Origin of the sequence: Belnapia rosea (assembly GCF_900101615.1) — a bacterium.
GTDB lineage: Bacteria > Pseudomonadota > Alphaproteobacteria > Acetobacterales > Acetobacteraceae > Belnapia > Belnapia rosea.
Window position 1 is genome coordinate 1 of record NZ_FMZX01000026.1, and the last position, 48,730, is coordinate 48,730.

Consider the following 48,730-nt stretch of genomic DNA (forward strand, 5'->3'; position numbering starts at 1 on the left):
CGGTAGAGAGCGGCGTTGGCTTGCCGGTTGCCGCCTCGGTTGAGCCGATGACGATTAGTCTTGCCGCTGGATGCGGGGATTGGGCATGCACCGCATAGCTTGGCGAAGGCTGCTGCAGAACGGACGCGCTCGCGATTGTCACCGATCAGCAGCAGCATCTCTGCCGCGGTGCCTGCGCCCATGCCATGGGCCTGAACCAGGTCGGGGGCGAGTTGCTGAGTAAGTTGCTCAAGCTGAGCGTCATGGTCCTTGACCTCCGCGGTGAGGACGAGCCAGCGCCGGGCAATGGCTCGCAAGCTGGCCTTGGCGGAGGCGGTGGTTGACGTGAGCGGGCCTGGGCGCAGGGCGGCAAGATGGCGGAGGAGCGCCACCTTGCCAGTGATCTGGTCGAGCTGTTCGCGGAGCATTGGAGGTGCGCTGACGATAATCGACTTCAGCGCCTGCATGGCTTGGCTCCGCGCCTTGACCGCAGTGTCGCGGGCCACCTTGAGGTGACGGATCATCTCGATCGTGCTTGTGCCCGACTTCGGCAATGCCGTGACCTGGCCCGCCAGGACGCTGCGGGCGGCGCTTTCGGCATCGAGCGGATCGTCCTTGCCCTTTTGGTGCCGCTGTTGCCTGTTGGGTCGGTTGACCTCGAACACGCAATGGCCGTGCTTGCTCAAGAACCGGGACAAGCCAGCGCCGTAGGAACCGGTGCCCTCAACGCCAAAGGCGCGGATGGTCCCGAGGGATTGAGCCCAAGCCTGCAGGGTTTGGTAGCCTGTGCTGTTGGCCGGGATGGTCACGCTGCCGAGGCGAACGCCGAGTGCGCTGATTGCAACCGCAGCATGAGTAAGCTTATGAGTGTCGACGCCAATGACGACGTCGGTGTCGGGTACAGTCTCGCTCATCATGGACGCTCCAGGCTGGACGGAACCTGGCGAACGAGCCGGTGGACAGAACTGTGACGGGATGGGACGCGCCCCCCAAGCTCCTATGAAGTCACGAGCCGCTCGGCCGGCAGGTGCAGCCTGGGGGCCGACACATCACAACCAGGACACAGGGTCAGTTGCGAAGAGGGTCAGGTCCTCCAGGCCGCAGCACCATACTCACAGTTGCGAAGTTTGCGGCAGTTGCGAATGGCCCTGACAGGCTTCGGATCAGGCAGTAACTCTGAATAGTTCGTTGATGAAGCTGGCTTGAGCTCCCATGTCTCCTCCACCAGCTTCCCGAACCTGCTACTTCCTAACCATCACCATCATCTCCTAGCCAACCAATGTTCGTCGTGCTGTGTGGAAACCGCCAAAGCCAAGCCCCGGTCTGACCAGGCGTTTCACGCGCCTATGGTCTTGTTCCACTATATCATTGAGAAACTTACATTGTCCTAGCCGGGCGAAGCGCCACAGCTCGTCGTCTGCTTTCATTTCCGCCGTGGCACACGGGTAGGTCGGATGCTTGTCCACCGTGATGGTGCGCGGGTTCACCGTATGCGGCTACCCGAGCGCCCTGCGGAAGAAGCGCTTCGCTGATGCGGGCATTGCCAAGTTGTCGACGTCTACCCGGAACGAAGCGGCTGGGCCAAGTTGGGTTGATGACGCCCGAGGTCGCCACCTAACCCGGATACCGCTTTCCGGCCGAGATCATCAGCCATGCGGTGTGGCTCTATCACACGTTCAGCCTAAGCCTGCGCGATATCGAGCTGATCCCGGCCGAGCGGCGCCTTGTTGCAGCGGTCGCCGGCCTGGATGGCTTTGGGTAGGGTGAGGCTGGGGCGAGGCCCTCTCATGCCGTTCAAAGCGAACGCCGCTCGGCGCCATCGGTATTGTCACGTGGTTGAGCGCTGGCCGGAATGAGCCGGTGAGGCCAAGCTGGTCGGATGCCGACCGAGCCCACCACCTACCCCGGCTATCGCTTCCCGGCCGAGGTCATCCACCATGCCATCTGGCTCTACCACACGTTCAGTCTGAGCCTACGCGATATCGAGCTGATCCTGGCCGAGCGCGGCGTGATGGTAAGCTACGAGAGTATCCGCCGTTGGTGCCTCCGCTTCGGCACCGAGCTCGCGGCAAAACTCCGCAAGCGTCGGCCGCGGCCGAGTGACACTTGGCACCTGGATGAGGTTTATCTGAAGATCAACGGCGAACTCTTCTATCTCTGGCGCGCCGTGGACCAGCACGGTGTCGTGCTCGACATCCTCGTGCAGGAGCGGCGCAATGCCACGGCCGCCAAACGCTTCTTCAAGCGTCTGCTGGCGGGCCTCAAGTACAAACCTCGCAAGATCATCACGGATGGGCTCCGCAGCTATGGGGTCGCGCAGCGTGAGGTCTTGTCCGGTGTGCGGCATCGGACCAGCCGCTACCTGAACAATCGTGCCGAGAACTCCCACAGACCGACGCGACGTCGAGAACGACAGATGCAGCGGTTCAAATCACCCGGGCAAGCCCAGCGCTTCCTGTCGGCGCACGCGATGATCTATGGTCACTTCCGTCCGCGGCGGCACCTGATGCCCGCGGAGCAGTACCGCCGTTCGCGCGACAAGGCTTTCCAAATCTGGCGGCAGGAGACGTGTGCCCAGTTGGCGGCGTGAGATCGCGCAAGCTCTGTCTTGCGGTCAAACGCACCCGGTCACCAAACATGTGACAATGCCCACCACCTCCATCTACTCCGGCATCGTGCGAATGCTCGACCTCGCGCTCGGGCCTGAGGCGCACGCCCTCGAGGGCATGTTCCTCGTCGCGCCGGACGGCCGCGAGGGCGAGGTGCGCGAGCAGCTGGCGCGGCCCGCCTTCAGCCGCGTCGCCGACCTCAAGGTGCGTTACTTGCCCTACGGCGAGCTCAAGGGGAATCGAGAGATGATCGCCAGGTTCGGCCACGGTATGAAGCCGATCCGGGCCATCGCGCGCGAGCTCGTCTAGGCGAGCCACACGGGCGGCTCCGTGGACGGCGCGGCCGGAGGGCCACGCCGTCGTTGGCTCGCTAGTACGGTCCGGAGCGGCCGCGCTGGGAACCCATCGTGTGGTCCATGTGCTGGCAGTAGGTCGCCATCCGCTGCATGTCGGGCGACATTTGCGCGCCCTGCCTCATCTGCTGCCGCATGTCGGCGCAGTGGGCCATCATCGCCTGGTGGTCACCCGGGGCCGGTGCCGCTGCGGTGGCGCTGGCCGGGTCGGGCGCCAAAGCCGCCGGGGGCGCTGCCTGCTGCCGCGGCGAGCAGGCGGACAGGCCCGCCGCCAGCACCACCGCCAGGCCCATACTCGCGTTCCTCGATACCCTCATGCGGTTCTCCTCTCTCCAAAGCGGCTGCCACGCGGCAACCCATGCCACCGCCGCGCGGTGTCGAGCTCGGGCGCGTTCCATCCTGTCGGACTCGCGCCGACGCGGCCTTGACCCAAATCAATCGCGTGCCTCGCCGTGTGCCGCACAGGCTACCGCGCGGGCGCGCCGGGCCTCGTCCACCGAGGGAGGCTTCGGGCAGGCGCAGCGCATGAAGCTGTCAGACGGGCAGGTGACGCAGGCGGCGAGCAGCAGCGCCGCCAGCGACCGCCGCGCCCGGTGGTGCCTCACGTGCAGCGCGTTCGGCAGGATGCTGAGCTCCATCGCCACGGCCTCCCGCGGCTCCCCGCCGAGGTCGAGGCGCCGGATCAGCGCCGCCTGACCTGGCCGCAGCGCGTCCAGCAGCGGCTCGATGCAGTCGCAGGCCCACTGGGCAGGCTCCGGCTCCGGGGCAACCAGCGTCTCCGCGAACTCCCGCGGGTCCTCGAGGATCTCCCGTCGGCGCGCGAACTCGCGCCCGTGGTCGGCGAGGGTGGAGGACAGCACGCGCCCCAGCCAGCTGTGGACCCGCGCCGGATCGCGCAACTCCCCGGCGCGCTCGAGCGCACGCATCGCGAAGCGCTGCAGGACGTCGTCCGCGCCGTGGCGGTCGCCGTTCAGGTGCCGGAGGACCACGCCGCGCAACCTGGCCTGCGCCCCGGCGATGGCGCCTCGCACGGCGTCTTCGGCGCAGGGGAGGGGTCCGTCGTGGTCGCGCATGGATGCTCCTCGCCAGGCGTTCGGTGGCGAGGCGGCGGGACCTCCCACCGGCCACCCGCCGACGAGGCGGCAGCCAAGCCCACGGCGGGCAGGGCGTGGCAGAACCGCCACCACCGGCTTAGGAGGCGGTGGCGGTCGAGGCCACCGTTTCGCGGGACCGCGCGACGCCGAGCAATGCTTTGTCGCAAACCAGCGGTCCAACTGGCCGAGGCGGTGTTTACGGGGTTCCGGTGGTCTGGCGCCCAGGGCTCCTGTCATCGGTCTCTCCGGTCGAGGCTGCTCCGGCCCCGTGAGGGTGGCCCCACCGCATAGGGACGCTCGCCACGGCGAACCCTCACAAATCCCGCCCGGGAACGGCGCCGGGATAGTCGCCTCGGCAGATCCCGGCGCACGGCCATCCATCCGCCCCCCTGTAAGCCGGACTCGGTTCGAGCGTCTCTCAGAGGACGCAGGTCGCACGGCGTGCCAGCGCCCGGCGTCGTCAGTAGGGGAAGGACCACCAGCATGCCGAGACTTCAGACAGCGCTCGCCGCAGTCGCGCTCGCGGCCGTCGTGCCGCTTGTTCCGCTCGGGGCGGCGGCGGCGGACGGCGATGCGCCGGTCCGGCTCGCCATGATGGACATGATGCCGATAGGTGGCGGCGCCCAGCAGGCCGCCCCCGGGGGCGCGGCGATGCCCAGCATGCCCGGCTCACAGGCGGGGACGCCTGCACAGGGCGGCATGATGGACGACGACAAGATGCGGATGGGCGGCATGGCGGGGCAGGGGCAGGCCCAATCCCAGACGCAGATGGGCGGCGCGCCCGGGCAGGCGCAATCCCAGATGCCAATGGGCCAAGCGCAGCAGCCGATGGCCGGGTGCGACATGATGGCGATGATGCGGGACATGATGATGCGCCGAGGCGCCATGCCGCAGGGGATGCAGCAGGGAGGCGCTACGTCCGGCATGGGTTCGATGGGCAGCGACCAGCCCATGGGCAGCTCCGCGGCGCGCCCGGAGGGGCGCATCGCCTTCCTCCGCACGGAGCTGCGCATCACGGACGCTCAGGCGGCCGCCTGGGACACCTTCGCCAACACGCTCCGCGCCGGGCGCGAGCACCTCGACGCCGCCCGCACCGCGTTGCAGGACAGCAGCAGGGCGGCCGACCCCATGGCCCGCCTCGCATCGTTCGAGAGCCACCTGCGGGAGCGCACCGAGGCCATCCACATGACGCGGATGGCGTTCGACACGCTCTACCGCCAGCTCGACGACGTCCAGAAGCGCACGGCGACCGCCACCATGCTGCCCTTCATCGGGGCCTTCTGAAGGCGTGCGGCGAAGCATTGGTTGCGTGAGCGCGGTCACGGGGCTGCTCGGCGCGGCGCTGATCGGGACCGCGGTCGCGCAGACCGACCCGGGCGACCACGGCGCGCACCACCCGAGCCAGCCTGCGGGGACCGCGGCACCAGCGCCACCACCGGCGAGCGTCCCCGCGATGCCGTCCATGCCCGGTGCTACGCCCGCTCTCGCGGCAGACGCGGGCTGCGGCGGCATGATGGGCTGCATGGGCGGCCCGGGGCGGCCATTTTACGCGTCGCTGCTGGACATGCCCGCGCTCACGGCCGAGGCGCAGCGCGTCATCGAGGCCGAGGCGGAGCGGCGCATCGGGTGGGGGTCGCAAGCGATCACCTCGGGCCAGGCGCGGCTGCACCATGCGCTCGCCACCAACGACACGGCGGCGGTGCAGCAGGCCGCGGCGGGCGTCCGCGAGGGCCTCCTGCTGCTCGAGAGCGGGACGGCGGCGCTGCGCGCCATCGAGGCGGGTACGGCGCCGCGCCAGCTTGCCCTGACTTGGTTCAGGGGCCAGCTCGGCCTTCCGCCCGTCGAGGCAGCGCCGATTACGGACGGAGGCCCCTGGGGCCTGTCCTGGTACCACCTGACCTCCATGGCGTTCCTGGTCGCTTTTCTTGTCGGAACCCTGCTGATCCAACACGCGCGCATGCGACGGGTTGACGCGCTGGTCAGGCGGCTCTCCCCCGCCGGGGCCGCCCTGGACCCGGCGCCCGCACCGCCCACCGCCGGTCCTGCGACGGGCGCGGCGGACACGGTCCCACTCCCGACTCCACCCGCCAGCGCCGCGCCATCAGCTGCTGCGGCGACGGCGGCCGCACGGCGGCCGTGGTCGGGCACGCTCCGGGTCGCGGCCATCTTCCGCGAAACGCCCACGGTAAAGACGTTCCGGCTGGTGGAGCCCGGCGGCGGGGACGTCCCCTTCACCTTCATGCCGGGTCAGTTCCTGACCGTCTCGGCGGAACTCGACGGCAAGACGGCGCGGCGTTCCTACACCATCGCCTCCTCGCCAACGCAGCGGAGCCACGTCGAGGTCACGGTGAAGCGCGAGGAGCAGGGCCTCATCTCGCGGCATCTGCACGACAGGGTGGCGGTCGGAGACGCCGTGGAGGTGTCGGCGCCCCTGGGCGTCTTCACCTTCATGGGCGAGGAGGCCAGCATCGTGCTGATCGCGGGCGGCGTCGGCATCACGCCCATGATGAGCGTCGCCCGCTACCTCACTGACCGCTCCTACCCCTGCGAGATCTTCTTCCTCTACGGGGCGCGCCGCCCCGAGGAGTTCGTCTTCCGCGAGGAGCTCGAGTACCTGCAGAAGCGGCACGCGAACCTGTACGTGGCGGCGACGATGTCGCGCGCCGAGGGGACCGCCTGGATGGGCGCGACGGGGCCCATCTCGAAGGAGTTCATCGCGCGCTCCGTCCCCGAGATCGCCAGGCGACGCGTCCACCTGTGCGGGCCGCCGCCGATGATGGAGGCGGCCAGGGCAGCCCTCGCCGAGCTCGGCGTGCCCAAGAACCAGATCAAAACCGAGGCGTTCGGCCCGGCCCGGGGCGTAGCCCCCGGAACCCCGGCGCCCTTGCCCCCACCCCCTCCGGCGCCGTCACCCGGACCAACTCCCGCGGGCGAAGCCATCCCGCGGGTCGCCACGGCCGAGGTGCGGTTCACGAAATCAGGCAAGACCGGGGCACTGGCGCCGGACCAGACCGTCCTGGAGGCAGCCGAGGCCATCGCGGTCGAGATCGAATACTCCTGCCGCGTTGGCATCTGCGGCGCCTGCAAGGTGCGCCTCCTCGAGGGGGCGGTGACGATGGAAGTCGAGGAGGGGCTGCCGCCGGAGGAGAAGGCGCGCGGCGTTATCCTTGCCTGCCAGGCGAAGTCCGTCGGCAACCTCTCGGTCGAGGCGTGACGTGAGCGGCCGGGAGCGGCTTGCCGTCAGCCTGCTGGTGGCCATGGTGGCCCTGTTCGCGCCGGGCTTCCTGCTCCACGCGGCGCCGCGCTTCCCGGGCAGCCTGGCTGGAGGAATCCTTGGGATTGGCGGCGCCGTGGGCATGCTCCTGCTGCTCGCCTACACGCTGGCGAGGCGCGTCCCCTGGCTGCGGCGGCGCGCCGCGCTGGGGGCGATGCTCTCCTTCCACGTCTACGCGGGCGCGGTCGGCGCCGCGCTCGGGATGCTCCACACCGGCCACCACTACCGGAGCCCGCTCGGCATCGCGTTGGTCACGGTCATGCTCGCCGTCGTGCTCAGTGGCTTCGTCGGCCGCTACTACCTCGTTCAGCTCGGGACCGACGTCCGCGACCAGCGGCAGGAGCTCGGGGCGCTCCGGGCCCGCTACGACCGGTTCGCCGCCGATTCGGCCGCCGTCGCGGGGCTGCCCGACGTCTCAGTGCGCGCGCTGGTGGCGGGCATCGCGGACCTCGAGCACGCGATCGAACGACGCGAAGCGTTGAAGCGCGCGCTCTCGCGCTGGACGGTGCTGCACGTCGCGGCGGCGATCGCGCTCTACCCAATGCTCGCGCTGCACATCTGGAGCGGAGTGTACTACGGCCTGAGGTGGCTCCGGTGAGGTTCACGGCCTTGCTGTACGCGGCGTTGGCGGCGGTCGGCCTCGCGGCGGCAGTGGCGGTGCCGGTGGCCGTGCATCGCGCCGGGTCGGAGGGCGTCCCGCTCTGGACCGCCGTGGCGAGTCCGGGACCGCTCTCCGCCGCGCATGCATACCTTGGGGCGCAGTGCGAATCCTGCCACGTGCCGACCCGCGGGGTCGAGGCGGCGCCCTGCTTGACCTGCCACGTCACGGCGGCGGCCGATCTGGTGACGAAGCCCTCGACGGCGTTCCACACCACCATCAGCGAGTGCGGCGGCTGCCACGTCGAGCATCTCGGCCGCGGGCGCCCTCCCGTAAACATGGACCACGCGGCGCTGGTCTCGGCGGGCCACGCCGGGGCTGCGCAGGCAGGCGGAGAAGGACTCACGCACAGCGTGGCGCGGCTGCGGGCACTTCTTGGCGGCAGCGGCACGGACCTGATCGGCTCGACGCTGGCGCCTCGCCCGCTTCCCACGGGCGAAGCGAACCGGCTCGACTGCGCGGGCTGCCACGCCAATCGCGACCCGCACCGGACGCTGTTCGGGCGCGACTGCCAGAGCTGCCACGGCACCACCGCCTGGACGGTGGGCGGCTTTCGGCACCCATCGCCGAGATCGCAGGAATGCGCGCAATGCCACCAGGCGCCGCCGAGCCACTACATGATGCACTTCGAGATGATGGACCGCGCCATCACCGGCCAGGGGCAGGCGCGAGTGGAGCAGTGCTTCCTGTGCCACCAGACCGACGCGTGGAACAACATCCGCGGCGTCGGCTGGTACAAGCACCACTGAGGGCCGCGCCCGCCGGTTTCGGCGAGCGCGGCGCCGGTTCGGCTAGCGCCGCTGCGCGGGAGCTGGCGCGGGAGATGGGGTCGTGCCATGCCGCACCTCGGGGCCGCTGCCGGGGTTGCCGGTGATCGTGCCGCCCGCCGGGCCGCCCATGTTGCCGCCGCCCATCCGGCTGTGGTCCATCTCGGCGTTGCTGCTGCCGCCCTGCGGCGTCAGCGTGGGAGCCGGTCCTCCTGGCCGCTGGCCCTGGCCGCCCATCCGGCTGTGATCCATCTCGGGACCGGCGCTCCCGCCCTGCGGCGACAGGGTGGGCTGCGCCAGCGCGGCGCCTGCGGCAAGCGTGGCAGCCAGTGCGCCGATGGCGGCGAGCCGTGCGATCTTCAGAGCCATGGTGACTTTCACTCCTTGAGTCCGCCGCGTCCGGTCGGCGCCGGGTCCGGCGCCGCGAACGCGGCTCCTGAGATGACGCGGAAGGGCAGGGGGCCTTACAGGTCGTTCCGCGTTCGGGGGCTATCAGGCTCGACGCTCGCCAGGAGGCGTCACCGGCGGGAGACTGCCTGCGCCGACGACTGCCGCGCCGTCGCGCCCGGTCGCGTGTGGGCGCGGCAGCCGCACGGTGGCCACCAACCCGCCTTCGGGACGGTTGGCCAGGACTACGCTGCCGCCGTGGGCGTTCACGACCTGGCGGGCGATGGCGAGGCCAAGCCCGGTGCCGCCGGTGCCCCGGTGGCGGGAGGCGTCGAGGCGCTGGAACGGCTCAAACACCGTCTCCAGCGCCGCCTCCGGAATGCCGGGGCCGTCGTCCTCGACCCGCACGGTGACGAACCCCGGCCCCTCCTCGAGGGCGACGCGCGCCCCGTCCCCATGCTTGACGGCATTGTCGACGAGGTTCGCCAGAGCGCGCTTGATGGCGACCGGCCGCAGCCGCATCGGGAGCCGGTCCGGCCCGGCGTAGGTGGCGGTGGCGCCCCGGTCGGTGGCGTCGTCCACGAGCGTGGTCAGGATGGCCGCGAGGTCGGCCTGGCGCGGCTCCTCGCTCTCGGTCTCGCCCCGCAGGTAGGCGAGGGTCGACTCGATCATGCCCTCCATCTCGTCGAGGTCGCCGTCGATCGCCTGCTGCGCCTCCGCGTCGTCGAGGAACCCCGCGCGCAGCCGCAGGCGCTGGATGGGGCTGCGCAGGTCGTGGCTGACCGCGGCGAGCGCCTGGGTTCGGTCCGCGACGAGCCGGTGAATCCTTGCCTGCATGGCGTTGAAGGTCCGGGCGGCCTCCTGGACCTCGCGCGGCCCGTCCTCCGGCATCGGCACCGGCGCCGCACCCTTGCCGAAGTCCTCCGCCGCCCTGGCCAGGCGCCGCAGCGGCTTGGTGATCCAGTGCACCACGAGCAGCGAGGCGAGCACGATGCCGAGCGCCATCGCGCTGTGCGAGGCGAGCGACGCGTGGGTGGGCACCGAGGCGACCTCCAGCCCTGCGGCCGAGAACGCCACCCAGGTGCCGTCGGCGAGGCGCAGGCTGCCGCGGATGAGCCGCGGCTCTCCCTGGGCGTTCGGGTCGTACCCGATGCGCAATCCCGCCAGTTCCGGCGCCCGCTCCTCGAGGCGCTCCCGCAGCGGAGCCAGGGACGCCTCGTCCAGGGTCCCCGAGGGCTCCGAGCGCTCCCAGGTGACCTCGAAGCCCCGGGCGGAGAACGCCCTCGCGGCGCGCTCGCGCGCCTCCTCGGGCAGGGCGGCGACGACGCGCGCCGCCGCGGAGATGTGCTCGGCCGCCTGGATCTCGCGGCCATCCTCCATCGCCCCGTGTACGCCCTCCTGGAGGAGCCACACGCTCCCGAAGTGGAACACCAGGAGCCCGGCCAGCAAGATCAGGGTGGTCCTGCCCGCCAAGCTCGAGGGCAAGAGCCAGCCGAGCCCGCGCCTCAACCCACGCGCTCCACGGCGGGCAGGAACATGTAGCCCGCGCCGCGCACCGTCTTGATCATCGCCGTCCCGCCCTCCTCGCCCTCGAGCTTGCGGCGCAACCTGCTGACCAGCACGTCAACGCTCCGGTCGTTCGGGTCCGCGAGGCGGCCGCGCGACAGCTCAAGGATCTGGTTCCGCGCCAGCACCCGGTGCGGGTGCTCGATGAACGCCAGCAGCAGGTCGTACTCGGCGCCGGAGAGGTCAACGACCGTGCCACCAGACCCCAGCAACTCGCGCCGCGCGAGGTCCACGGTCCAGCTGTCGAAGCGCACCCGTTGGACGGAGACGCGGGCGGCGGGCTTCGCGGGCGCCGCGGCCGCCGGACGGGCGCGGCGCAGCACCGCGCGGACCCGCGCCAGCAGCTCCCGTCGCCCGAACGGCTTGGGCAGGTAGTCGTCCGCCCCGAGGTCGAGGCCGAGCACGCGGTCGGCCTCCGAACCTTTGGCGGTGACCATGACGACCGGCAGTGCGCCCCGCTCGGCCCGCAGCTCGCGGAGGAGCTCGATGCCGGAGTCGCCGGGCAGCATGACGTCGAGCAGGATCAGGTCCACCTCGGTGTTCCTGAGCGTCTCCCACATCTCCCGTCCGTCGCGGACGCCGGTGGAACGGAAGCCGTTCTCGCGCAGCAGCCGGGCGATGAGGTGGCGCATCGAGGCGTCGTCCTCGACGATGAGGACGTGCGCCTCGGGGTCGAGGCCGCGTCGGTCCGGCGGCTCGCCAGCCGGGCCGCCGCTGAGGGCCGCGTTCATCCCGGGGCAAGCCTGGGAGGTCCGGCCGACCATCAGGCGAAGACCCTCTCGCCCTCGAAGCCAGCCCCGCGCAGCGCCCAGGCCAGGGCGTCCGTGTCCGCCGCGCCCTCGACCGTGACCTCGCGGCGCCCCAGGTCCACCCTGACCTCGGCCGCCGGATCCACGCCGCGCAGGGCGGACGTGACCGACCGGGCGCAGCCGCCGCACCTCATGTTCGCAACCCTGAAAACCACCATGCCGACCTCCTGAACTCGGGGAGGCTCCCCAGATGGGGTTTCCCACTATGGGAGGGTCAAGGTCCGGTCGAGGCCAAGCTGGTGTCAGATTGGCCTTGACCTTCCCACTATGGGAATCCCCATCTTGACCATCAGACGCCGCCTTGGGGCGGTCGGGAACGGAGGCAGGCATGAACATCGGGCAGGCGTCGGCGGCCTCGGGCGTGTCGGCCAAGATGCTCCGCTACTACGAGGAGATCGGCCTGCTGCCGAAGGCGGCGCGGACCGGGGCGGGCTACCGGGTCTACTCGGCCAAGGACGTGAACACGCTCCGGTTCATCCGGCGTGCCCGCGACCTCGGGCTGTCCATCGAGCGCATCAAGTTGCTGGTCGGCCTGTGGCAGGACCGGGAGCGGTCGAGCGCCGACGTGAAGCGGGTCGCCATCGAGCATGTCGCCGAGCTCGACGCCAAGATCCTCGAGCTCACCGCCATGCGGGAAACTCTGCAGGAGCTGGCCGACGCCTGCCACGGCGACCACCGGCCCGACTGCCCCATCCTGCACGATCTCGAGGGCGGCAGTAGCTCGCCAGAGCACCGGTTCACCGTGACAAAGGATGTCCACCGCAGGAAAGGCGCCGCTGCCGGACTCCCGGCCGAGTGCCACGCGGGCTAGGTTAACGACACCGGGTAAGATCAACCGAGGGCAAGGACTGCAGGGATGCCGAGGGGCATGGGCACATTCAGGAGGGTCGTCGCGAGCTTGCTCGCGCTGGTCCTGCTCGCCTTGCCGGGTCCCGCCATGCGGCACGCCTCGGCGGCCACGCCCGTCCAGCAGGCCGCCGCCGAGCACTGCGTCGCACATGGCGACGCCGCCACGCTGATGCAGGCGGCGCCCACGCACATGGCCTCGGGTCACGTGGCCATCTCCGCCGAGGAGCCGGGCCAGCCATGCGGCAACTCCGGCGGCGAGCGGGGCCTGCCCTGCTGCGTGACTGTCCACTGCCCGTCTGCCGTCGACGCCCTGCTGCACGCCCAGGCTCGGTCGCAATCGTCGCCCGGTGCCGTCGTTCGCTATATCGCCCCGGCGCACGCGCGCTTCGGCATCGAGGTGCCCCCGTCGCTTCCACCTCCCCGACAGGTGGCCTGACCGGCGCCAGCGCGTCCAGTCGCGCCGAATGGCGACGAGACGCCGCCCCGGCGCGCCACCATGCCGAAACCAAGGAATCACGGCCCCTCCGGGGGCGCCGCGACCGACGTTGCCAGACGCACGCGGTCGCGGGGAAAGCGACAGGACCAAGCACATGTCTTCGACGAACCAGATCCGCGCCAGCAAGCGCCTCCCGCTCCGCCTGACCCTGGCCGCCGCGGTCGCCGCGACGGCGCTCCTGACGGTCGGTTCGCCCGCCCGGGCGATGGTGGGCGAGCAGTACGAGCCGGGCACCTCACCGGTGACCACGACCTCCTACTCCGTCATGTCCCCAGAGGCCCTCGCGGCCGCGGTCAAGGCCGACCGGGACTACGTGACCGGCATGCGGGCGCACCACGCGGGCGCGCTCTCGATGTCAGAGGAGTACCTCGCCGACCCGAATGCCAGCAGCCCGGCCCTCAAGGAGCTGGCGCAGGCCATCGTCCACAACCAGCGGTTCGAGATCGGCCTGCTGGACGAGGTGGCGCGGAACCTCGCCAAGCCCGCTCGGGTGGTGAACCTCGGCTTCGCCCGGCTCGCGGTCCAGCCCGCCGCGACGGAAGGGCTGGGGCAGCGCGACCGCTTCATGAAGTACCCGGTTCCCGGCCCCCTCGCGCCGGTGTTCTCGGAAGGCGCGCCGGTCACCGAGCGCGACGTGCAGTTCGCCAAGGCCATGACCATCCACCACCAGGGGGCGCTCGACATGGCGCGCGCCTACCAGGCGGACCGGAACGGCCGGAACACCTTCCTCGGCCTTCTGAATGTCGACATCGTCACCGACCAGACCCAGGAGATCGCGCTGATGCGGCGTGCCATTGCCGCCTACGCGGGCAATGCCGACGCCGTGCAGGTGCCCGCCTCCATGGTCCACGGCATGGAGGGCATGTCGCACGCCGGGCACGGTGCCGCCGCGTCCACGCAGGTGTCGGCCGCCGACGCCCACGCTGGCCACGGCGCGACGGCGACTGCGCCCGCCGCACGACCTGCCGCGTCCGCAGGGCACGGCGCCGCTCCCGCGCCGCAAGGGCAGGGCGGCCACGCGCGCCACGGGCACTGAGTGATCGGCCCGGCGGCGGCTTCGCCCGTCGCCGGGCCACTTCCGATGTCTTCCCCATCAGATTTCGAATGATTGCTGGCACCGTGCGGACGGTTCCGCGCCGCCCCGCGCGCGTGCGATGGGATCCACCCAAGCTCCGGGCCGGGTCGCCCGGCACCGTGCCGCACACAACCCCGAGGTTCGACATGACCGCTTTGCTTTCCCGGCGCTGCTCCCTCGTGGCCGCCGCCGCCATGGTCCTTGGCCTGGTCGCGGCGGGCCCGGCCTTGGCGCACTCCGAGCTCCACCACGCAGAGCCCGCCGACGGCGCGGTGCTCCGCAGCTCCCCGCCCGCCATCTCGCTGATGTTCGCGATGCCGGTGCGGGTGATGACGCTGAAGCTGCTGGACGAGGCGGGGCGCGAGAGGAAGCTGGCCCGCGACGGCGAGCGCGGCGCCGCCGTCGCGGAGGTGCGCGCCACCGTGCAGGAGACACTGCCGCCCGGCGCCTACCGGGTCGAGTGGCGCGGCGCTTCAGCCGACGGCCATGTCGGCGGCGGCACGGTGGGCTTTCGGGTCGAGCGCGCCGCCCGGTGATCCTGGCCCTGCTTCAGGGCGGCGAGCTGGGCTACGGCGCCACCGCCGTCGTGCTGCGTGCCGCCTACTACGCTGGCAGCCTGGGCGGCGCGGGCCTCGCCTTCTTCGCGCTCCTGTTCGGCGCCCGGCTGGACGAGGGCGACACCCGGCGGCTGCGGCACTGGGCGACCGGCGCCAGCTTGCTCGCCATCGCGGCCGCCCTCGGTGCCATGACCGCCCATGTGGGCGTCCTGATGGGCGGCGACACCCTGACGGACCCGGACGGCTGGAGCATCGTGCTCATGTCCCCGGCCGGGGCCTCCTACGGGCTGGGCGGGCTCGGCATGCTCCTCGTCGCCTCGCTCGCCCTTGGCCCGCGCTGGGCGCCCCTGGCCGCCGCCGGTGGCGTCCTCGTCTGCGCCAGCTACGCCTTCCTCGGGCACACGACGTCGCTCGTGCCCCGACCACTGCTGGCGGGCCTGCTGCTGGTCCACCTCGTGGTGGCCGCCTACTGGATCGGCAGCCTGCCGCCGCTCGCCTGGGTCTCGCGGCGGGACGGCCCGCACGCGGCCCGCCTCGTCGAGGACTGGGCCCGCGTCGCGGCCGCCGCCGTGCCGGTGCTGGTCGCGGCGGGCCTCGCGCTCGCCTGGTGGATCGTCGGCGACCTCGGGCAGCTCCTCGGCTCCTGGTACGGCTGGGCGCTCATGGCCAAAGTGGCCTTCGTGGCGGTCCTGCTCGGCTTCGCGGCCTGGCACCGCTTCCGGCTGACACCGGCGCTGGCGGCACGTGCGCCGGGAGCGGGGGCCAGGCTGGCCCGCTCGGTCGCCCTCGAGGCGGTGGTCGCCCTGCTGGTGCTCTACGCGGCCGCCGAGATGGTTTCGACCTCGCCGCCCGGCCTCGCGCACCGGATGCACTGAGGTACCATGCCCTTGAGGCGGAAGCGGCGTCAGGAGCACTATGCACCAGCATTCGATGGACACATGGCGGCACGACCACACCTTCGGCCAGGACCGCCCCCGCACGGGCGAGCGGCGGACGCTGCTCGTCCTCCTGCTCACCGCGGCCACGATGGTGGTCGAGATCGGCGCCGGGCTGGCCTTCGGCTCCGTCGCGTTGCTCGCGGACGGGCTGCACATGGGCTCGCACGCGGCCGCCCTCGGCATCAGCGCGTTCGCCTACGCCTATGCGCGTCGCCACGCGGCCGACCCGCGCTTCGCCTTCGGAACAGGCAAGGTCAACGCACTCGCCGGGTACACCGGGGCCGTCCTGCTCGCCGCCTTCGCGCTGGCGATGGTTTGGGAAAGCGTCGCCCGGCTGGTGAACCCGGTGCCCATCGCCTTCGGCTGGGCGATCGCGGTCGCGGTGGTCGGCCTCGCCGTCAACGCGGCCTCGGTGCTGATACTCGGCGTCCACGACCACGGGCATGACCATGGCCACCACCACGGCCATCACGGACACGAGGAGCACGACCATGGCCACCATCAGGGCCATGACGACCGTGACCACGGTGACCATGAGCATCATGACCACGAACACCAAGGCCACGGGCACGACCTGAACCTCCGTTCGGCCTACCTGCATGTCCTGGCGGATGCCTTGACCTCGGTGCTGGCCGTCGCGGCGCTGCTGGCGGGTTTGTTCCTGGGCGCGTGGTGGATGGACCCGCTGATGGGCCTGGTCGGCGCCGCGCTCGTCACGCACTGGTCCTGGGGCCTGCTCCGGGACACCAGCCGCATCCTGCTCGACCACCAGGCGCCGGAGCCGGTCCTGCGGGGAGTGCGCGAGGCCGTCGAGGGGGTGGGCGACAACCGCCTCTACGACCTCCACGTCTGGTCGGTGGCGCCCGGCGTCTACGCGGCCGCCCTCGGCGTCGTCACCCACACGCCCCGTCCGCCCGAGCACTACAAGGCGCTCATCCCGGCGGAGCTCGGCGTCGCCCACGTCACGGTCGAGGTGCAGGAATGCCGGGAGGCGCCAGTCCTGCATGGGCAGGCGGCCTGAGGCCAAAGAGCAAAATTCCACCCTGAGGCGGGGCAGGCTGCTCAGCAAAACCCCCGCCTTACGTTTCCGGACGACGCAGTCCCGCCCTGCGTCTCCGGCAGGCCCAAGCCAGCGACGCCGTCGGGATGAGCAGCCACTGGGCCACGGGGGAGAGCCCAGTCCCGAGCCATGGCAACATCGGCATCAGCTCCGAGTAGGCCCAGCTTCGTCGCGCGAGGTTCACGGCCTCGCTGTAGGCCGTGTAGCCGAGGCCAATGGCGACGGCCGCGGCGGCGACGGGCACGAAGCAACGCCGCGGCCATTCGGGCGAGCCGAGGAACAGCAAGGCGAAGACGAGCGAGCATGCCGCGATCAGCACGTCGCCCAAGGTGCAGTGCAGGGCCGCGAAGCCGATCTCGCCGGGCGTGCCGGTCCGCCAGAGCGTGTAGAGCGGCATGTGCGCGAATTCCCAGGCGAGGTTCCCGACGGCGACCGCAACCATGTGGCGCCGGAACGCGGCCAGCCAGTTCGGCGTCCCAAGGGGGTGTTCTGCTGCCGCGGTCACCGACCGGCAGGCGCGTCCGGCCGCTCCCCGGACGCCGCGCCGCCGTGGTGCAAGAACAGGTGTATCAGCGGGCAGGCAAGCAGGAGCAGGTAGGGCAGGGCGCCGAGCGCGTGCGCGTAGTGCTCGCGCAAGATGTAGAAGGCAGCGACGAGCGCGAACCCGGTCAGGGCGATGCCGCCCTTGCTCCGCCACCAGGGTGCTTGCGTCCGCTCGTGCATCTCAGACCTCCATCGACGGCACGGTAGGACCATCCTTCCTTCTCCGCGTTGCGTTGGATCAACCGGCCGCTCAGTGGTGCCGGTGCTCCGAGGTCGGGACCGCTGCCGGTGCCGCACCGGTCGCGCTCGCAGGCCCGCCGATGCCCGCGCCGATGGCGTGGGCGGGCGGCGCCGCACGCTGCATCCCGGCGGGCGCCGTGGCGCAGGCGGCCAGCAGGGTGGCCGTCGCAAGGAAAGGCCCCGTCCGCTTCAACATTGATACTCCGTTCACGATCCAAGACCCCTGGCGCTAGGCGCGAGACGGCGCGCGGATGTCGCGCCCGCCCGCGAGGAATGTGTAAAGCCTTGGCGAGGCGGCCGCGATGGACCTGGCCACTCCGAAGGAAATCAGCACGGTCACGGCCACGCTCGCGGCGTAGTGCGCCAGCAGCCAAGCGTCCGTCTCGGCAGGCAGCACGTGCCAGAGGATGAGCTTCACCGCCGCAATCAGCGGAAAGTGCGTCGCGTGCAGGAAGAAGGCGAAGTTGCCGTGGCGTGCGACGGCGCCGCTCCAGGGCGCCGCCGCGATCCGCAGGCAGACGCCCCAGCAGGCCAGCACGCCCACCGGCCGCATGGCGCGGGTGGCGAGATCGAGCAGCCACTCCGCCCCCGGCGCGTCCACGTCGACCAGGAGCGGCGCGGACGCGCGGAGCAGGACGAGTGCGACGTAGAGGGCGACCAGCGCCGACGTCGCCCTGCGGCCCGGCATTGGCAGATAGCCGCGAAGCCGCGCGAGGGCGCCGAGGTAGAAGAAGAAGGGCACGTCGGCCCGGAAGAACACGACCAAGTTCCAGTCAATGGTCCAGGCTCCGCCGAGCACGAGGGCGCCCAGCCAGGGGGCGTGGCGCAGCGACAGCCAAAGCAGGGGGCTCAGCAGCGCGGTGAGGAAGAGGTCGCGCACGAACCAGAACTGGAACGCCACCGGGTGCCCCGTCAGCCCCAGCACCGCGTTCGCGTAAGCCATGGCACCCGCGTGGTCGAAGTCGATGTTCAGCTGTCGAAGCAGCGAGGCTCCTTCACCGGCGGCACGGAGCGCGAGCAGGGCCAGCAGGAAGATCGCGTTCCAGACGACCAGGGGCGCGTAGAGGGACCGCACGCGGGCTCGCATGCGACCCCGGAGGGCGGGCCAGGGGTGGTCCTCGTTGAATCGGAAGAACAGCCAGCCCGAAATCGTCGAGAGCAGCGGCACCGCGCTGAAGAAGAAGAACAGGACGGCGCTGTTGACGAAGGACGCGACTTGGTGGGGCGAGTCCGGGTCGACGCCCCGGAACGGAGACACCCAGCCGGGAGGGGTGGCGCCGTAGTGCAGGAACACGAGGCCGATGACGAGGAGTACGCGGGCGACCTCGATGGTGCGGGAGAGGTCGGCGGCGTTCGGGGCGTGCCCGAGCGGGCTGCCGCCAGCGCCCGGCGCCCGGTCGCACCCACCGGAAGCCAAGCGCTCCAGCACAGCCTCGTCGTCGCGGGACGGCGCGGCCGCTCCCGGACGCTTAGGCATCCTTGTCATTTGCGCTTCCCCGGAGCTTGGGCTCGTCGTCAGAAGAAGATGCGGATGCCCGCCACGACCGTGGACTGCGATGGCTTCTCGCCCAGCCGCCGGTTCAGACCGGTCGCGCCGCCGTTGAAGCTCTCGAAGGAGTAGCCGATGTAGGGGGCGAACTCGCGGGTGATCTCGTAGCGCAGCCGCAGCCCGACCTCGGTCCGGTAGAGGCCGGGCGCAATGAGGGCGTCGCGATCCCATCCGGTCGAGAAGTTCAGCTCCGCCTCGGGCTGGAGGACGAGCCGGTTGGTGATGAGCAGGTCGTAGGACGCCGCGGCGCGGGCGAGGAACACCCCGTTGCCGCCGACGAACCCTTGCAACTGCACCTCGAAGAAGCCCGGCGCCAATCCTTGTAGGCCGAAGACGCCGTATGTCCGCGAAGGCGTGCCCTCGCGCGGGTCGATGCGGAAGTCGTGCCGCACGCCCGCCTGGAGGTCCCAGTAGTAGCCGACCAGGCGCGAGTAGAGCACCTGCGCCTCGGTCCGCTCGAGGCCGCCGCGCTCGCGGCTGGTCTCGCCGCGCGTGTTCACCCAGACGCGGTGGTAGTCGGTGCCGTAGAAGCCCGAGCCCTCCCAGGCGTAGATCGGGCTGCCGCGGCCGTTGCTGCGCATCTCGTTCTGGTCGAACAGCACGGCGCCGAAGTAGATGGGCGAGTGGCCTGAGTGATCCTCGGCGCCGGACGCCGCCGTCGTCCCGACGCTCTGGACGGCCGACGGGTTCGTTCCCAGGCTTACGGGCGCACCGTGGCCAGCATGGCCGCCGCCCGCCTGTGCCCAGGCGGACGAGAAGGACAGGGCGGCGACGAGCAGGCCAGCCGACGTCGCCTTCGAAAACGAGAAGGTCATGCTGATCTCCCGCGGCATCAGTGGCGATGCCCGGCGGGCATGGCCGCCTGCGCAGGCTGCTGCGTGGACGCGACGGGCGTGCCGTCACGGGTGACACGGAAGATCCGCATCATGCCGGACTCCATGTGCATGAGCAGGTGGCAATGGAAGGCCCAGTCGCCCTCGGCGTCCACGATGACGTCGACGTCGAGCGACGTGGCGGGCTTGATGTTGACCACGTGCTTGCGCGGGTTGAACGCCCCGTTGCCGAGGTCCGGGACCATCCACATGCCGTGCAGGTGCATGGGGTGGTTCATCATGGTCTCGTTGATGAAGCGGATCCGCAGCCGCTCGCCGAGCCGGGCAACGATGGGCTGGGCGCGCCAGAACTCGTTGCCGTTCATCGACCAGATGTAGCGCTCCATGTTCCCGGTCAGGCGCACCTCGATGATGCGGTCCGGGCTCCGGTATTCCGGGTCGGCGCGCAGCGGACGCAGGTCGCGGTAGGACAGCACGCGGGCGCCGGGGGGAGATCCGGTGTCGTGCACCACCGGGTCGGCCATCGCCATGCCGCCATGACCCGCGTGCGCCTCCATCCCGCCCGCCGTGGTCGTGGCCGGGGTGCCAGGTCCCTGCGCGCCAGAACGCGGCGGTGCGCCGTGCCCCATCGCGGAGTGGTCCATGGCGCCCATCGGCATGTTGCCGTGACCCATGGCTGCATGGTCCATCGGACCCATCGCCATGCCGCCATGCCCCATGGCCGCATGATTCATGGCCGGGGCGGCCTGGCCCTGCGGCTGCCCGGCGCCCATCCCCGGCATGGAGCCGTGGTCCATGCCGTCCATGGGCGCCACGTGGCCTGGCTGGTCCTGCTCGGGCAGCGGGGTGCCGCGGTCGAGCCCCGTTGGCCCCGGGTTCATCATCATGTCGGCCATGGTCAGCACCGGACGTGGACGGTGCGGTGGCAGGGGCTCGACGGGGGCGTCCACGCGCGTAGCCAACCGCGTCCTGGCCCAGCCCGTGCGGTCCATGGTCTCGGCGAGGATCTGGTACTGCCGGTCGTCGCGCGGTTCGACGATGACGTCGTAGGTCTCGGCGACCGCGATGCGGAGTTCGTCGACGACGACAGGCCGGATGTTGTTCCCGTCCGCCTGCACCACGGTCATCTTGAGGCCGGGGATGCGGACGTCGAAGTAGGTCATGGCCCCGGAGTTGATGAAACGCAGGCGCACGCGCTCGCCCGGCCGGAACAGCAGGGTCGCGGGCGTCTCGGGCCGGAAGCCGTTCACGAGGTAGCGATAGGTCGCTCCGGTCACGTCGGCGATGTCGGTGGGGTCCATCCGCATGTTGCCCCACTCGATGCGGTTGCGGACGATGGCCCGGCGTGCCTCGGCATCCGGCGCGCGGCCCAGATCGCGGATCAGGTCGACCAGCGTGCGCCGGTTCCAGTTGTAGTAGCCGGGGTCGCGCTTGAGGTTCTGGAGGACGCGCAGCGGCCGCTCGTCCGTCCACTCGGAGAGCTGGACGACATGGTCGCGGTCGTAGCGGAAGGGCTCGGGGTCGCGCTTGTCGATGACGATGGGGGCGTAGAGGCCCCGCTGCTCGTGGTCGAGGTTGTGCGCGTGGTACCAGTAGGTGCCGGACTGCACGACGGGGAAGCGGTACTCGAAGGTCTCACCGGGAGCGATCCCGCGCACGAAACCGGTGCTGAAGCCGGGGGCGCCGTCCATCGCGGAGGGCAGGATCAGGCCGTGCCAGTGGATGCTACTGGACTGCCGCATCCGATTTGTCACTCGGATCACGGCGTCCTCGCCCTCGCGCAGGCGCAGCAGCGGGCCGGGGAACTGACCGTTGACCGTCACCGCGGGACGGTCGGTGCCGTTGATGTTGACCGTGCGCTCCTCGAGCGTCAGGTCGACGCTCTGCGCCAGCGCGGGTATCGCCATGGCCAGCAAGGTCGTCCCGGTCAGCGCCAGCCGCCGGAGCGCGGCCCCGAACCCGAATGTCTTCGTCATACCGACACCTCCGGCCCCGGCACGCTGCCGCCCGAGGCTCACTTCGTGGCGGAGGCTGCCGTCCGGCCTCGCCGCCCGCAACGCGCGAGTGGCGCCTGGACATACTTCGTCATGCAGGCCCGGACCTTCGGCCGGGGCAACGGTCCGATCCCGACACGCTGACACACTACGTCATGGATGCGGGGCCAACCCTCGCCGCGCGCGCCGTGTTCTCCGGATGCCGCGCGCCCGGGTCTGCATCGCCGTCCCATCGCGCGGCCACAGCATGGGATGGAGGATCACGGCGTGGCGAGAGAACTGTTGGACTTGGTGCAGCGGCTGCTCGGGACCGAGACCGCGACCCCTGAGCGGACTGAGCGAGAGCAGGTCTCCCTGGCGATTCCAGGCATGCCCGAGCACCAGCTCGCGGTGGGCGGCCCCGGGGCGAACAGCTTCGGCGGCACCGACGCCGCCGACCACTACTGGGGGCTCGGCGGCGCGGACAAGCTCGGCGGCGGCCCCGAGGGCGACGTCCTGACGGGCGGCGAGGGAGCCGACCTGCTTTCGGGCGGCCCGGGCATGGATCACCTGCACGGCGAGGGTGGCGACGACACCCTCTACGGCGCCGCGGACGCAGATGCCCTCATGGGTGGCCCCGGCAACGACTACCTGGACGAAGGCCCCGGCCACAGCAGCTTGGACGGCGAGGAGGGCAACGACACCCTCGTCGGCGGCATGGGGCCGGACGCCTTCATCGTGCGCCAGGGCTCGGGCGACGACGTCATTCGGGACTTCACCGCCGGTCCCGGCGTCGGCGACCACATCGCCCTCGAGGAGATCCGCTGGGAGGATCTGGCGATCAACGACACCGGTGCCGGGGTGAAGATCAGTTGGGAGGGCGGCTCCGTCCTGCTCGAGGGCGTGCAGAAGTCCGAGCTCTCCCAGGACGACTTCATGTTCTACAACGAGCCGGACCTGCCGCCGGGTGCCCGCGCGCCGGACGGCCCAGTCGGGGAGGTTCCGAGCCCGAGCGTGTCCGGGCCGGAAATCACCGGCTCCCTTCCGGTGGCTGACGAGACCCTGGTTCCCGGCCCCGGCGACCGCGCCCAGACCGTCGCCTTCGACATGTACGCGGCCATCATCGGGACCGGGAAGGGCGAGCTGCTGAGCGGCAGCGGCGACTGGGACCAGATTTTCGGTCGCGCGGGCGCCGACGTCCTGCTCGGCAAGGGCGGCGACGACGTCCTCGATGGAGCCGAGGGCAGGGACCTGCTCGTGGGAGGGGAGGGTCCGGACCAGCTCGAGGGCGGCGAAGGCAAGGACACCCTGATCGGTGGCGCCGCGAACGACGAGCTGATGGGTGGCGACGGCCGGGACTGGCTCGCCGAGGGCGAAGGTCACGGCATGCTCGACGGCGGGAAGGGCGACGACGTCTACCTGGGCGGCGCTGGCTCCGACGCCTTCATGGTTTCCATGGACAGCGGCAACGACGTGGTGCTCGACTTCCGGGCCACCGGCCCGGCGCAGGGCCTGTTCGACCACATCGCCTTCATGGACATCGACGCCAAGGACGTGAAGGTCGAGGACACCGACCTCGGCGCCAAGGTCGCCTGGGACAGGAACCAGGACGGCAGCGACGACGGCTCCATCCTGCTCGTCGGCGTCGCCAAGGACGAGCTGCGGCAGAGCGACTTCATGTTCCCGACGCCCCAGTTCGTCGAAGGCGTCAGCGACGTCGGGTCCTGGTACATCTTCGCCTAGCCTCGAACGCGCCGGTCCGGGGACTCCGGACCGGCGTTTTGGCCACCTTGCGGCCATGATTCCAGGCCGCCGTCCAGTGATAGCGTCTCCGGCGGGGACCGGCCTCCACCCCCGTTCGCGGAGAACGCGCCCCGGCATTGCGACAAAACATGTCCGCCGCCGTCCGGCCGGTTCCTGACTTGACCCTCCCACGATGGGAAGCACCACGTTGCGTCCGTCAGACCAGAACCGGCCCGCCGAGGCGGACCATCGCGGAGACGGCACCATGAGCGGTCAGCAGCACGGACACGGGCACCACGAGGGGCACGGGCACCAGCACGGCCCGGGATGCGGCCACGACCACGGTGGCGGGCACCACAACCATGGACACGCGCACCATGGACACGGGGACGCGGTGGTGGCCGACACGGCCCTGGTTACCGATCCGGTCTGCGGGATGAAGGTCGACCCGGTAACCTCGAAACATCGCCTTGAGCACGGCGGAGCCACCTTCCACTTCTGCTCGGCGGGGTGCCGGACGAAGTTCGCGGCGAACCCAGAGAAGTACCTGCAGCCGGAGAAGGCCGCCGCGCCCACGGCGGCGCAGAAGGCAGCCATCTACACCTGCCCAATGCACCCGGAGATCCGCCAGCAGGGGCCCGGCAGCTGCCCCATCTGCGGCATGGCGCTCGAGCCGCTGGAGGTGACCGCCGAGGCCGCCCCGAACCACGAGCTGGCCGACATAACCCGCCGGTTCTGGATCGGGCTGGCGCTGACCATCCCCGTGGTCATCCTGGAGATGGGCGCGCACCTCCCTGGCCTGAACCTGCACCACCTTGTCCCGCCCCGGACCTCGGTCTGGATCCAGTTCCTGCTCGGGACGCAGGTGGTGCTCTGGGCCGGGTGGCCGTTCTTCGTCCGAGGCTGGCAGTCTGTGGTGAACCGCAGCCTGAACATGTTCAGCCTGATCGCGCTCGGGACGGGCGCCGCCTACCTCTACAGCCTGGTCGCAACCTTCGCGCCCGGCATCTTCCCCGAGGGCTTCCGGGGCATGGACGGCACGGTCGCGGTCTACTTCGAGGCGGCGGCCGTCATCACCGTGCTCGTCCTGCTCGGGCAGGTGCTGGAGCTGCGGGCGCGCGAGGCGACCGGCGGCGCCATCCGCGCCCTGCTGAACATGGCGCCCAAGACCGCCCGCCGGATCCGGCCGGACGGGTCGGACGAGGAGATCCCGCTGGCGGACGTCCAGGTCGGCGACCGACTGCGCGTGCGGCCAGGCGAGAGCGTGCCGGTGGACGGCGAGGTGCTGGAGGGCGGCGGCGCCGTGGACGAGTCCATGGTCACCGGCGAATCCTTGCCCGTGGAGAAGGCGCCCGGCGCCAAGGTCATCGGCGCCACGGTGAACGGCACCGGCTCGGTGGTCATGCGGGCGGACAAGGTCGGATCCGACACCATGCTGTCGCGCATCGTCGCCATGGTGGCCGAGGCCCAGCGCAGCCGGGCGCCCATCCAGCGCATGGCCGACACCGTGGCAGGCTGGTTCGTCCCGGCCGTCATCGCCGTGGCCGTCCTGGCCTTCGTTGCCTGGGCCGTCTGGGGACCAAGCCCGGCGCTGTCCTACGCGCTGATTGCCGCCGTCTCCGTGCTCATCATCGCCTGCCCCTGCGCGCTCGGCCTCGCCACGCCAATGAGCATCATGGTCGGCGTTGGCAAGGGCGCCGGTGCGGGCGTGCTCATCAAGTCGGCCGAGGCGCTGGAGCGCATGGAGAAGGTCGACACCTTGGTCGTTGACAAGACCGGCACCCTGACCGAGGGCAAGCCCAAGGTCGTGGCCGTGGTCCCGGCGCTGGGGCTGACCGAGGCGGAGGTCTTGCCGCTGGCGGCGAGCCTGGAGCGCTCGAGCGAGCACCCGCTGGCGGCCGCCGTCGTCGCCGCGGCCAAGGAGCGCGGGGTCGAGATGCAGGAACCCGTCGACTTCGCCTCGGTGACCGGCAAGGGCGTGACCGGCACGGTGGGAGGCCGCCGGGTCGCGCTGGGTAACGCGCGGCTGATGCAGGAACTCGGGGTGGACCTCGGTGCCCTGGCGGCCAAGGCCGACGAACTGCGGCGCGAGGGCGGCACGGCACTGTTCCTAGCCGTGGACGGCGCGCCGGGCGGCGTCATCGCGGTCGCGGATCCGGTGAAGCCGACGACGCCCGCCGCGCTGGCGAGCCTGCGCGCCGAGGGCATCCACATCGTCATGCTGACCGGCGACAACCGAACGACGGCCGAGGCGGTCGCGCAGAGGCTCGGCATCGACGAGTTCCAGGGCGACGTGCTGCCCGAGGACAAGCACCGCATCGTCCGGGAACTCCGGGCCAAGGGGAAGGTCGTCGCCATGGCGGGCGACGGCGTCAATGACGCTCCCGCCTTGGCTGAGGCCGATGTCGGCGTCGCCATGGGGACCGGGACGGATGTCGCCATGCAGAGCGCGGGCGTGACGCTGGTTCGTGGGGACCTTGCGGGCATCGCGCGGGCCCGGACGCTGAGTCGAGCGACGATGAGGAACATCAGGCAGAACCTATTCTTCGCGTTCGCCTACAACGTGCTCGGCATCCCGGTCGCCGCAGGGGTGCTCTACCCTTTCCTCGGCATCCTGCTGAGCCCCATCGTCGCGGCACTGGCGATGGCGCTGAGCTCGGTTTCCGTCATCGGCAACTCGCTGCGGTTGCGGGCGGTGCGGCTGTAGCGCGGCCTTGGGGAGCGGTATGGGCCGCTCTCCGCAGTCCGTCAGTGCCGGTGCTGACCTGCGCCGCCGGCCGCGGCGCCAGCCGTGCCCGCCTGCGGGTGCATCTGGTCGCAGTGGGCCATCATCGCCTGCATGTCAGCGCTCATCGTGGCGCCCGTCCGCATCTGCTGACGCATCTGGGCGCAGTGGGCCATCATCTGCTGCATGTTCATGCCGCGCATGTCGTGCCCCTGCATGCCGGACATGTTGTGCCCCGCCATGCCTTGCGAGCCCATGCCCGACATGCCGCCGGTCCGCTGGGCGGGCGGCGGGCTCTGCTGCTGGGCGCAGGCCACGAGCGATAGGCCCAGCGCCAGCGCGAGGCCGGTGCTGCGAAGCATTCTGGTGTCGATCATCCCGGCGAGTCTCCTTGGTTGCCGTGTCCGCGTTCATCGGTTGGCTGCGGCGCGAGCAGGCGCCGACGGCCCGCCTCGTTGCGGGGAACGCCACCGTATTCGGGAAGATGCCGGATGCCTCCGTCCGGAGCGCGCATACAGTGTGACAAAGTATGAAAGCGCCTCTTGACCCTCCCACGGAGGCAGCCCCCACCTTCGCGAGCGACCCACCGTGGTCCAGGAGGGAGGCGCCGATGACGGACGCACCGCAACTCGAGGAACAGGTCCTGGCCGCTCTCGAGCGGGCCCTGGCCGAGGGCCACTTGAAGGCGGCTGAGCACCTGCTGCATGCCCTGGAGGCGCTCTGCGGGGACGCGTTGCCGGGGTCCGTACTGGCTGACACCTATCTCTCCGTGACCCGGGATCTGGCACCGTAGTGGCCCGGCCATCACTCGGCCGCCCCTGAAAGCGGCGCCGCGACACTGGCCGACTCTGCTTGCGGCAGGTGCCAGCCCTTTACGGCGCCGTAGATGGCCGGGATGACCAGCAAGGTCAGAACGGTCGAGGACACCATCCCACCGACCATGGGGACGGCGATGCGCTGCATAAGCTCCGAGCCCGTCCCTGTGCTCCAGAGAATGGGCACCAGCCCTGCCATGATGGCGGTCACGGTCATCATCTTGGGCCGGACCCGCTCGACGGCGCCCTCCATGATGGCTTGGCGCAGGTCGGACCGGGTCAGTGTGCGGCCTTCGGCGCGGGACCGTTCACGAGCCGCATCGAGCGCGTGGTCGAGGTAGATCAGCATAATGACGCCGGTCTCGGCTGCGACCCCGGCCAGCGCGATGAAGCCAACCGCGACGGCGACGCTCATGTTGAAGCCCATCAGGTACATGAGCCAGACACCGCCGACGAGCGCGAAGGGCACCGAGAGCATGACGATGAGCGTCTCGGTCAACCGTCCGAAGTTCAGGTAGAGCAGGACGAATATGAGGAGCAACGTGACGGGCACGACGACGGCCAGCTTCGCCTTGGCGCGCTGCATGTACTCGAATTGGCCGCTCCATTCGACGTGGTAGCCGGGCGGCATACGCACCCGCTCGGCGACGGCGCGCTGCGCGTCGGCGACGTAGCCGCCCACGTCGCGGCCGTGCATGTCAACATAGACGTAGTTCACCAGTTGGGCGTTCTCGGTCCGGATGGTCGGTGGACCGCGCTTCAGGCTGACGGTGGCCAACTGACCCAGGGGGATTGCGGCGCCCTGCATGTTCTGCACAAGGACTTGGCTCGCGATTCCTTGCGGGTCGCTGCGCAGGCCGCGCGGGTAGCGGACGTTGACCGTGTAGCGGGCACGGCCCTCGACCGTGGTGGTGACCGGCTCCCCGCCGAGCGCCGTGGCGATGGTCTCCTGCAGGTCGCCGATAGTGAGGCCGTAGCGGGCCAGCGCCGCGCGATCCGGCTCGACCTCCAGGTAGTAGCCACCCTCAACCCGCTCGGCGAAGGCGCTGGTCGTGCCGGGCACCGTCCGCACGGCGGCTTCCACCTCGCGCGAGAGCCGGTCGATGCCCGCGAGGTCCGGGCCGTAGACCTTGACCCCGACCGGGGTGCGGATGCCGGTCGAGAGCATGTCAGTGCGCGCCTTGATGGGCATGGTCCAGGCGTTGCTGACCCCCGGCAGCCGCAACGCTGCGTCCATCTCGGCAATCAGGGAATCGGTGGTCATCCCAGGGCGCCACTCGACCTCGGGCTTGAGGTTGATGATGGTCTCGAACATCTCGGTCGGCGCCGGATCGGTCGCGGTCGTCGCGCGCCCGGCCTTGCCGTAGACGCTCGCCACCTCGGGGAAGCTCCGGATGACCCGGTTTTGGGTCTGGAGGAGTTCCGCCGCCTTGGTCACGGACAGGCCGGGCAGGCTGACCGGCATGTACATCAGCGTCCCCTCGTTGAGCGTCGGCATGAATTCGCTGCCGAGCCGCGCCAGTGGCCATGCGGTCGCGCCGACCGCGAGGATCGCAACCAGGATGGTCAACGTCTTGGCCCGGAGGACGCCCGCGATCAGCGGCTGATAGAGCCAGATGAGCAGCCGGTTCACCGGGTTGCGACGCTCCGGCATGATACGGCCGCGGACGAACAGCACCATGAGCACCGGCACCAGGGTCACGGACAGCAGCGCGCCTGCCGCCATGGCGAAGGTCTTGGTGAAGGCGAGTGGCCGGAACATCCGCCCCTCCTGGTCTTCCAACGTGAAGACCGGGAGGAAGGAGACGGTGATGATGGCCAGGCTGAAGAACAGCGCCGGGCCGACCTCGACGGCCGCCTCCGTCAGCACCTGGACGCGAGGCGCCCCCGGCCCCGCCTGCTCGAGCCGCTTGTGGGCATTCTCAATCATCACGATGGCCGCGTCGACCATGGCGCCGAGCGCGATGGCGATGCCGCCGAGCGACATGATGTTCGAGCTCAGCCCCAGCAGGTGCAGCAGGGTCATGGCGATGAGCACGCCGACGGGGAGCATCAGGATGGCCACGAGGGCGCTGCGGACGTGGAGCAGGAACACCACGCAGACCACCGCGACAATGAGGCTTTCCTCCAGGAGCGTGTGCTTCAGCGTCTCGATGGCGCGCTCGATCAGGGCGGAGCGGTCGTAGACCGAGGAGATGGTCACCCCCTCTGGCAGGCTGCCCGCGATTTCCGCGATCCGCCGCTTGACGCTCTCGATAACGGTGAGCGCGTTCTGGCCCTCGCGCTGGAGGACGATGCCGCTGACCACCTCGCCCTCGCCGTTCAGTTCGGTGACGCCGCGGCGCTCCTCGGGGCCGAGCTCGACCCGGGCGACATCGCGCAGCAGCACGGGCACGCCGTTCTGCATGGTGAGCACGATCTGCTCGATGTCGGGGATGCCCCGGAGGTAGCCGCGGCCGCGGACTAGGTACTCCGTCTCCGACATCTCCACCGAGCGGCCGCCGACGTCGCGGTTGCTGGCGCGGATGGCCTCGGTGACGCGCGAGAGGGGGATGCGGTACGCCTGCAGGCGCTGCGGGTCGACGACGACCTGGTACTGCTGGACGAAGCCGCCGACGCTGGCCACCTCGGCCACGCCCTCAGCTCGGGCGAGCTGGTAGCGCAGAAACCAATCTTGGACGGACCGCAGCTCAGCCAGCGTCCGCTGCGCGCCGGTGACAACATATTGGTAGACCCAGCCCACGCCGGTGGCGTCCGGGCCGAGCGAAGGCGTCACCCCCTCGGGCAGGCGTCGCGCGGCTTGGCTCAGGTACTCGAGCACCCGGCTGCGGGCCCAGTAGAGGTCGGTACCGTCCTCGAACACCACGTAGACGAAGGACGAACCGAAGAAGGAGAAGCCGCGCACCGTCTTCGACCGGGGCACGGTCAGCAGCGCCGTGGTCAGGGGATAGGTAACCTGGTCCTCGACGACCTGCGGCGCCTGCCCGGGGAAATCCGTGTAGACGATGACCTGGACGTCGGAGAGGTCCGGGATGGCGTCGAGCGGCGTGTTGCGCACCGCCCAGACCCCGGTGCCGATGACAAACAGCGTGGCGAGCAGCACCAGGAAAGGATTTGCCGCCGACCAGCGGATGACGCGGGCGATCATGGCTGCTGTCCCTCTTGCGTGGGTGCCGGAGGCGCCGCGAACGCTTGCAAGGCCGCTCGGAGGTTGCTTTCCGCGTCGATGAGGAAGTTGGCGCCGACAACGACCTTCTCGCCCGCCCTAATTCCTTGTCGGATCTCGACCTGGCCGTTCGCCCGGCGTCCGATCGAGACCGTGCGGGGCTCGTAGCGGCCTGTGGCGCGTTCTACGAGCACGACCTGCCGCGTGCCGCTGTCGAGCACGGCCGAATCCGGCACGGCCACCACGGGTGTGGAGCCCAGGGGCGCCGCGATTTCCACCGTCGCGTACATGTCCGGCTTGAGCAGTTGCTCCGGATTGGGGATCTCGATGCGCACCTTGGCCGTGCGCGTAGCTGCATTCAGGGTCGGGTAGACGAATGTGACCTTCCCCGTGAACCGCCGGTCCGGGTAGGCGGTCAGGTTGATGGCGGCATCCTGTCCAGGTCCGACCAGCCCCAGGTCCTGCTCGAAGACGTCGGCGAGCAGCCAGACCGTCGAGAGGTCGGCGATGCGGTAGAGCGTCTCGCCGGGCGCGAAGCGCATGCCCTGTAAGGCCGTCTTCTCCAGGACCGTGCCGTCCATCGGCGAGGTCAGGGTGAGGGTGCGGCCGACCGTGCCGGTGCGCCTCAGGCGTGCCACCTCGTCGGCGGGCAGGTCGAAGTTGCGCAGCCGCGTCAGAGCGGCCGACGCGATGCTCGAGGTGCCGCCGCGCATGGCGGGGTCGGCATGCGCCATGGCGCCCTCGGCCTGCCGGGCGATGACGTACTCCTGCTCGGCCGCCGCAAGCTCGGGGCTGTAGACTTCGAACAGCGGCTGGCCACGGCGGACCGCCTGCCCTGTCTCGTTGACGAGCAGTTTCTGGATCCAGCCCTCGAATCGCGGAGCCACGACGGCGAGGCGGCGTTCGTCGACGGCGATGGTGCCGACCGCCCGGATGGAACGGGTCATCGCTCGCTCGGTCGCCGCCTCGGTGCGGACACCCAGCATCTGCACCCGCTCCGGGCTGACGGTGACGGTTCCGGTGGGCTGGTTCGCCTCGTCCTCGTGGACTGGGATGTAGTCCATGCCCATCGAGTCCTTTTTCGGCACCGGCGAGGTGTCGGGCAGACCCATCGGGTTGCGGTAGTAGAGGATCCGGCCACGCCCTCCAGCGGAAGCCGGGGCGGGCGCCACCGCTGGCTGGGGCGGCGCGCCGGTGTCCTCGTAGACCGGGACGAAGTCGCGCCCGTCGGCGGCCTTCCTTGGGGCGGCGGAGTACTCGGGCTTGCCGGACGGGTCCTGGTAGTAGAGCGCCTGGCGCCCAGGCGTCGGGGCCGCCGGTGCAGCGGCCGGTGAGGGCGCGGGCGGCGCCTGTTCGCCCTCCTCGTAGACGGGAACGTAGTCGCGGCCCTGCGCGTCCTTCTTCGGCGTCGGCGAGAAGTCCGGCCCGCCCCAGGGGGCGCGGTAGTAGAGCGGCTGGCGCCCGGGCGACGGCGCCTGCTGCGCCACGGCGGGACCGGCGGCGAGCCCTAGTAGCCGGTCACCAGCCAGCCAGAGGCTGCCCGCCCCGGCGGCGAGGGCCAGCGCGGCGATGCCGGTTGCCTGGCGAGTTCGGCGCGCGGTCACAGGTCGCCTCCCACCAAGCGCTCGATCGCCGCCAACTGGCGCTGGCTGTCGAACTCGGCGGAGAGCAGTTGCAGTCGGAACTCGGCGAGGTCGTGCTGCGCCCGCAGGACCGTCGCCAAGTCCACCCGGCCGAAGCCGTACCCGGCCGCCCCCGAGCGCACGAGCGCCTCGGCTTGTGGCAGGAGCTGGCGGCGGATGAGGTCGATGGTCCGGCGGCTACCCTCGAACCCGGCCACGGCCTCGGCCAGGTCGCCCCGGATCTGCTGCTCGCGGGCCTCCAGCCGCGCCCGCGCCGCCCCGGTCTGGGCCACCGCCTCCTGGGTTTGTGCCTCGCGCAAACCCCATTGGAGGGGCACCTTCATGGCGACCCACGCCTGGTAGCCGGGCGGACCGAAGCCTGAGCGGTCGATGGCGGCCGCGCCGACGGTAATGTCCGGATACCAGTTCCTGTCGGTCAGCCTCCGGTTGGTCTCCGCGCCGCTGACGGCGGCCGCGTCGGCCGCCAGCATCGGGTTGCCGCCCTTGGCCCGCTCGGCCAACCGGGTGGGGTGCAGTGCGCGGGCGTCCGGCAGGGGCCGCAGCCGCTCGGGCGGGGCGAGCGGCGCTTCGGCGGCGCGAACGAGCAGCGCGTTCAGCTGACCCTGGGCGCTCCTGAGCGCCGCCTCGAGGCGAACGATTTCGGTGGCCACGCGCGTGGTCTCGACCTCGGCCCGGAACACCTCTTGCTGCTCGCCGCGGCCCTGGGCGTAGCGCTCGCGGGCGACCTGCGAGATGCCGTGGATGGCCCGGTGCAGGTCCGCCGTCCGGCGGACGGCTTGGTACGCGGAGTAGTAGCGGGCGAAGGCCACCTTCACCCGTTCGGTCAATTCGACCTCAGCAGCCTGGGCCTGAGCCGTCATCTGGCCGACCTCGGCCCTGGCGATCTGACGTCGCAGATCACGCCTGCCCCAGAGCGGGATGTCCTGCTCGAAGCTGTAGATCATCTTGTTCGGCCGCGGCCCCGACTCCCGATCGATGTCGTCCGACATCACCCGGACCGTCGGGTCGGGGAGCGCCCCCGCCACGATGACGCGCGCCCGAGCCGCGGTGGTGTCGAGCGCGCGGGCGGCGAGCTCGGGGTTGAGCTGGCGCGCGACGCCGAGGACGCTTTCCAGCGTGGCCCCTGGGAGTGCTCCCCGCGAGGTCCGCTGCGCCGAGGTGGACTGGCCATGGCCCGGCCCCGCGAGGAGCGCGAGCGTCAGGCCGAACGCGAGGGCCGCGCCGGACTTTCGCCCGGAGCGGCTTGGGGGCGCGGAGGCCCCCCTTGTGGGATGCGGCATCTCATTGCGCCGCGTTGAAGTTGACCGTGGCGCGCACCGTCTCTGGCTCGCCCTGGACCTTGGCCGACAGCGTCAGCGCCCAGCCCCCGGCCATGCCGGTGTCGACCTGGAACCGGTAGGTGCCCGGCTGCTGGCCCGCCCGCGGGGCGACGTTCCCCGTCATGGTCGGCATGCCCGCGGGTGCCATGTCGGCCTTGGTCTGGAAGATGACCGCGTCCGGCACCGGCCCGCCGTCCCGGGCGCGCACGAGGCGGACGGTAACGTCGGTCTTGCCGGGTCCGGCAGGGCGGGCGCTGGCCAGTTCGAACCGGTAGTCGCTGGCAGCGGCGAAGGCGGCGGGGGTGAGGAAAGCGGTAGCGATGGCGGCGCCGGTGCTGAGCACGGCCGCGCGCAGGAGCTTGGAGAGCATGGTGGTGTCCCATTCCGTGGGCCGCCCGCGCGTTCGTGGCGAGCGGCTGATGTCGTCTGGAGAACCCGCTCATCAGATGCCGGACACGCCACGAAGCCGTTAAAGCCGAGTGTGCCAAGGACCGGAGAAGGCAGGGGGAGCCGCGGCGCGTGGGCGCGGGCGGCATAGCTCAGACGAGGCGGATGGGAGGCCCGAGATACGGCTCGAGGGAGACGCCCTCGGCCAGTCGGACGGACTGCCAGTAGGCCACCTGGGACCAAGCCGGACCTGAGACGGCAGGCGCGGGAGGCACCGGGATGCCCACCACGAAAATGCAGCCGAGGTCGGTCATGCACCCGGGTACCTTGTCCTGGCACGGCGGCGGCTTCTGGTTTCCGTGGCAGGGCATCGCCGCGCTGTCTGCCCCCTGGTCGGCCAGCATGGTCATGGCCGCCGTGTCCGACTGCGCTGGCGACACGGTCTGCACCACACCGGCGCCGAGGAAGGCGCAGACCGTGATGACAGCGATGACCAGCCTGGCGAGGCGGAGGAGCATGGCGGCAGCATAGCCCTGGTTAAGCCGGGGCAGAAAGGCCCGGTTGGACAAGGCCGCCGACCGTCCGGCCACCCATGGTGGTTGAATCGGGGGCGGGCTCCGGTGCTGCCCACCCGAGCAGGGCTAAGTTAACGCGGTGCGTGTCCCAGACGCCGAAGCATTGCTGCCCCACACCTGCCACGATTGAGCACCTGTGCATGTGTTTGTATGATGGCGCCAGCCGATGGGACTGGCCGACGCCGCTCCGAACGGCTGCGCCGTGTCCGCCTGGTGGCGGGGGTGCACACGGTTCCGGCCCGGACCGAGGCCATGGCGAACAGGAAGACTGGAGTTCCCCGATGACGCGTGCCGTCCAGCTTGCCTTCGGCAGCCTCGTCGTTGGCTGCCTGGTCCTGGCCACGAAGTTCGGCGCGTGGTGGGTGACCGGCAGCGTGGCCCTCTACTCGGACGCGCTCGAGAGCATCATAAACGTGGCCGCCGCCGCCGCGGCCGTGGTCGCGCTGTGGGTCAGCGCGCTACCGCCCGACGCCAACCATCCCTATGGCCACTACAAGGCGGAGTACTTCTCCGCCGTCCTCGAGGGCGTCCTCGTGCTGCTGGCCGCACTGTCCATCCTGCGCGAGGCCTACCAGGGCTTCCTGGACCCGCGCCCAGTGGACGCGCCCCTTCTCGGCATGGCCATCAGCGGCGTGGCGACGGCCATGAACGCCGCATGGTCCTCGGTCCTGCTGCGCTTCGGGCGGCGCTGGCGTTCCCCGGCCCTGGTCGCCGATGGCAAGCACCTGCTGACCGACGTGACCACCTCGGTCGGCGTCCTGATCGGCTTTGCGCTGGTGCCGCTGACGGGATGGACTTGGCTCGACCCGGCGCTGGCGGCCGTCGTCGCCGTGAACATCCTCTGGACCGGCTGGAGTCTGGTCCGGGAGTCGGTCGGCGGCCTGATGGACGAGGCTCCCGACCCGGGGGCGCTTGGCCGCGTTCGGGCACTCATCTCCGGGAGCGCCGAAGGCGCCATCGAGGCGCATGAACTCCGCGTCCGGCACGCGGGTCGCGTCACCTTCGTCGAGTTCCACCTGGTGGTGCCGAGGGAGATGCCGGTCGGCGAGGCGCACGACATTTGCGACCGCGTGGAGCACGCGTTGCGCGAGGCGATCGGCGAGTCCCTAATCACCATCCATGTCGAGCCGCCCCACAAGGCCAAGCAGTCGGGCGTGCTCGTGCTGCCCTGACCGGATCCGGGGCCGCCTTGAACGACGACCCCGGCCAGGCAGTCATCAGCTGGCGATGGCGCCCCGCTCGGTGGCGAGCGACTTCCGCTCCCTCGAGTGGTCGAGGCTCCAGACCCCGCCGCCCGCAGCGGCCATGTAGAGGAACACGAAGCAGTATAGGATGGCGGCGTCGCCGCCGTTCAGCGCCGGGAAGAGGTTCCGCGGTGCGTGGCCGATGAAGTAGGCGAAGGCCATCTCGCCTGCGAGGACGAACGCGACCGGCCGCGTGAACAGGCCAAGCAGCAGCAGCACGCCGCCGACAACCTCGATCACCGCCGCGAACCAGAGCAGCGAGAAGGTTTCTGGCCCCATGCCGCTGGCGCGTGGCGGGAAGCCAAACAGCTTCTGCGTGCCGTGCTCCAAGAAGATGAGGGCGGCGACGATGCGGAGCACGCTGAGCAGGCGCGGTGCCCATTCGGCGGCGAGGGTCTGGATCTTCAAGAAGGCAGGCTCCCAATTGAAATAATGGTCGGCATCGGTTGGCGGCTCCCCTGGTCGGCGCTGGTTGCCCATCGACGCACTGAGGGCACCCGGTCCGGTTCCTCGGATACCCCATGGATGGCTGTCCGTCGCGGCACTTCTGGGCGGCAGTACCGTGCCCTGCTGAACTGGAAGTCGGCGAGGACGTTTTTTCCACAAGCCCGCCCGGCTGGGCACAGCTGCGAAGCGGGTAGGAGAAACGCCGTCATGCCACGCTTCAGGTCTACCGCCGCACTCGCCGGGGCGCTCGCCCTCGGCGCCTGCACCGTGGCGCCGCCGACCGGACCTACCGCCTTGATGTTCCCGCCGCAAGGGAAGGATCTCACGCAGTTCCACCAAGAGGACGCATCCTGCCGCGGCTATGCGCAACAGCAGATTGGCGGCGGTTCGCCCCAGCAGGCGGCGAACCAGAGCGCGGTCGGCAGCGCTGCCCTGGGCACGGCGCTCGGTGCGGGCGCGGGCGCCCTGCTCGGTGCGGCTGGGGGCAACCCCGGTGCAGGCGCCGCGATCGGCGCCGGTGGCGGCCTGCTGGCTGGCTCGGCTGTCGGCGCGGGGAACGCGCAGGCGTCGGCGGGGAGCCTCCAGCAGCGGTACGACACCGCCTACGTGCAGTGCATGGCCGCGAGCGGCAACAGGCAGCCAAACTATGCGGCGGTCACGTCCTACACCTATGCGCCAGGTACCTACTACGATCCGTATGGCGCTCCGACTTATTGGGGGGCGCCCTACTACGGCTACGGCCCCTATGTCGGTGGTCCTGCCGTGTCCTTCGGCTTCTTCGGTGGCGGCTTCGGCCGCCGTCACTTCGGCAGCCACCACCACTTCGGTGGTCATCGGCATTTTGGTGGCCATCACCATTTTGGTGGCTACGGCCATCGTGGCGGTCGTGGCCACCGGCACTAGGACAGTCGGGAGCAGCTATTCTGTCGGTCCAGCGGTCCGACGGACCGCCACTGGCGGCCCGTCGGGTTCTGACCGTCAAGCCAGGGCGGTGCTCAGATGAACCACTGCCCAGTGGCTTCGAAGTTCGCCGTGGCCTCAGCCGCAATGGCATTCCAGTCGACGATGTCGTTCGGGTTCAGCCCGAGGTCGCTGACCGCCTGGAGCACGTCCGCCGCCGGAGCAACGCCCCCGAGTTCGCCCGAGGCAACCGGCAACACCAGCTTGAAGCCAGCAGTGCCGTCCACCTCGCCCTCGGTGCCGACGCCCTGGTTGGCGTTGGTCGTCAAGCCATGGATGACGATTTCCTTGGCCTCGAGTGGGGTGATGCCGTCGAAGATGGCCTGGGCGTTCGGGTCGTCCGCCGAGAAGGTGAACACCTCGCGGTAGCTCAACTTCCCATCCTCACCGACGGTTGGGAATACCGCCTCGTCGGTGTGGTCGTGCCCCTCAGTGCCATGGTCATGGGCGGCGTTCTCAGGGTTCAGCGTCAGGTTGAGTTGGATCGGACCGTAGGTTGCCAAACCCTCAGCCAACTCTACGAAACCGTCACCATCAGTGTCCTGGGCAAGGGTGGGCGACTTGGAATCGGTGTCGTCGGTGAAGCCATGGATATGCTGAATGTGCATTGGCCCTGGCTCAAGGCCACTGGCCTGGATGTCCACGGTCAGGGTTTGCGTGTCCTGATCGACGAGCATCACAACGCGACCATCGACGCCTGAGTTGTTCAAGGCGTTGAGATCAGTCGAGTAGAGCAGCTTGCCGTCTTGGACGTAGGTATCGTGCGCCATGTTAGTCTCCCGGGTCGTTCTGACCCGAAAGCAATACAGGCGCCCTCGACGCACGGATGCGGAACAACCATTGGAAAATTCGAGAATAGCTGCTGAAGAATCGGTACGTTATACTCATGTTTTGCGGATTGTTGGCCGAGAGCGCTGCATCTGATTTGCGGCCCTTTTGGCAAGCATTGACGCAGTGAGAAGGACGGGCACAGCTTCGGCTTGGCTTTTGCGGCGGCGAATGAGCCTGCCGAGCCGACAACATCCTCCGCCGATGGAAGCCCTGATGTCCTACCGCCTGTCGCTCGTTCACTCTCCTGCGGCGCTGCTACTACTTTCGGCTCTATCCGCTGCCATTCCCGCGGCGGCGCAGGACGAGCCAATCGAGTTGGCGGATGATCCTTTAGGGATCACCGACCCCATCGCCGCGCCACCTGGGGCGGCAGAACTCGCCATCGTCGGTTCGCACGAGCGGGCCAGACGCGTCCGCGACACGGGGGAGCGGAGGCAGAACTCGAGATGGTTGTCATGCCGGGTCTCGAGTTCCGCATGGGGGCATGCCTCTGGTGCTGGAACTGAAGCCAGACTGCCTTCAGTGATGGCGAGGCAACCCTCGGCGGCAGTGACCGACACTGCGCTGAACAGCTTTTTCTGTCGGCAGATCATCAGCCATGCGTCGTCACTTGGAACCGGTATCCCAGCAACCGCAGGGCATTCAGGGTCACCAGCACCGTCGCCCCGGTGTCGGCCAGCACCGCGGGCCAAAGACCGGTGACGCCGACCACCGTGGTCACCAGGAAGACCGCCTTCAGGCCGAGGGCGATGGCGACATTCTGGTGGATGTTGGAGAGCGTTGCGCGGGACAAGCCGACGAGGGCGGCCACGTCCATGACGCGGCTGTTCAGCAGCGCCGCGTCGGCGGTTTCGAGGGCCACGTCGGTCCCGCCACCCATGGCGATGCCGACCGAGGCCGCCGCGAGCGCGGGCGCGTCGTTGATGCCGTCGCCGACCATAGCCACCGGTGCCTTTTCCTTGAGGGCGCCGATCTCTCGCAGCTTGTCCTCGGGCAGCAGGCCAGCCTGGACGTCGAGGCCGAGCGCGGAGGCGATGGCCTTGCCGGTCCGCGGGTTGTCGCCAGTCAGCATGACCGCGCGAACCCCAAGGTCACGCAGCGCTCGGACGCCTGCGGCGGCGTCCGCCCGCGGCTCGTCGCGAACGGCGATGAGGCCGGTGGGCGCGCCGTCCACGGAGACTACGACGACGGTTTTTCCTTGACCCTCCCACTCCGCAACCGTCCGCGCCGCGTCGGCCGGGAGAGGCGCCTGCTCGGTAGCGAACGAGGGCGAGCCGACTGCCACGCGCTTGCCGGTGACGACCGCCTCGACTGCCTTGCCCGGGATGGCGCGTGCATCTTTGGCCGGGCGCAGTGGAATCCCATCCGCGATCGCCCGCTCGAGGATGGCGCGGCCGAGTGGATGGCTGGAGCCGTTCTCCACGGTGGCGGCGAGGCCGAGCATGGTGCGCTCCGAGCCGGAGAGGGCCAGCACATCCGTCACGCGCGGACGCCCCTCGGTCAGGGTGCCGGTTTTGTCGAAGGCAACGGTGCGAACGCGGCCGATGGTCTCCAAGGCGCCGCCGCCTTTGACCAAGAGGCCGCGCCGGGTGCCGACGGCGAGGCCGGATGCGATGGCGGCGGGTGTCGAAAGGACGAGTGCGCAGGGGCAGGCGACGAGAAGCAGCGCCAGGCCGCGGTAGATCCAGGTGTCCCAGTCCGCGCCGACGACAAGCGGTGGCGCGACAGCGACCAGCGCCGCAACGGCCACGGCGATAGGCGTGTAGATCGCCGAGAACCGCTCGATGAAGCGGGCCGTCGGCGCCTTGGCCTCCTGCGCCTCCTCCACCAAGCGAATGATGCGGGCGATGGTGTTGTCCGAGGCGGGCTTGCTCACCCGGACCTGGAGCGCGCCGGAGGCGTTGACGCTGCCCGCGAAGACCTGGGCGCCCTCGACCTTGGGGACCGGGACGGACTCGCCAGTCACCGGGCTCTCGTCCACCTCGGATTCGCCCTCGACGACCTCGCCGTCCGCCGAGACCCGGTCACCCGGCCGAACCAGCACGAGGTCGCCGACCTTGAGGCTGGCGGCGGGCACTTCGCGCGCCGCGCCGTCCTCGATGCGCAGCGCGGTCCTCGGCACAAGGGCGCCGAGAGCCTCGATGCCCGTGCGGGCACGACCTGCGGCGACCCCCTCCAGAAGTTCGCCGACCGTGAACAAGAACACCACGACAGCCGCTTCGGAGGTCGCGCCGATGGCGATGGCGCCGACCGTTGCGATCGACATCAGCATCTCGATGCTGAAGGGCGAACCGGCCCGCGCCGCGGCGATGGCCTTGCGACCGAAGAAGGCAAGGCCCAGCAGGGCGGCTGGGAGGTAGGCCCAGTGGTCCAGGGAAGGGACGGCGAGCGAGGCGGCGAATCCGGCCGCGGTCAGCCCACCGAGCACGGCGGCCAGCTGGGCCTTGGCGCCCCTCCACCAGCGCTGGCGGACAGGACTGCGGACCTCGGGCTCGGCGGCGCCCGGTTCACCTGCAACGACCCATGGCGCCTCGACCGGCGCGATGCCGTAGCCGAGCTTGCGGACCTGGGCCTCGATGGTTGACCGGGGCGTGGCTGCCTCGTCCAGCCGGAAGGCCAGGATCTGAGCGCCGTAGTTGACCCGGATGTCCTCGGCGCCCGTTACCCGGCCGACAGCGGTCTCGATCTTCGAGGCGCAGGAGGGGCAATCCATGCCCTCGACCCGGTACCGCAGAGCCGCTCGGGACTTCGCGCCCACCTCAACCAGTTCGCTGTCCGCCATCGCCACCATCCCGTTCTCGGGTTGCCCCTGGGTTGCGCCAGGGGAGCATGGCGCCTCATATGGACCCTGTGGCCGCTACAGGGTCAAGGGCATGCCGTCGGAAATCCCATTCAGCATCGGCGACCTGGCGAAGGCGACCGGCACCAAGGTGGAGACCATTCGCTGGTACGAGCGGGTCGGTGTCCTCGCGGCGCCCGAGCGCACCTCCGGGAACTACCGCGCCTACGGAGCGGAGCACCTGGAGCGGCTCAGCTTCGTCCGTCGTGCCCGAGACCTCGGGTTCTCGCTCGACCAGGTGCGCGACCTGCTCCAGCTCGCCGACGACCGAAACCAGCCCTGCGACGCCGTGGACCGGGTGGCCCGCGAGCACCTAGAGGAGGTCGAACGCAAGATTGCCGACCTCGAGGCGCTCCGGCACGAACTGCGGGACCTCATCGGCCAGTGCCGTCACGGTACCGTCGCCGAGTGCCGCATCGTGCAAGCGTTGTCACCGCAGTTGGGCCCGGCGGGTACCTCCCAGGAGGCGTGACGCCGCCGAAGCGTGGCCGGTGGCTGGCATCTGCGTGACGCTTCCCGGCCGAGAGAGATGTATTGCGAGTAACCTGCCGCCTACAAACCCGGGTGCAAGCGCGCTGCCTGCTTGGCAATGACATTGCCGACCCTTTGATAACGCTACGGCAACTTAACCTCACATCCATCGACGCCCCTCATCGCTCCCGCTTCATTGCCGCGCCCGTTGCCAGCCAAGCGGCCACGGGCACAGGCAAGCCGCACGGGGGCAGACATGGCAGACATGGAATCCGGAACATCCCAGCCGCCAGGCGACGACGCCGCGGGCGGCTCGGGGCCGGTCAAGAACATCATCGTCATGGTTGCCGACGGCGGTGGGTGGCGGCGGTACAGGCTCCGGTTCCGGTATCGCCTCGCCGTGGCGATCGGCGGCGACGCGGACTGGCACGAACTCCGGTGTCCGCTCAGCCACCAGCAGGCCGTCCCTGGCCTGTCGCCGCCACTGGAACACCAGGCTGCGGTAGACGCCATGTCGAGCCGCTACCTCTGCCACCTGCACGCCAGGTGCATCGCATTCGGCCAGGATGCGGAGCTTGTCCGCCACACTCCAACGCCGACGCCGCTCGCGCCCAGTGATGATCTCGACCGTCCCGCTATCCATGACCTTACAGCCGACCTTACGCCCGACGTTAAGGCCGCTAGCCTCAACGCACGTCAGGAGCCAGGGAAGGCGATGGAGGCCGGACGCTTACGTCAGCTGTGCGCCGATGTCGGTCATCAACTTGCCACGGGCGCCGTCCCGAAACCGGACACTGCGTACTCGCCTGTAGATGACCGAGATGGCTGGGGAGCGGCTGTACAGGGCGTAGCGCCCGTATGTCCGCTCTATAATCTGCAAGCGGACGTAGCTGTCCGCTCTATAATCTGCAAGCGGACGTAGCTGTCCGCTCTGATCACCCCGCACAGCAGGACAGTTTTGCGACCTCCTTGGAGAAGCTCAGCGCGGCCAGCTTCAGCGCCTCGACCGTCGTCAGGTACGGGAAAATCGTCGCGGACAGGTCGGCCACGGTCAGCCCGTGCTTCACTGCCAGGACGGCGGTCTGGATGCTGTCTCCGGCCTCCGGTGCCAGGATGTGCGCGCCTAGGAGCCGCCCGCTGCCCCGCTCCGCCACGAGCTTGACTAGCCCCCGCGTGTCGCGGGCAGCCAGCGCCCGGGGAACTTGGTCGAGCGGCACGACCCTGGTCTCGACCTCCAGGCCCGCGCGCCGGGCCACCGCCTCGGTCAGGCCAACGCTCGCCGCCTGCGGGTCGCTGAAGGTCACCTCCGGCATGGCCGTGGCGTCGTAGCGCGGCGCGCTTTCGTCGCCGAGCGCGTTCTCCGCGGCGACCTTGCCGCCATGGGCCGCCATGTAGACGTAGAGGTCCCGGCCGGTGACGTCGCCCGCCGCGTAGATCCCTGGGCGCGTCGTGCGCATCCGGTCGTCAACCTGGACGGCGCCGCGGTCGTCCAGCGCCACGCCAGCCTCCTCCAGGCCCAACCCGGCCGTGTTCGGCGTCCGACCGGTGGCCACGAGGACGCGCTCGGCGGGGAGCGTCACGGCGGTGCCGTCGGCGCCCCGGACGGCGAGTTCGACCCCGCCGTCTCCGGCCTGCCGGATGGCCTCGTAGGCCACCCCGCAGCGAACATCGACGCTTTCGGCGCGGAGGTACTCGGATAGCGCCGCGCTCACCTCCGGCTCCGCGCCGGGCAGCAGCCGGGAGCGGCACACGATGGTCACACGCACGCCGAAGCGGGCGAACATCTGGCCAAGCTCGACGCCGATGACGCCGCCGCCGATCACTAGCAGCGAGGCGGGGAGTGCTTCGAGCTCCATCGCCGTCGTGCTGGTGAGCCAGGGAACCGTGTCCAGCCCGGGGATCGCCGGTGCGGCGGCCGACGTCCCTGTCGCGATGATGACCTTGCCGGGCCGGTAGGCCTTGTCCCCCACCATGACGGCGCCGTCGGGGGTGAGGCGCGCCCGCCCCGGGACGTAGGACACGTCGGGGTAGTCCGGCAGGAGGTTGGCGTATTTCGCCTGCCGGAGGCTGGCGACCAGTTCGTCCTTCTGCGCGACGAGAGCCTTCCAGTCCTCCAGCCGTGCTACCGCGGTGACCCCGGCGAAACGCGAGGCCGTGCGAGCCTGGTGCAGCGTCTCTGCCGCCCGGATAAGTGCCTTCGACGGCACGCAGCCGATGTTGACGCAGGTGCCGCCGATGGTCCCGTCGCCGACCAGCACGACGTTCGCGCCGAACTCCGAGGCGCGGATCGCCGCGGAGAAGCCCGCCGACCCGGTGCCGATCACGACGAGGTCCGGCTCGCGCTCGCCACGGCTCGACTTGGCGCTGCAGCAGTCATGCTGGGCGGGCTGCGGTGCGAGAAAATTCACAGTGATTCCTTTGCTTTTGCTTGGTCAAGCGGCCTAGGCGGAGCGTCGACGCCGGTAATCCGCGTAGGCGACGATCCCGAGGAACAAGATCATCGCCGGGATCAGGACGTAGTCGAGGTAGCCAAGCATGGCCGAGAGGCCGACGGCGCCGAGCAGGACGGCCAGGACCGGGGTGGAGCAGCACAGAGCGGCCACCACGAAGCCGACGATGCCGGTGGCCATGAGCTTGCGGTTTTCCATGTCAGCGGTCCTCGCCCGCGCGCTCGGCGGAACCGCCGGAGTCGAGCGCTGCCGCCACGGCGGCCGTAGGCGCGAAGTGGGCGACGAAGCCCGCCGGAGGGCAGCAGAGGTCGCCTAGGACGACGGCGACGAGGGCGAACAGCCCTGTGGAGGCGGCGGCCAGGGAAAGGGCGAGCCTCATGCCCCGTCCTCCTCGGGCCGCGGAGCGAGCATCGGCATGAATAGGCCCTTGCCGACCTGCAGCGCCGCCTCCACGGAGAGCCGGAACCCGGCGCCGCCCTGGTCGACCCGTTGGCACCACGCCGCGAGGTGCTCGTCGGAGCAGAAGAACAGCTTCACTGTGCAGCCCGAGGTCGCGCCGCACCCGTCGGCGTACCGGATTCCCGCCCACACGACGGCAGTGGCAGGCGTCGCCGAGGCGAGCGCACACCCCTTGTCGCGCGTTGTGATCCGGATGGGGATGCCGCACTCGGGGCAGGAGGACTCGATGGCCGTGTCGCAGCCGAGCATGGCCCCCATGGCGAGCGCGTCGATGGCGCAGAGGGCGTGCACCTCGGCCAGCCCGTCTAGTTGGACGCGATGGCCGGTCTCCCGCGCGCTGAAAGGGTAGGCGGCCGTCACGGTCGTGCCACGCTCGTCCAGGACCACGAGATCCCGCCGCTGCAGCGCGCGCAGCACCCCGGCGACCGCGGGCCCGTCCAGGCCGGTTCCGGTGGCAAGCCGCGCCGTCTCTGGCGCCGCGCCGGAGCGGGCGAAGGCGTGCAGGACCGCCTGCCAGACCCGGTCCTCAGCCGCGTCGAGGCATGACCACTTCTCCGCCCTTTGCGCCGAAACCATGCTGGCGGCGAGCGCCTCGCGCGCCGTCGGCTCGGTGACGAGCGACCAGTTCGGCATCAACACACCGGGGCGCGGCGCGAAGGTTTGGCCGACGGCGCCGATCATCCGCTCGAGGGTGTCCATGGGACCTCCGACGGCTTCTGCCCTACTGCACCGCCCGCGACGGGAACCCAGCGTTGGTCGTCGCCTGCACCAGGGCCGCGACATCGGCCTTGGCGGTGTCAAAGGTCACCGTCGCGGTGGCCGTCCCGTTGCCCTCTGTGACCGCCACCCGGCTCACGCCGGGCACGCGGGTGAGGGTGCGCTTCACGATGGGGGCGCAGGTGACGCAGGAAACGTTCTGCACCTCGAGGGTGGCCATCTGTTCGGCGGCGGAGGCCATGGTGCCGGTGGCCAGGACGAGGCCCAGGGCGGCGGCGAGGCGGGTGATCGGCTTCATGTCCGGCTTCCTTTCCAGGACGGTTACAGGAGGATCGACGCGGCGTAAGGAAAGGCGAGAGCCGCCGCGACGAGGGCGGCCGCGCTCCAGAGGGCGACCTTGGCGATCCGGTCGGAGGCCGGTCGGGCGCAGTACGAGCCCTCGGCGCAGGCTGCGGCCTTGGGCTTGCGGTAGACCGCGAAGAACCCGCTCGTGAGGCAGGCCAGGGTGACGGCCACGAAGACCGGCTGGTAGGGTGCCAGGGCGGTCAGGTTGCCGATCCAAGCGCCGCTGACGCCGACGAGGAACAGGCCGAGGGGCAGCAGGCAGCAGCTTGACGCCCCGAGGGCGGCCAGCAGCCCCACCGTGGCCAGCAATGCCTTCGGCGGGCCACCTCCATCCCTGGTCCGCTCCCCCGTTTCCTCGGGGGCGAGGACGCCCCGTTCCGCTTGGTCACTCATGGCCACTTGGCCTTCTCCGTCATCTGTGGCCAAGGTAGGACCTGTAGTAACTACAGATTCAAGGGGGAATCTCCGCCCTGGGAGATGACGATGGACGGCAGGCAGCAGGGCATCTCGATCGGCGACCTCTCCATGCAGACGAGGGTCAACATCGAGACCATCCGGTACTACGAAAAGATTACCCTGCTGCCCGCCCCGGGCCGGACTGAGGGGCGGCACCGGGTGTACGGGCCCGCGCACGTCGCCCGGCTGACTTTCGTCCGCAGGAGCCGGGAGCTGGGCTTCAGTCTCGACGAGGTCCGCAGCCTCCTAAGGCTCGTCGACGGCGGCCATAGCTCGTGCTCGGACGTCCAGGCCGTGACCCTCAAGCACCTCGAGGATGTGCGGAGGAAGATCGCTGACCTCGAGCGGCTGGAGCGTACCCTGAGCGAAGTCGCGTCGCGCTGCCAGGGCGGGTCGGTGCCGGATTGCCCCATCGTGGAGGCGCTCTACGCATCCCCTGAACGCGCCGCACTTCTTGAGGGCCAGCCGGGAAAGGCGCCTTGAACCTGCAGCTGCTCCAGGTCCTAGGGTCCTCTCCGGGTGTTCGGCGTGCGTCGCACCCCACATCGGAGGAGAGGCCCATGCCTGACACCTACGACCTCGTTGTCCTCGGGTCCGGGACCGCCGCCCAGGTCGCAGCAGCCGAGCGCGAACCGCGAGCTGGACGGTGGCCGTCATCGACCACCGACCGTTCGGTGGCACCTATCGCCGCCGAGCGCCAGCGCGGGCAGCACCGAGGAGCCGCTGCCGCTGGCGACCAGCACCTTAATGGCTTCGACGCTCCCCAACTCCATGATGGGCCGCGGGACCAAGCCCGCCCGCCGGAATCACGCGTCGATGCTCGTCCGCGTGTTCGCTCCGGCCTCGTAGAGGATGAGCGGCAGCCGGTTGTGAGCTCGGCCGCTGTGAGCGAGGCTCGACCCTTGGGCGCCATGGCCTCGGGGAGGAGCGCCACCAGCGGGTCGGTTGCAATCCGGGCCGTGGAGAGGGAGCGGCACAGGGCGGCCGGGAGGGTGACCAGCGCCGCATCCAGGTCGCCGTCCTCAATCCGGCGGAGGATGTCCGGCGTGTTCCCCGTGGCGATGATTACCTCAAGGCCCGGCATCCGCTCGTTCAGCTCCGCCAGCACCGGCGGCAGGAGGTGGATGCAGGCGGTGGCGCCCGTGCCCAGGCGGACGCGCCCCACCTCGCCGAGCCGGTGGGCCGCGGCGGCTGCCCTTGCATCCTCGACGGCGGCCTGAGCCCGCCGGGCTGGTTCAACGAGGGCCTGCCCGGCGGCGGTCGGGACGGCCCGCCCAGCGACCCGCTCGAGCAGGCGGACGCCCATGATACGCTCCAGCTCGCGGAGTTGCTGGCTGGCTGCGGGCTGGGTCAAGCCGAGCGCCTGCGCGGCGGAGGTGACGCCACCGGTCTCGACAACCGAGAGGAAGGTCCGTAGCTGGTGGAGGCTTGGGTCATGCATGCAGAAACGTATCCTGATGCCGCGGATCAGATAAATTTCCTTTCGCTCCCGAGCGGGCGGCCGCAGTCTTGTAGGCATGAACACACAGGACATCGCCCCAGCAACAGGGCAACTCGACACCATCCGCGTCAGGCCGTCGGCGGAGGACGACATCGTCGCCATCGCCGCCATCTACGGCCACCATGTCCTGCATGGGACCGGCTCCTTCGAGACCGAACCGCCCAACGAGGACGACATGCGGCGGCGGCGCGCCGACGTCCTCGCCCGCGGGCTGCCCTACTTGGTCGCCGAGGGCAGTGACGGCGCCATCCTCGGTTATGCCTACGCCAGCGCCTACCGGCCGCGCGCCGCCTACAGGAACACGGCGGAGAACTCCGTTTACGTACGCCACGACGTCAACGGCCGCGGCATTGGCCGCCTGCTGCTCCAAGAGCTGCTCACGCAATGCGAGACGCTCGGGGTGCGGCAGATGGTCGCCGTGGTCGGCGATAGCGCGAACCTGGCCTCGGTGCGCCTGCACGAAGCGTTCGGGTTCCGCCTTGTCGGCACCCTCCGCTCGGTTGGCCGCAAGCATGGCCGATGGCTGGACACCGTGCTTCTACAGCGTGCGCTCGGCGAGGGGGACAGCACGGACCCGAACGAGGGCGGCTGACGCCGGGAAGAGGGGACAGCAAGATCGTTCGAGCTCCCGCAACTGGTGGCATTATAAAGGGCTGTTCCCCTTTAACTTTATTGGTGATATTGGCTGACGACATTTCCGGATCTCATCCCCAACGGTATTTTTGATTTTAAGATTCAGAGCGCGAAATAAGCTAGGGTTTTCAGTTCGATTTAATATATAAAGCAGTGCGTTGGCCGAGCCTTACCATCTTAAGGCAATGTCTCGCGCCAACCGCCCGGATACCGCTGATCTTCCGTCACCGCCTGTCCGACGTGTCTTCTGCCCCAGCCACGGTGACGGCTGGCAGGCACCATTGCTCCTACAGCAGTTAAGCGGCGTCTTGGGCTGGGCAGACGGCTTTGGATAGAAGGCAGAGAGTGCCGAAGATCTCGCCTCCGACGAAGCGTTTGAGGCAGCAAATGATTTCCTGCTTGCTCTTGCCCTCAGCCGTACGGCGCCGGACGTAGTCAAGGGTGGGCTAATAAGTGCGCATGCGCACGACCACCACGCGGTCGAGGGCAGCGTTGGCCTGTCGATGCCCACCGCGGTTGCCACCCCGCCGCCTGTCCTTACCAGCGTTCTGAAAAAACGTCCGTAAGATCCAAGTCAGATCCCGTGCAGATCCGGTAAGCGGCCTTCGGCGGATGGTTTAGGCGGAGTGTGATTCGATCTCTGCCGTGATGCCCGAGCCGAGCAGCACTGCCGACGATATTGCTGGCCTAGGAGCCCGTCCCGGTAACGTGTGGGGAGGCTCGACATGTGGGACGAGCGGTGATTCGCTCGCCGGCATGATGAAGAGCTTTCGCCCCTGGAAGGTGGATGAGGTCTGGCTGTTGCCGCCCTCGGTGCATGAGTTCGTCCCTGAGGGGCATCCGGCGCACCTGGTCCGCGACATCGTGGCCGAGGAGCTCGACCTTTCGGCCATTCTGTCGACCTACGACGAGCTCCGTGGCTATCCGCTATACCATCCAGGGATGATGGTGGCGCTGCTGCTCTACGCCTACAGCCGGGGCGTCTACTCATCGCGGCGGATCGCCCGCGCCTGCGAAGAGCGCTTGGACTTCCAGGCGGTGACGGCGCTGAACCGGCCGGACTTCCGCACCATCAGCGAGTTCCGCCGGCGCCATCTCGCCGCCCTGGCCGCGCTCTTCGTGCAGGTGCTCGCCTTGTGCCGGCGCGCCGGCCTGGTCGGGCTCAACCACGTCGCGGTGGACGGCACCAAGCTGCGGGCCAATGCCTCCAAGCACAAGGCCATGAGCTACGGCCGGATGGGCCCAGCCGAGGCCGAGCTGGCTGCCGAGGTCGCGGGGTGGCTGGCGCAGGCCGAAGGAGCCGACGCCGCAGAGGACAGCGCACTCGGGGCGGACCGGCGCGGCGACGAGATGCCGGCCTGGATGCGCGACAAGCAGCGCCGCCTGGAGCGGATC

53 protein-coding genes and 1 pseudogene are annotated in these 48,730 nt (G+C 70.1%); 22 read left to right on the forward strand and 32 right to left on the reverse strand.

Annotation, left to right across the window (positions count from 1 at the left end):
• The coding region (locus BLR02_RS24055; protein WP_090664968.1) for an IS110 family RNA-guided transposase at positions 1 to 893 on the reverse strand (893 nt) is incomplete at its 3' end.
• Positions 894 to 1,247: 354 nt separating this feature from the next.
• Positions 1,248 to 1,466: a DDE-type integrase/transposase/recombinase gene (locus tag BLR02_RS31145; RefSeq protein WP_090664925.1), complete on the reverse strand. Its 219-nt coding sequence runs from the start codon at positions 1,464 to 1,466 to the stop codon at positions 1,248 to 1,250.
• Between the two features lie 155 nt (positions 1,467 to 1,621).
• Between BLR02_RS31145 and BLR02_RS30600 the strand changes: the two are divergent.
• The 3 genes and pseudogenes from BLR02_RS30600 to BLR02_RS24070 form a co-directional block, all read left to right on the forward strand.
• Positions 1,622 to 1,714, forward strand: a pseudogene (locus BLR02_RS30600) (IS6 family transposase); the annotation flags it as partial.
• A 144-nt stretch (positions 1,715 to 1,858) separates the two neighbouring features.
• Positions 1,859 to 2,569, forward strand: coding sequence for an IS6 family transposase (locus BLR02_RS24065; protein WP_090664926.1), 711 nt, complete (start codon positions 1,859 to 1,861; stop codon positions 2,567 to 2,569).
• Positions 2,570 to 2,660: 91 nt separating this feature from the next.
• Positions 2,661 to 2,897, forward strand: coding sequence for a hypothetical protein (locus BLR02_RS24070; protein ID WP_245704930.1), 237 nt, complete (start codon positions 2,661 to 2,663; stop codon positions 2,895 to 2,897).
• Positions 2,898 to 2,958: 61 nt separating this feature from the next.
• Here the strand turns inward: BLR02_RS24070 and BLR02_RS24075 are convergent, their stop codons facing one another.
• Together BLR02_RS24075 and BLR02_RS24080 are read right to left on the reverse strand one after the other, a co-directional pair.
• Entirely contained in the window at positions 2,959 to 3,258 is a 300-nt protein-coding gene (locus BLR02_RS24075) for a hypothetical protein (protein ID WP_090664927.1), read from the reverse strand.
• A gap of 117 nt (positions 3,259 to 3,375) precedes the next feature.
• Entirely contained in the window at positions 3,376 to 4,014 is a 639-nt protein-coding gene (locus BLR02_RS24080; RefSeq protein WP_090664928.1) for an RNA polymerase sigma factor, read from the reverse strand.
• A gap of 504 nt (positions 4,015 to 4,518) precedes the next feature.
• On the opposite strand from BLR02_RS24080, the gene BLR02_RS24085 reads away from it, so the two are divergent.
• From BLR02_RS24085 to BLR02_RS24100, 4 genes are read left to right on the forward strand one after another with little or no spacing between them, the layout of a single operon-like run.
• Complete coding sequence (locus BLR02_RS24085; protein WP_143018272.1) at positions 4,519 to 5,319, forward strand: Spy/CpxP family protein refolding chaperone; 801 nt, start codon at positions 4,519 to 4,521, stop codon at positions 5,317 to 5,319.
• Positions 5,320 to 5,344: 25 nt separating this feature from the next.
• Complete coding sequence (locus BLR02_RS24090) at positions 5,345 to 7,249, forward strand: 2Fe-2S iron-sulfur cluster-binding protein (RefSeq protein WP_218128046.1); 1,905 nt, start codon at positions 5,345 to 5,347, stop codon at positions 7,247 to 7,249.
• Position 7,250: 1 nt separating this feature from the next.
• Positions 7,251 to 7,907 carry a hypothetical protein gene (locus tag BLR02_RS24095; RefSeq protein WP_090664929.1) on the forward strand — a complete coding sequence of 219 codons (657 nt, stop codon included), beginning with the start codon at positions 7,251 to 7,253 and terminating at the stop codon, positions 7,905 to 7,907.
• The gene (locus BLR02_RS24100; RefSeq protein WP_090664930.1) at positions 7,904 to 8,716 is read left to right on the forward strand and encodes a cytochrome c3 family protein; all 813 of its coding nucleotides are present in this window, start codon (positions 7,904 to 7,906) and stop codon (positions 8,714 to 8,716) included. Before BLR02_RS24095 ends, BLR02_RS24100 begins: the two co-directional genes overlap by 4 nt.
• Before the next feature lie 42 nt (positions 8,717 to 8,758).
• Here the strand turns inward: BLR02_RS24100 and BLR02_RS24105 are convergent, their stop codons facing one another.
• The 4 genes from BLR02_RS24105 to BLR02_RS24120 form a co-directional block, all read right to left on the reverse strand.
• Positions 8,759 to 9,103, reverse strand: coding sequence for a hypothetical protein (locus BLR02_RS24105; protein WP_090664931.1), 345 nt, complete (start codon positions 9,101 to 9,103; stop codon positions 8,759 to 8,761).
• A gap of 123 nt (positions 9,104 to 9,226) precedes the next feature.
• Positions 9,227 to 10,594 (reverse strand): ATP-binding protein, encoded by a 1,368-nt coding sequence (locus tag BLR02_RS24110; RefSeq protein ID WP_245704931.1) that lies wholly within the window; start codon positions 10,592 to 10,594, stop codon positions 9,227 to 9,229.
• 32 nt (positions 10,595 to 10,626) lie between these two features.
• Positions 10,627 to 11,418 (reverse strand): response regulator transcription factor, encoded by a 792-nt coding sequence (locus tag BLR02_RS24115; protein ID WP_090664933.1) that lies wholly within the window; start codon positions 11,416 to 11,418, stop codon positions 10,627 to 10,629.
• Between the two features lie 32 nt (positions 11,419 to 11,450).
• Complete coding sequence (locus BLR02_RS24120) at positions 11,451 to 11,654, reverse strand: heavy-metal-associated domain-containing protein (protein ID WP_176849776.1); 204 nt, start codon at positions 11,652 to 11,654, stop codon at positions 11,451 to 11,453.
• A gap of 170 nt (positions 11,655 to 11,824) precedes the next feature.
• On the opposite strand from BLR02_RS24120, the gene cueR reads away from it, so the two are divergent.
• The 6 genes from cueR to dmeF all read left to right on the forward strand — a co-directional run bounded on the left by cueR (position 11,825) and on the right by dmeF (position 16,432).
• Positions 11,825 to 12,307 (forward strand): Cu(I)-responsive transcriptional regulator, encoded by a 483-nt coding sequence (cueR, locus tag BLR02_RS24125; RefSeq protein WP_090664934.1) that lies wholly within the window; start codon positions 11,825 to 11,827, stop codon positions 12,305 to 12,307.
• 57 nt (positions 12,308 to 12,364) lie between these two features.
• Complete coding sequence (locus BLR02_RS24130; RefSeq protein ID WP_090664935.1) at positions 12,365 to 12,781, forward strand: hypothetical protein; 417 nt, start codon at positions 12,365 to 12,367, stop codon at positions 12,779 to 12,781.
• A gap of 154 nt (positions 12,782 to 12,935) precedes the next feature.
• Positions 12,936 to 13,877 carry a DUF305 domain-containing protein gene (locus BLR02_RS24135; RefSeq protein WP_176849777.1) on the forward strand — a complete coding sequence of 314 codons (942 nt, stop codon included), beginning with the start codon at positions 12,936 to 12,938 and terminating at the stop codon, positions 13,875 to 13,877.
• Between the two features lie 185 nt (positions 13,878 to 14,062).
• Positions 14,063 to 14,452: a copper resistance CopC family protein gene (locus tag BLR02_RS24140; protein WP_090664937.1), complete on the forward strand. Its 390-nt coding sequence runs from the start codon at positions 14,063 to 14,065 to the stop codon at positions 14,450 to 14,452.
• Positions 14,449 to 15,348, forward strand: a complete 900-nt coding sequence (locus BLR02_RS24145; RefSeq protein ID WP_090664938.1) for a copper resistance D family protein — start codon at positions 14,449 to 14,451, stop codon at positions 15,346 to 15,348. The genes BLR02_RS24140 and BLR02_RS24145 overlap by 4 nt, the downstream gene beginning before the upstream one ends.
• A 55-nt stretch (positions 15,349 to 15,403) precedes the next feature.
• Positions 15,404 to 16,432 (forward strand): CDF family Co(II)/Ni(II) efflux transporter DmeF, encoded by a 1,029-nt coding sequence (gene dmeF / locus BLR02_RS24150; protein ID WP_245704932.1) that lies wholly within the window; start codon positions 15,404 to 15,406, stop codon positions 16,430 to 16,432.
• A 58-nt stretch (positions 16,433 to 16,490) separates the two neighbouring features.
• Here dmeF and BLR02_RS24155 read toward each other — a convergent pair whose 3' ends face one another.
• The 6 genes from BLR02_RS24155 to BLR02_RS24180 form a co-directional block, all read right to left on the reverse strand.
• Entirely contained in the window at positions 16,491 to 16,913 is a 423-nt protein-coding gene (locus BLR02_RS24155; protein ID WP_090664940.1) for a hypothetical protein, read from the reverse strand.
• Between the two features lie 59 nt (positions 16,914 to 16,972).
• Positions 16,973 to 17,194: a DUF2933 domain-containing protein gene (locus BLR02_RS24160; RefSeq protein WP_090664941.1), complete on the reverse strand. Its 222-nt coding sequence runs from the start codon at positions 17,192 to 17,194 to the stop codon at positions 16,973 to 16,975.
• Positions 17,195 to 17,264: 70 nt separating this feature from the next.
• A complete protein-coding gene (locus BLR02_RS24165; protein ID WP_090664942.1) occupies positions 17,265 to 17,450 on the reverse strand; it encodes a hypothetical protein in 186 nt (61 codons plus the stop codon).
• Between the two features lie 33 nt (positions 17,451 to 17,483).
• Positions 17,484 to 18,740: an acyltransferase family protein gene (locus BLR02_RS24170; RefSeq protein ID WP_090664943.1), complete on the reverse strand. Its 1,257-nt coding sequence runs from the start codon at positions 18,738 to 18,740 to the stop codon at positions 17,484 to 17,486.
• A 29-nt stretch (positions 18,741 to 18,769) separates the two neighbouring features.
• Positions 18,770 to 19,618, reverse strand: coding sequence for a copper resistance protein B (locus tag BLR02_RS24175; RefSeq protein ID WP_176849779.1), 849 nt, complete (start codon positions 19,616 to 19,618; stop codon positions 18,770 to 18,772).
• Positions 19,619 to 19,635: 17 nt separating this feature from the next.
• Positions 19,636 to 21,654 carry a copper resistance system multicopper oxidase gene (locus BLR02_RS24180; RefSeq protein ID WP_245704933.1) on the reverse strand — a complete coding sequence of 673 codons (2,019 nt, stop codon included), beginning with the start codon at positions 21,652 to 21,654 and terminating at the stop codon, positions 19,636 to 19,638.
• A 228-nt stretch (positions 21,655 to 21,882) separates the two neighbouring features.
• Here BLR02_RS24180 and BLR02_RS24185 point away from each other — a divergent pair, with 228 nt between their 5' ends.
• Complete coding sequence (locus BLR02_RS24185) at positions 21,883 to 23,352, forward strand: calcium-binding protein (RefSeq protein WP_218128047.1); 1,470 nt, start codon at positions 21,883 to 21,885, stop codon at positions 23,350 to 23,352.
• A 217-nt stretch (positions 23,353 to 23,569) separates the two neighbouring features.
• On the opposite strand, the gene BLR02_RS30605 is transcribed toward BLR02_RS24185, so the two are convergent.
• The gene (locus BLR02_RS30605; protein ID WP_245704934.1) at positions 23,570 to 23,722 is read right to left on the reverse strand and encodes a hypothetical protein; all 153 of its coding nucleotides are present in this window, start codon (positions 23,720 to 23,722) and stop codon (positions 23,570 to 23,572) included.
• A 27-nt stretch (positions 23,723 to 23,749) separates the two neighbouring features.
• Between BLR02_RS30605 and BLR02_RS24190 the strand changes: the two genes are divergently transcribed.
• Complete coding sequence (locus BLR02_RS24190) at positions 23,750 to 26,059, forward strand: heavy metal translocating P-type ATPase (RefSeq protein ID WP_408735540.1); 2,310 nt, start codon at positions 23,750 to 23,752, stop codon at positions 26,057 to 26,059.
• Between the two features lie 41 nt (positions 26,060 to 26,100).
• On the opposite strand, the gene BLR02_RS24195 is transcribed toward BLR02_RS24190, so the two are convergent.
• Positions 26,101 to 26,439: a hypothetical protein gene (locus BLR02_RS24195; RefSeq protein WP_245704935.1), complete on the reverse strand. Its 339-nt coding sequence runs from the start codon at positions 26,437 to 26,439 to the stop codon at positions 26,101 to 26,103.
• Positions 26,440 to 26,687: 248 nt separating this feature from the next.
• On the opposite strand from BLR02_RS24195, the gene BLR02_RS24200 reads away from it, so the two are divergent.
• On the forward strand, positions 26,688 to 26,870 hold the full coding sequence (locus BLR02_RS24200) for a hypothetical protein (protein WP_090664949.1): 183 nt from the start codon (positions 26,688 to 26,690) through the stop codon (positions 26,868 to 26,870).
• A gap of 11 nt (positions 26,871 to 26,881) precedes the next feature.
• Here the strand turns inward: BLR02_RS24200 and BLR02_RS24205 are convergent, their stop codons facing one another.
• From BLR02_RS24205 to BLR02_RS24225, 5 genes are all read right to left on the reverse strand, one after another.
• Positions 26,882 to 30,040 (reverse strand): efflux RND transporter permease subunit, encoded by a 3,159-nt coding sequence (locus tag BLR02_RS24205; protein ID WP_090664950.1) that lies wholly within the window; start codon positions 30,038 to 30,040, stop codon positions 26,882 to 26,884.
• Complete coding sequence (locus BLR02_RS24210) at positions 30,037 to 31,662, reverse strand: efflux RND transporter periplasmic adaptor subunit (RefSeq protein WP_218128048.1); 1,626 nt, start codon at positions 31,660 to 31,662, stop codon at positions 30,037 to 30,039. The genes BLR02_RS24205 and BLR02_RS24210 overlap by 4 nt, the downstream gene beginning before the upstream one ends.
• Positions 31,659 to 32,981 carry a TolC family protein gene (locus BLR02_RS24215; RefSeq protein ID WP_090664951.1) on the reverse strand — a complete coding sequence of 441 codons (1,323 nt, stop codon included), beginning with the start codon at positions 32,979 to 32,981 and terminating at the stop codon, positions 31,659 to 31,661. Before BLR02_RS24215 ends, BLR02_RS24210 begins: the two co-directional genes overlap by 4 nt.
• Position 32,982: 1 nt before the next feature.
• Positions 32,983 to 33,390, reverse strand: a complete 408-nt coding sequence (locus tag BLR02_RS24220; RefSeq protein WP_090664952.1) for a FixH family protein — start codon at positions 33,388 to 33,390, stop codon at positions 32,983 to 32,985.
• A 169-nt stretch (positions 33,391 to 33,559) separates the two neighbouring features.
• Positions 33,560 to 33,925: a hypothetical protein gene (locus tag BLR02_RS24225; protein ID WP_090664953.1), complete on the reverse strand. Its 366-nt coding sequence runs from the start codon at positions 33,923 to 33,925 to the stop codon at positions 33,560 to 33,562.
• Between the two features lie 338 nt (positions 33,926 to 34,263).
• On the opposite strand from BLR02_RS24225, the gene BLR02_RS24230 reads away from it, so the two are divergent.
• Positions 34,264 to 35,154, forward strand: coding sequence for a cation diffusion facilitator family transporter (locus tag BLR02_RS24230; protein ID WP_090664954.1), 891 nt, complete (start codon positions 34,264 to 34,266; stop codon positions 35,152 to 35,154).
• A gap of 45 nt (positions 35,155 to 35,199) precedes the next feature.
• Here the strand turns inward: BLR02_RS24230 and BLR02_RS24235 are convergent, their stop codons facing one another.
• On the reverse strand, positions 35,200 to 35,634 hold the full coding sequence (locus BLR02_RS24235) for a DoxX family protein (protein ID WP_245704936.1): 435 nt from the start codon (positions 35,632 to 35,634) through the stop codon (positions 35,200 to 35,202).
• A gap of 246 nt (positions 35,635 to 35,880) precedes the next feature.
• Here BLR02_RS24235 and BLR02_RS24240 point away from each other — a divergent pair, with 246 nt between their 5' ends.
• Complete coding sequence (locus BLR02_RS24240; protein WP_176849781.1) at positions 35,881 to 36,576, forward strand: glycine zipper family protein; 696 nt, start codon at positions 35,881 to 35,883, stop codon at positions 36,574 to 36,576.
• Positions 36,577 to 36,668: 92 nt separating this feature from the next.
• On the opposite strand, the gene BLR02_RS24245 is transcribed toward BLR02_RS24240, so the two are convergent.
• Positions 36,669 to 37,403 carry a CHRD domain-containing protein gene (locus BLR02_RS24245; protein WP_090664956.1) on the reverse strand — a complete coding sequence of 245 codons (735 nt, stop codon included), beginning with the start codon at positions 37,401 to 37,403 and terminating at the stop codon, positions 36,669 to 36,671.
• Positions 37,404 to 38,056: 653 nt separating this feature from the next.
• Complete coding sequence (locus tag BLR02_RS24250; protein WP_090664957.1) at positions 38,057 to 40,246, reverse strand: heavy metal translocating P-type ATPase; 2,190 nt, start codon at positions 40,244 to 40,246, stop codon at positions 38,057 to 38,059.
• Positions 40,247 to 40,337: 91 nt separating this feature from the next.
• Between BLR02_RS24250 and BLR02_RS24255 the strand changes: the two genes are divergently transcribed.
• Positions 40,338 to 40,775, forward strand: a complete 438-nt coding sequence (locus BLR02_RS24255; RefSeq protein ID WP_090664958.1) for a MerR family transcriptional regulator — start codon at positions 40,338 to 40,340, stop codon at positions 40,773 to 40,775.
• 192 nt (positions 40,776 to 40,967) lie between these two features.
• Here the strand turns inward: BLR02_RS24255 and tnpA are convergent, their stop codons facing one another.
• The 7 genes from tnpA to BLR02_RS24295 all read right to left on the reverse strand — a co-directional run bounded on the left by tnpA (position 40,968) and on the right by BLR02_RS24295 (position 45,138).
• Positions 40,968 to 41,417 (reverse strand): IS66-like element accessory protein TnpA, encoded by a 450-nt coding sequence (gene tnpA, locus BLR02_RS31150; RefSeq protein ID WP_090664959.1) that lies wholly within the window; start codon positions 41,415 to 41,417, stop codon positions 40,968 to 40,970.
• A 292-nt stretch (positions 41,418 to 41,709) separates the two neighbouring features.
• Positions 41,710 to 43,182: a mercury(II) reductase gene (gene merA / locus BLR02_RS24270; protein WP_281201122.1), complete on the reverse strand. Its 1,473-nt coding sequence runs from the start codon at positions 43,180 to 43,182 to the stop codon at positions 41,710 to 41,712.
• 33 nt (positions 43,183 to 43,215) lie between these two features.
• A complete protein-coding gene (gene merF / locus BLR02_RS24275) occupies positions 43,216 to 43,422 on the reverse strand; it encodes a mercury resistance system transport protein MerF (protein ID WP_090664962.1) in 207 nt (68 codons plus the stop codon).
• Position 43,423: 1 nt separating this feature from the next.
• On the reverse strand, positions 43,424 to 43,603 hold the full coding sequence (locus BLR02_RS24280; RefSeq protein WP_090664963.1) for a hypothetical protein: 180 nt from the start codon (positions 43,601 to 43,603) through the stop codon (positions 43,424 to 43,426).
• Positions 43,600 to 44,382 (reverse strand): alkylmercury lyase family protein, encoded by a 783-nt coding sequence (locus BLR02_RS24285; protein ID WP_176849782.1) that lies wholly within the window; start codon positions 44,380 to 44,382, stop codon positions 43,600 to 43,602. The genes BLR02_RS24280 and BLR02_RS24285 overlap by 4 nt, the downstream gene beginning before the upstream one ends.
• A gap of 22 nt (positions 44,383 to 44,404) precedes the next feature.
• Entirely contained in the window at positions 44,405 to 44,698 is a 294-nt protein-coding gene (locus BLR02_RS24290) for a heavy-metal-associated domain-containing protein (protein ID WP_090664965.1), read from the reverse strand.
• 23 nt (positions 44,699 to 44,721) lie between these two features.
• A complete protein-coding gene (locus BLR02_RS24295; RefSeq protein ID WP_090664973.1) occupies positions 44,722 to 45,138 on the reverse strand; it encodes a mercuric transporter MerT family protein in 417 nt (138 codons plus the stop codon).
• Between the two features lie 90 nt (positions 45,139 to 45,228).
• Here BLR02_RS24295 and BLR02_RS24300 point away from each other — a divergent pair, with 90 nt between their 5' ends.
• On the forward strand, positions 45,229 to 45,684 hold the full coding sequence (locus BLR02_RS24300) for a MerR family transcriptional regulator (RefSeq protein ID WP_090664966.1): 456 nt from the start codon (positions 45,229 to 45,231) through the stop codon (positions 45,682 to 45,684).
• An 88-nt stretch (positions 45,685 to 45,772) separates the two neighbouring features.
• Here BLR02_RS24300 and BLR02_RS31155 read toward each other — a convergent pair whose 3' ends face one another.
• Positions 45,773 to 46,813, reverse strand: a complete 1,041-nt coding sequence (locus tag BLR02_RS31155) for a LysR family transcriptional regulator (protein WP_408735543.1) — start codon at positions 46,811 to 46,813, stop codon at positions 45,773 to 45,775.
• On the opposite strand from BLR02_RS31155, the gene BLR02_RS24310 reads away from it, so the two are divergent.
• Together BLR02_RS24310 and BLR02_RS24320 are read left to right on the forward strand one after the other, a co-directional pair.
• On the forward strand, positions 46,719 to 47,294 hold the full coding sequence (locus BLR02_RS24310) for a GNAT family N-acetyltransferase (RefSeq protein ID WP_090664967.1): 576 nt from the start codon (positions 46,719 to 46,721) through the stop codon (positions 47,292 to 47,294). The genes BLR02_RS31155 and BLR02_RS24310 overlap by 95 nt on opposite strands.
• Positions 47,295 to 48,091: 797 nt before the next feature.
• Positions 48,092 to 48,730: transposase (locus BLR02_RS24320; RefSeq protein WP_143018274.1), on the forward strand; the 639-nt coding region annotated here is incomplete at its 3' end.

What these genes read in the sequence shown, in the direction of transcription:
- BLR02_RS24065 (WP_090664926.1), top strand. Translation starts at nt 1,859, where the DNA reads ATGCCGACCGAGCCCACCACCTACCCCGGCTATCGCTTCCCGGCCGAG.
- BLR02_RS24070 (WP_245704930.1), top strand. Translation starts at nt 2,661, where the DNA reads ATGCTCGACCTCGCGCTCGGGCCTGAGGCGCACGCCCTCGAGGGCATG.
- BLR02_RS24075 (WP_090664927.1), bottom strand. Translation starts at nt 3,258, where the DNA reads ATGAGGGTATCGAGGAACGCGAGTATGGGCCTGGCGGTGGTGCTGGCG.
- BLR02_RS24080 (WP_090664928.1), bottom strand. Translation starts at nt 4,014, where the DNA reads ATGCGCGACCACGACGGACCCCTCCCCTGCGCCGAAGACGCCGTGCGA.
- BLR02_RS24085 (WP_143018272.1), top strand. Translation starts at nt 4,519, where the DNA reads ATGCCGAGACTTCAGACAGCGCTCGCCGCAGTCGCGCTCGCGGCCGTC.
- BLR02_RS24105 (WP_090664931.1), bottom strand. Translation starts at nt 9,103, where the DNA reads ATGGCTCTGAAGATCGCACGGCTCGCCGCCATCGGCGCACTGGCTGCC.
- BLR02_RS24115 (WP_090664933.1), bottom strand. Translation starts at nt 11,418, where the DNA reads ATGAACGCGGCCCTCAGCGGCGGCCCGGCTGGCGAGCCGCCGGACCGA.
- BLR02_RS24120 (WP_176849776.1), bottom strand. Translation starts at nt 11,654, where the DNA reads ATGGTGGTTTTCAGGGTTGCGAACATGAGGTGCGGCGGCTGCGCCCGG.
- cueR (WP_090664934.1), top strand. Translation starts at nt 11,825, where the DNA reads ATGAACATCGGGCAGGCGTCGGCGGCCTCGGGCGTGTCGGCCAAGATG.
- BLR02_RS24130 (WP_090664935.1), top strand. Translation starts at nt 12,365, where the DNA reads ATGGGCACATTCAGGAGGGTCGTCGCGAGCTTGCTCGCGCTGGTCCTG.
- BLR02_RS24135 (WP_176849777.1), top strand. Translation starts at nt 12,936, where the DNA reads ATGTCTTCGACGAACCAGATCCGCGCCAGCAAGCGCCTCCCGCTCCGC.
- BLR02_RS24140 (WP_090664937.1), top strand. Translation starts at nt 14,063, where the DNA reads ATGACCGCTTTGCTTTCCCGGCGCTGCTCCCTCGTGGCCGCCGCCGCC.
- dmeF (WP_245704932.1), top strand. Translation starts at nt 15,404, where the DNA reads ATGGACACATGGCGGCACGACCACACCTTCGGCCAGGACCGCCCCCGC.
- BLR02_RS24155 (WP_090664940.1), bottom strand. Translation starts at nt 16,913, where the DNA reads ATGGTTGCGGTCGCCGTCGGGAACCTCGCCTGGGAATTCGCGCACATG.
- BLR02_RS24160 (WP_090664941.1), bottom strand. Translation starts at nt 17,194, where the DNA reads ATGCACGAGCGGACGCAAGCACCCTGGTGGCGGAGCAAGGGCGGCATC.
- BLR02_RS24165 (WP_090664942.1), bottom strand. Translation starts at nt 17,450, where the DNA reads ATGTTGAAGCGGACGGGGCCTTTCCTTGCGACGGCCACCCTGCTGGCC.
- BLR02_RS24170 (WP_090664943.1), bottom strand. Translation starts at nt 18,740, where the DNA reads ATGACAAGGATGCCTAAGCGTCCGGGAGCGGCCGCGCCGTCCCGCGAC.
- BLR02_RS24175 (WP_176849779.1), bottom strand. Translation starts at nt 19,618, where the DNA reads ATGACCTTCTCGTTTTCGAAGGCGACGTCGGCTGGCCTGCTCGTCGCC.
- BLR02_RS24185 (WP_218128047.1), top strand. Translation starts at nt 21,883, where the DNA reads ATGGAGGATCACGGCGTGGCGAGAGAACTGTTGGACTTGGTGCAGCGG.
- BLR02_RS24195 (WP_245704935.1), bottom strand. Translation starts at nt 26,439, where the DNA reads ATGCTTCGCAGCACCGGCCTCGCGCTGGCGCTGGGCCTATCGCTCGTG.
- BLR02_RS24200 (WP_090664949.1), top strand. Translation starts at nt 26,688, where the DNA reads ATGACGGACGCACCGCAACTCGAGGAACAGGTCCTGGCCGCTCTCGAG.
- BLR02_RS24205 (WP_090664950.1), bottom strand. Translation starts at nt 30,040, where the DNA reads ATGATCGCCCGCGTCATCCGCTGGTCGGCGGCAAATCCTTTCCTGGTG.
- BLR02_RS24215 (WP_090664951.1), bottom strand. Translation starts at nt 32,981, where the DNA reads ATGCCGCATCCCACAAGGGGGGCCTCCGCGCCCCCAAGCCGCTCCGGG.
- BLR02_RS24220 (WP_090664952.1), bottom strand. Translation starts at nt 33,390, where the DNA reads ATGCTCTCCAAGCTCCTGCGCGCGGCCGTGCTCAGCACCGGCGCCGCC.
- BLR02_RS24225 (WP_090664953.1), bottom strand. Translation starts at nt 33,925, where the DNA reads ATGCTCCTCCGCCTCGCCAGGCTGGTCATCGCTGTCATCACGGTCTGC.
- BLR02_RS24230 (WP_090664954.1), top strand. Translation starts at nt 34,264, where the DNA reads ATGACGCGTGCCGTCCAGCTTGCCTTCGGCAGCCTCGTCGTTGGCTGC.
- BLR02_RS24240 (WP_176849781.1), top strand. Translation starts at nt 35,881, where the DNA reads ATGCCACGCTTCAGGTCTACCGCCGCACTCGCCGGGGCGCTCGCCCTC.
- BLR02_RS24245 (WP_090664956.1), bottom strand. Translation starts at nt 37,403, where the DNA reads ATGGCGCACGATACCTACGTCCAAGACGGCAAGCTGCTCTACTCGACT.
- BLR02_RS24250 (WP_090664957.1), bottom strand. Translation starts at nt 40,246, where the DNA reads ATGGCGGACAGCGAACTGGTTGAGGTGGGCGCGAAGTCCCGAGCGGCT.
- BLR02_RS24255 (WP_090664958.1), top strand. Translation starts at nt 40,338, where the DNA reads ATGCCGTCGGAAATCCCATTCAGCATCGGCGACCTGGCGAAGGCGACC.
- tnpA (WP_090664959.1), bottom strand. Translation starts at nt 41,417, where the DNA reads ATGGATAGCGGGACGGTCGAGATCATCACTGGGCGCGAGCGGCGTCGG.
- merF (WP_090664962.1), bottom strand. Translation starts at nt 43,422, where the DNA reads ATGGAAAACCGCAAGCTCATGGCCACCGGCATCGTCGGCTTCGTGGTG.
- BLR02_RS24280 (WP_090664963.1), bottom strand. Translation starts at nt 43,603, where the DNA reads ATGAGGCTCGCCCTTTCCCTGGCCGCCGCCTCCACAGGGCTGTTCGCC.
- BLR02_RS24285 (WP_176849782.1), bottom strand. Translation starts at nt 44,382, where the DNA reads ATGGACACCCTCGAGCGGATGATCGGCGCCGTCGGCCAAACCTTCGCG.
- BLR02_RS24290 (WP_090664965.1), bottom strand. Translation starts at nt 44,698, where the DNA reads ATGAAGCCGATCACCCGCCTCGCCGCCGCCCTGGGCCTCGTCCTGGCC.
- BLR02_RS24295 (WP_090664973.1), bottom strand. Translation starts at nt 45,138, where the DNA reads ATGAGTGACCAAGCGGAACGGGGCGTCCTCGCCCCCGAGGAAACGGGG.
- BLR02_RS24300 (WP_090664966.1), top strand. Translation starts at nt 45,229, where the DNA reads ATGGACGGCAGGCAGCAGGGCATCTCGATCGGCGACCTCTCCATGCAG.
- BLR02_RS24310 (WP_090664967.1), top strand. Translation starts at nt 46,719, where the DNA reads ATGAACACACAGGACATCGCCCCAGCAACAGGGCAACTCGACACCATC.
- BLR02_RS31155 (WP_408735543.1), bottom strand. Translation starts at nt 46,813, where the DNA reads ATGGCGGCGATGGCGACGATGTCGTCCTCCGCCGACGGCCTGACGCGG.